The sequence below is a fragment of the Mesorhizobium sp. 01N446 genome (genome assembly GCF_056399285.1).
Genome location: NZ_JBFTRA010000018.1, coordinates 1 through 46151, shown reverse-complemented (window position 1 = coordinate 46151; position 46151 = coordinate 1). Strand labels below are relative to the sequence as shown.

Sequence of the window (46151 nt, the reverse complement as noted above, 5' to 3'; positions counted from 1 at the left end):
GTCTGGTCGGACGAACAGACGAAGTTCGCCGGCAAGATTTCCGCGCGCGGTGGCGAGGACAACGGCAATGGCGGCTTCACGGAAGTGTCGGGCAAGCAGCGCCTCGACTTCACCGGCTCGGTCGACCTTCGCGCCCGCTTCGGCGACACTGGCGATCTTCTGCTCGATCCCTACAACGTCACCATTTCCAACGCCGCCGGCAACACCGGCGGCAGCATGACCGCCAACACCAATGACAGCGTCATCAATGTCACCACGCTGCAGAACCTGCTCGCAACAGCCAACGTCACCATCTCCACCGGCAGCGGCGGTTCGCAGCAAGGGGACATCACCATCGCCGCGCCGATCAGTTGGAGCGCCAACACGCTGACGCTCAGCGCCTATCATTCGATCGTCTTCAACGCGAACGCCACGATCGGCGGCGTCGGCGGCCTGTCGCTGGTCACCAACAATGGCGGCACCGGCGGCACGATCTCCTACGCGCTCGGCGCCTCGGCCACTTTCACCGGCACGCAAGGGGCGCAGGCACTGTCGGTCAACGGGCAGGGCTACACACTGATCTACGATATTAACCAGCTGCAGGCGATCAACAGCGGGCTGAACGGTCGCTACGCGCTCGCCAACGACATCGAGGCCAGTTCCACCTATTCCTGGAACAATTTGATGGGGTTCACGGCCCTCGGCACTGACGGCAACACAAATATCCAGAACGGCGGCAACGGCTTCAACGGCACGTTCGACGGTCTTGGCCACATCATCAACCAGATCTGGGTCAGGCAGATCCCGGCCAATTATGTCGGCCTGTTCGGCTATATCGGCGGCTCGGGCGTGGTGCGCAATGTCGGCCTGGTCGACAGCTATACAAGCGGCTCGTATGACACCGGCGCTATAGCCGGCTTGAACAAGGGCATGATCTCCGGCGTCTGGGCCAGCGGTTACCTCGAAGGCGTTAGCGGCTCCGGCGGCCTGGTCGGGACCAACTACGGCACGATCACCCGGTCGTTCTCGACGGTGGCGGTGCAATCGCGCGATTCCAACAACGTCGGTGGCATTGCAGGCTACAACAGCGGCACGATCAGCCAGGTCTATGCCAGCGGCTCGGTTCTCGGCGGCGACAAGACCGGTGGCCTGGTCGGATTGAATCTGGGCTCGCTCAGCGACGGTTATTCGACCGGGGCCGTGAACGGAACGATGGGCGCCACCGGCATCGGCGGCAGCGTTGGCTTTTCCTGGGGGACCGTTACCAATGTCTATTTCGACACCACCACCTCGGGAACGACCACGGGCGTGGGCAGCGGCGGCACGCCCGGTGTCACCAGCACAGGCCTGACCACGGCGCAGCTGCAAGGGGGCGGCGCCACCGCGCTCAGCGCGGCTTTCGGCGGCGGAACCGGCGGTCTCTATCCCTATCTGAAGAGTTTTTATCCGAACGGCGTGCAGGCCATCTCCGGCATCGCCTACAAGGACAGTGGTGTCACCCCGCTATCATCGGGCACGCGCCAGCCTGTCTATGTGAAGAATCCCGGTTTCGTGACGGGTGTCTCGAATGGCGTCGACATCGGCACGGTCACCACAGGCGTCAACGGCTACTATTACATCGCCGTGCCGACCGGCTGGATCACGGACAGCGTGCTCGCCTACACGGTCCTTGATCCGCATCCGGACAACAGTTCGGGGGCTCAGAACGGCGTGACGTTCCGCACCGGGCTAGCAGCGGGCGGCAACGTCTCCAACCTCAACGTCTACGGCAACTGGCGTCTCGATGAAGCAGACAGCTCGATCACATCCCTCTCGGCGCTGCAAGATGCTGCCGCGGCGACGGTCGGCTCGACCTATGTCGGCAGCCTGACCTTTGCCAACTGGCAGATCGAGACGGCGGCGACGACCTTTGCGCTCGACCAGGCGATATCGATCGGCAGCGGCACACTGGCGCTGTCGTCGAATGGCGCGGTTTCGCAGACGAGCAGCCTGGCGGCGGGATCGCTGTGGCTTGGCGGCACGGGCAATTTCAGCCTGACCAATGCCGGCAACCAGGTCGGCACGGTTGCCGGCAATGCGGGATCAGTCAATCTTGTCGATCTGGGTGGACTGACCGTCGGCAGCGTCGCCAGCGCGCGGGGCCTGACCACGACCGGCGCCAACACAACAGGGCAGGTCCAGCTGCAGACATCAGGCGACCTGACGATCGCAGCAAGCGCCAAGGTGAGTGGAACCAATCCGGTGCTGGCGGCAGGCGGCAAGTTCATCAACGGCCGCGGCAGCGATGCCGTCACCGCCACCGGCGGGCGCTGGCTGGTCTATGCGGCAGCACCCACCGCCAACATTTTCGGCAACCTCAACAGCGGCAACACAGCGGTGTGGAACACGGCGGCCGGCGCAACGGTGAGTGTGAGCGGCAACCGCTATGTCTTTGCCTACCAGCCGACGCTGACCTTCACCTCCCAAAATGCTTCGAAGGTCTACGGCGACACCGCCATGCCGACATTGACCTACACGGTATCGGGTTATCAGGCGGGCGTGGCCAACGCCTATCTCGGCGACAGCGCCGCAACTGCCTTCAGCGGCGCGCCGTCTCTCTCACCCCCACTCACGCTTGCCACTCAGCAACTCGGAGCCGGGACTTATACGATTACGATCGATGCCGGCGATCTCGTCGCCTCGACCGGCTACGGACTCGCTTTCGACAGCGCCGGATTGTTCACCGTTGCCAAGCGGGCAATCATGGTCACGGCCGATCCCGGTCAGCACAAGACCTATGGCGATGACGATCCGGCTTCCTACACCTATACGGTTTCGGATCTCGGCACTGGCGTCGCACTGGCGGGCTCACTCAACCGTGACGCCGGCGAGAACGCCGGCGCCTATGCGATCGGCCAGGGTTCGCTGACCAACGCCAACAACAAAAACTACGACATCACCTATGTCGGCGCCAACTTCACGATCGACAAAAGGGCGATCACCGTCACCGTCGATCAGGGGCAGGGCAAGGTCTATGGCGATGCCGACCCGGCCGCCTACACCTACTCGGTTTCCAATCTCGGCGGTCTGACGCTGACGGGCAACCTTGACCGCGTCTCGGGCGAAGATGTCGGTACTTACGCCATTGGGCAAGGCACGCTGGATGTCTCCAATGCCAACTACGACATCACTTTCGTCGGCGCCGATTTCACCATCGCCAAGCGGTCGGTCACCGTCACGGCCAATTCGGGCCTGGGCAAGATTTACGGCGATGCCGATCCGTCGTCCTATGGCTACACCTACTCGGATCTCGGCACCGGCGTGGCGCTGGTCGGGGCGCTCGACCGCGCTTCTGGAGAGAATGTCGGCGCTTACGCCATTGGCCAGGGCACACTGACGAATGCCGCCAATTCGAACTACGACATCACCTACGTCAGCAAGGATTTCAGCATAGGCAAGCGGGCCGTCACCGTCACGGCGAACTCCGGGCAAGGCAAGACCTATGGCGATGCCGATCCGTCGTCCTATGGCTACACCAACTCGGATCTCGGCACGGGCGCGGCGCTGGTCGGTGCGCTCGACCGCGCGGCGGGCGAGAATGCTGGCACTTATGCGATCGGGCAGGGCACGCTGACGAATGCCGACAACGCGAACTATGACATCACCTTCGTCAGCAAGGATTTCAGCATCGGCAAGCGCACGGTCACCGTCACGGCCAGTTCCGGCCAGGGCAAGACCTATGGCGATGCCGATCCGGCGCTCGGCTACAGCTTCTCCGACCTTGGCAGCGGCGCCGCCCTGGTCGGCGGGCTCGACCGCGGCGCGGGCGAGACTGTCGGCACCTATGCGATCGGGCAAGGCACGATCACCAATGCCGCCAACACGAATTACGACATCACCTATGTCGGCGGCAATTTCACCATCGGCAAACGGGCGATCGCCGTGACCGCAAATGCCGGTCAGGGCAAGATCTACGGCAATGCCGAACCGACGCTTGGCTATACCGTCTCCAATCTTGGCAGCGGCACGGCTCTTGTCGGCGCGCTCGACCGCGCTTCGGGTGAGGATGTCGGCAGCTACGGGATCGGCCAGGGCACCATCACCAACGCCGCCAACGCGAACTACGACATCACCTATGCCGGCGCGGATTTCACCATCGGCAAGCGGGCGATCACCGTTATCGCCGAAGCGCAAAGCCGGGCGCAGGGCGCGGCCAATCCGCCGCTCACCTATACGATCGGCGGGCTGGGACTGGTTGGCAGCGACACGCTGACCGGATCGCTCTCGACCGACGCGACCACTGCAAGCGCGCCGGGCCGCTATGCCATCGGGCAGGGCAGCCTTGCCGCCTCGGCCAATTACGACCTGACCTATATCGGCGCCGATCTGGTGGTGCGGAGTTCTGATGTGGTGCAATCAGCCGACACCGCCAGCATTGTCGCCTACAACGCCACCACCCATGGCGGGGGGCAGCCTGCGCAGGTCTTCTTCACCGGCCAGCCAGCCGCTGGCGGGACGCAGGCGCTGGTCGAAGATCCGCGCCTTAGCGGTCCCGCCATCTGCCAGAATATCGGCGAGATCGCGGCTGTCTGTAGCGCCGGTTCGGTGCAATAGGAGGCTGTTCGGCGGCGTTCATTCGCCCGGTTGCGGGCGCAGCGTCCGCAAGCGCGGCATCGCCGGGCGCAATTGCCGGCACCAGCGGCCGAAGCGGTCGATATAGATGTAGATGACCGGCGTCGTGTAGAGGGTCAGGATCTGGCTCAGGATGAGGCCGCCGACGATGGCGATGCCGAGCGGCTGGCGCAGTTCCGCGCCCTCGCCAAGGCCGATCGCCAGCGGCACGGCGCCGAACAATGCCGCCATGGTCGTCATCATGATCGGGCGGAAGCGCAGCAGGCATGCCTGGTAGATGGCGTCATGCGCGGATCTGCCCTCAGTGCGCTCCGCGGCGAGCGCGAAGTCGATCATCATGATCGCGTTCTTCTTGACAATGCCGATCAGCAGGATGATGCCGATCAGCGCCATGATCGAGAACTCGATGTTGAACAGGGTCAGCGCCAGCAAGGCGCCGACGCCGGCCGACGGCAAGGTCGACAGAATGGTCAGCGGGTGCGCATAGCTTTCGTAGAGAATGCCGAGCACGACATAGACGGCGATCAGCGCGGCAAGGATCAGCAACGGCTGGTCGGAGAGCGAGTCCTGGAAGATGCGCGCCGTGCCCTGGAAACCGCCATGGATGGTGGCCGGCATGCCGATGCGGTCGGCGGCCGCGTTGATGGCCGCGACGCCTTCGCTGAGCGCGACGCCCGGCGCCAGGTTGAACGACAGCGTCGTGGCGACGAACAGGCCCTGGTGATTGACCGATAGCGGGGTGCTGCCGGGGCCGTAATGCGCGACGGCCGACAGCGGCACCATGGTCTCGGCTCCGGTGCTGACCGCCGAACCGGTCGAGGCCGCCGTCCTGCCGGTGCTGGTGATGGAATTGTTGGCCTGGTTGCGCGCGGCGTCGGCGGCGACCGACTGGGCCGTGGTGGCGTGGCCAGACACAACGAATGTGCCGGCCACCGCATTGCTTGCCTGCGAACCATGCACCGAGCCGCCCGATGTGCTGATGTAGACTTTCTTCAGCCCGTCCGGGGTCTGCCAGTATTGCGGCGCCACCTCCATGATCACGTGGTATTGGTTGCGCTGGACATAGATAGTGGAGACCTGACGCTGGCCGAAGGCGTCGTAGAGCGTGTTGTCGATCTGGCTGGCTGATATGCCAAGGCGCGTCGCCGTATCGCGGTCGATGGTGACGTCGGCTTCCAGGCCCTTGTTCTGCTGGTCGGAGTTGACGTCGGTGAGCCTGGGTTCTGTCTGCAGCGCGGCGGCGAGCTTCGGCGCCCACTCCGCCAGTTCATCGAAACTGTCGCCTTGCAAGGTGTACTGGTACTGCGCGTTCGATTGCCGCCCGCCGACGCGGATATCCTGCACCGCCTGCAGGAAAAGCGTGGCGCCGGGCACCACGGCCAGTTTGGGCCGCAGCCTGGCGATGACCTGGTCGGCCGAGATCCTGCGTTCGGCCAGCGGCTTCAGCGACACGAACATGAAGCCTGAATTGGTCTGGCCGCCGCCGGTGAAGCCGACCGCGGTGTCGACGGCCGGATCCTTGCTGACGATGCCGGCGAACTGGCTGAGCTTCTGCGACATCGACTGGAAGGAGGTCGCCTGGTCGGCCTGGATCGAGCCGGTCAGCCTTCCGGTGTCCTGCTGCGGGAAGAAGCCCTTTGGGATGGTGACATAGAGATAGCCATTGAGGCAGAGCGTTGCCGCCAGCACCGCCATGATCAGCAGCGGATTGTCGAGCGCCCAGGACAGCGACCGGCGATAGAGGCTCAGCATGGCCTCGAAGATGCTCTCGCTGAATCGGTAGAGCCGGCCGTGCTCGCGTTCTCCCTCGGGGCGCAGCAGGATCGAGCACATCATCGGCGTGGTGGTCAGCGAGATGGCGAGCGAGACCAGGATCGCCGCCGACAGCGTGACGGCGAATTCGCGGAACAGTCGGCCGACAATGCCGCCCATCAGCAGGATGGGGATGAAGACGGCGATCAGCGACAGGCTCATCGACAGCACGGTGAAGCCGACTTCCTGGGAGCCCTTGATGGCGGCTTCCATGCGGCCCATGCCGGACGCGGTGTGGCGGGCGATGTTTTCCAAGACGACGATGGCGTCGTCGACGACGAAGCCGGTGGCCACCGTCATCGCCATCAGCGACAGATTGTCGATGCTGAAGCCCATCAGGTACATGGCGCCCAGCGTGCCCACGAGGGATACGGGAACCGCCACGATCGGCACCAGCGCCGAACGCACGTCGCGCAGGAAGGCGAAGACGACGAGGATCACCAGGCCGATGGCGATCATCAGCGTCTGCGCGACCTCGCTCAGCGACGCGCGGATGGTGGTCGAGCGGTCGACCGCCAGCGACAGGTCGATGGCCGGCGAGATCGAGGCGCGCAGCGTCGGCAGCAGCGCCTTCACCCGGTCAACCGTCGCGATGATGTTGGCGTTGGGCGAGCGGTTGAGGATGATCAGCACGCCCGGCTTGCCGTTGGCGAGACCGGCATTGCGGATGTTCTCGACGGAATCATTGACCTGGCCGACGTCCGAAAGCCGGACCGGCGCGCCGTTGCGGTAGGCGACGATCAGCGAACGATAGGCGTCCGCCTGGTTGGCCTGGTCATTGGCGTAGATCTGGTAGCGCTGGTCGCCGACGTCGATGGCGCCCTTTGGACTGTGGGCGTTGGCCGAGGCGAGGGCCGCGCGCACATCCTCCAGCCCGATGCCGTAGTCATAGAGCACCTGCGGGTTGAGTTCGACGCGGACCGCCGGCAGCGAGCTGCCGCCGACCGACACCTCGCCGATGCCGTCGACCTGCGAGAGTTTCTGCGCCAGCACGGTGCTGGCGGCATCGAAGAGCTGGCCCCTGGACAGGGTGTCCGATGTCATCGACAGGACGAGGATCGGGGCGTCGGCGGGATTGACCTTGCGATAGCTGGGGTTGGAGCGCAGGCTGGACGGCAGGTCGGCGCGGGCGGCGTTGATCGCCGCCTGGACGTCCCGCGCGGCRCCGTCAATGTCGCGGTCCAGCCCGAACTGCAAGGTGATGCGGGCGCTGCCGACGCTGCTCGACGAGGTCATTTCGTTGACGTCGGCGATTTCACCGAGATGCCGCTCGAGCGGGCTGGCGACGGTGTTCGCAACCACCTGGGGGCTGGCGCCCGGCAGCGAGGCCGACACCGAGATGACGGGGTAGTCGACTGCCGGCAGCGGCGCCACCGGCAATTGCGGAAACGCCACCAGCCCGGCCGCCAGCAGGCCGAAGGTCAGCAGCGTCGTCGCCACCGGCCGCCGGATGAAGGGGACCGACAGGTTCATGGCCTGCCGTCTGCTCCCGGAATGCGGGGGAGATTGGGGGCACCGGCAAGATTGGGTTCGATGCCGCGCAGGCGGGCGGCGAGGCGGTCGAACCAGAGATAGATCACCGGCGTGGTGAACAGCGTCAGCAACTGGCTGAGCAGCAGGCCGCCGACGATGGAGACGCCCAGGGGATGGCGCAGTTCCGAACCGACGCCGGTGCCGAGCATCAGCGGCAGTGCGCCGAGCATCGCCGCCAGTGTCGTCATCAGGATCGGGCGGAAGCGCAGCAGGCAGGCCTGGTAGATCGCCTCGCGCGGCGTCTTGCCTTCATGGCGCTGCGCGTCCAGCGCGAAGTCGATCATCATGATGGCGTTCTTCTTGACCACGCCGATCAAGAGGATGATGCCTATGATCGAGATGATGGTCAGGTCCTGGCCGGCGATCATCAGCGCCAGCAGCGCGCCGATGCCGGCCGAAGGCAGCGTCGACAGGATGGTGATCGGGTGGATGAAGCTCTCATAGAGCACGCCGAGCACGATGTAGACCGTCACCACCGCCGCCAGGATCAGGAACAGCGTGTTGTCGAGCGAGGCCTGGAAGGCGCGCGCCGCGCCCTGGAAGCTGGTGATGATGCTGAGCGGCATGCCGATGTCGGCCTGCGCCTTTTGGATCGCTGTGACCGCCTCGCCGAGCGAGACGCCGGGCGCCAGGTTGAACGACACGGTGGTGGCGGGGAATTGCCCCATATGGGTGATCTGCAATGGCGTGGTGGCGACATGGGTGGTCGCCACCACCGACAACGGCACCGGCGCGCCGCCCGTCGACGACGGCAGGTAGACCGAGGAGAGCGCCTTGAGCGAATCCTGTTCGGACGGGGCGGCCTCCAGAATGACTCGGGACTGGCTTGACGTGGTGTAGATGGTCGAGACCATGCGCTGCCCGAAAGCATCGTAGAGTGCGTTGTCGACCGTCGCCGGCGTGATGCCGAAGCGGGCGGCCTGGTCGCGGTCGATGTCGACAAAGACGGCAAGGCCGCTGTTCGACAGGTCGCTGGCGACATCGGCGAGTTGCGGCAGCGTGTTCAGCCTGGCGAGCAGCTTCGGCGTCCATTCTCCCAGCTCGTGGGCATTGACGTCCTGCAGCTCGAATTGATACTGGGTGCGGCTGAGCTGGCCGTCGATGGTCAGGTCCTGCACCGGCTGCATGTAGAGCGTCACACCGGCCACCGAAGCGGCTTCCCGTTTCAGCCGCGCGATGACCTGCGTGATGTCGGCACTGCGCTCCTCATGCGGCTTGAGGTTGATCAGGATGCGGCCGACATTCATCGTGGTGTTGGTGCCGTCGACGCCGATGAAGGAGGACAGGCTGCCGACATCGGGATCCTTGAGAATAATGGCGGCCAGCTGCTGCTGGCGGTCGGCCATGGCGGCATAGGAGATCGATTGCGGCGCCTCTGATATGGCCTGGATGACGCCGGTGTCCTGCACCGGGAAGAACCCCTTGGGGATAACCACATAGAGGGCGGCCGTCAGCACCAGGGTCGCCGCCGCCACCACGAGCATCAGCGTCTGGCGGTCGAGCACCCAGGTCAGCGCCCGGCCGTAGCCGCGGATCACCCAGTCGAAGAAGTCGCGGCTGGCGCGCTGCAGGGCATTTTCGCGCACCGCCGCCACCGGTTTGAGCAGCTTGGCGGAGGCCATCGGCACCAGCGTCAGCGACACCACGGCGGAGATCAGGATGGTGGTGGCGAGCGTGATGGAGAATTCGCGGAACAGCCGGCCAACGACATCGCCCATGAACAGAAGCGGGATCAGCACGGCGATCAGCGACACGGTCAGCGAGATGATGGTGAAGCCGATCTGTTGCGACCCTTTCAGCGCCGCCTCTAGCGGTGTCGCGCCCTCTTCGACATAGCGCGCGACGTTCTCGATGACGACGATGGCGTCGTCGACGACGAAGCCGGTGGCGATGGTCAGTGCCATCAGCGACAGATTGTCGAGGCTGAAACCGAACAGGTACATGACGCCAAGCGTGCCGACCAGCGAGAGGGGCACCGAAAGGCTCGGGATGAGCGTGGCGCGCGCGCTGCGCAGGAAGACGAAAATGACCAGCACGACCAGGATGATCGACAGCGTCAGCTCATATTCGACGTCGCGCACCGAGGCGCGGATCGTCGTGGTGCGGTCGGTCAGCAGCGTGACGTCGACGGCGCTCGGCAGCGAGGCCTGGAGCTGCGGCAGCAGCGCCTTGATGCGGTCGACCACGTCGATGACATTGGCGCCCGGCTGGCGCTGGATGTTGAGGATGATCGCCGGCGTGCCGTTCATCCAGGCCGCCAGCCGGTTGTTCTCGGTGGCGTCGACCACATCGGCGACATCACTCAGCCGCACCGGCGCGCCGTTCTTATAGGCGACGATCAGCGAGCGGTATTCGTCGGCGCTCTTCAGCTGGTCGTTGGTGTTGATGGTGTAGGCGCGCGACGGTCCGTCGAAATTGCCCTTCGGCGTGTTGACGTTGGCGCTGCCCAAAGTGGTGCGCAGATCGTCGAGATTGAGGCCATAGGCGGCGAGCTTGCGCGGATCGGCCTGGACGCGCACGGCGGGGCGCTGGCCGCCGCTGAGGCTGACCAGGCCGACGCCCGGCAACTGCGATATCTTCTGCGCCAGTCTGGTGTCGGCAAGCTGCTGCACGTCGCGCAGCGGCATGGTGGTCGAGGTCAGGCCGAGGGTGAGCACCGGCGCGTCGGCCGGATTGACCTTGGCATAGATCGGCGGCGCCGGCAGGTCGGCCGGCAAGAGATTGCCGGCGGCGTTGATGGCGGCCTGCACCTCCTGTTCAGCGACGTCGAGCGAGATCGCCAGGCTGAACTGCAGCGTGATGACCGAGGAGCCTGCCGAACTGACGGAGTTCATCTGGTTGAGGTTGGCGATCTGGCCGAGCTGGACCTCCAGTGGTGCCGTGACCGAGGACGTCATGACGTCGGGGCTGGCGCCGGGATAGAAGGTCTGCACCTGGATGGTCGGATAGTCGACCTCGGGCAGGGCCGAGACCGGCAGATAGCGGTAGGCCAGCAGGCCCGACAGCATGATGGCGACCATGAACAGCGATGTCGCCACCGGCCGCAGGATGAAGGCGCGCGACGGGCTCATTGCTGCTGCCCGGACTCCGCGTGACGGTGCTTGCGGCCCTGGCCCTTGTGCCTGCCCGTATCGTCCGGCTTCTGCGTATCCGATACGGGCTGGTCAGGTGCCGATCCCTGAGGCGTTGTCCCGGCGACGGGCGTGGCAGCCGATGTCTGCGGAGGTGTTTGTGCGGGGGCCAAGGGCTGTGCCGAGGCCGGCGCCTGGCCGTCCTGCTGAATGTTGACATGGGCGCCGTCGCGGAGCTTGTCGGCACCGTCGACGACGACGCGGTCGCCGGGATTGAGGCCGGCGAGGATTTCGACGCGTTCGCCATTGGTGACACCGAGCGTGACCTTGCGCACGGCGACCGTGCTGTCGGGATTGACCAGGTAGACGAAGGTGCCGGGCAGGCCGCGCTGGATCGCTGCGATCGGCGCGATCGCCACGTCCTTGTGCTCGTCGACCAGAAGCGCGACGTTGACGAACTGGTTCGGATAGAGGAGGCGCGCCTCATTGGCGAAGCCCGCCCGCAGCTTGATGGTGCCGGTGCTCGGGTCGATCTGGCTGTCGAAGGTCTCGAGCTGGCCGTCGGCGAGTTTCTTGGCTCCGGCGCGATCGAAAGCCGACGTGGGCAGCGTGGCGCCTTGCTGCATGCGCTGCGCGATCGCGGGCAATTCATCCTCGGGCACCGTGAACAGCACACTGATCGCCTGCACCTGGGTGATGATGACGATGCCGTTGGCATCGCCGGGGGTGACATAGTTGCCCTGATCGACCTGGCGCAGGCCGGCCCGTCCATCGACGGGAGCCAGGATGCGGCAATAGTCGAGATTAAGGGTGGCGGTCTGTATCATCGCCTGGTCGACCTGGACGGAGCCCTGGTCCTGCGCGACAAGGGCAACCTGCGCGTCGAGGGTCTGCGGCGTCGCCGCCCCCTGCGCCACCAGCTTCTGGTCGCGGGCGAGGTCGAGCTGGGCATCCCTGAGCATGGCCTGGTCGCGCACCAACTGGCCCTGGGCCTGGGCGAGCGCCGCCTGGTAGGGGCGGGGGTCGATCTCGGCAAGCAGGTCGCCCTTCCTGACGTCCTGGCCCTCCTTGAAATTCACCTGGAGGAGCGGACCTGTGACCTGCGGCTTCACCGTGACGGTGGAGAGCGACGTCACCGTGCCAAGCGCGTTGAGGGTGACGTCTATCGTACCCTTTTCGATGGCGGCCGCACCGATCGTCGTCGGCGCGCCGCGCCTGCCGCCAGGTTGCCTCGCCTCGACATGCGGACGCTGATAGAGATAGGCGCCGGTCGCGGCGACAATGGCAATGAAGATCAGCCACGGAATCCAGCCACGCGAACGGCGTGGCGCGACGGTCGTCTGCAGGGGGATTTCCAATTGCTGATCCATGGCGGCATCTCTCACCCCCATCGACCAATATGACCGAAACGACCCCAAGTCGAATTAACAGTTGGACAGGTTTGGCGCGGCCCTGCCGGCCGCTCAAACGCCCCGGGGAGCGCTGCTCACTCGGCCGCCTGAACGCGGTTGGCCTGGATGATGGCGCGGATCTCGGACCGGCAAGAGCCGCAATTGGTGCCGGCCTTCAGGGCGCCTCCGATGGCTTCGACAGTGGTGTAGCCGGCCGCCACCGCGGCCACGATCTGGTTGGCTCCGACGCTGAAGCAGGAGCAGACGGTGGCGCCGGCATCGGGCCGTTCGGCGCCGGCGCGGCCGGCGACGATCCTGAAGCGTTCGCGTTGGCTGGCATGAGGCGTTTCCAACTGTTCAGCCGCCCAGCCGCGCGACACCGCGACCGGGCCGGGCGCAACGAACAAGGCACCCACGAGGTGCTCGCCGTCGAAGGCGGCGATGCGGTGCTGGCCGGCGTCGCGGTCGTGATAGGCGAGCATTTCGGCTGAGAAGGCATTGAAGAGCGAGTTGGCGAAGGCTGTCCAGTCGACAGTGTCGTCGGCAAAGGCCAGTTCGACCCGCCAGCCGCCTTTGCAGCGGGCTGCTGCCCAATAGTCGGCGTTGATCGCTTCCGGACGTTGCCGCGTCACGGCAAAACCAAAGACCTTGGCGGCAAATTTCTCGATGCGGGCCGCGACATGTTTTAGCGCCGGTTGGCCGGAAACAGGATCAGTCAGCGGCGTGGTGAGCGCGTCGAGCCGGCCTTTTGCCGCGAACTGATCGGTCCAGTGCATCGGCGCGAAGACGCTGCCCTGGCGCTGGCGAGATGTGATCAGGGCGCGGACCAGCACGTCGCCGCGCGGGCTGGATATGCGCACGATGTCGGCGTCGCCAATGCCGTGATGCTGCGCGTCCACGGGGTGGATTTCGACGAAGGGTTCGGCGATGTGCTGGGACAGACGCGGGCTTTTGCCGGTGCGCGTCATGGTGTGCCAGTGGTCGCGGATCCGGCCGGTGTTGAGGATGAGCGGGAAATCAGGGGTGGTGCGGATTTCGGTGGTGGGACGGATGGCGATGAAGCGGGCTTTGCGGTCGAGCGTGTAGAAATTGCCGTTGGCGAAGAAGCGGGTGGGTTGGTGCTCCGTCGTGCCGCCTCGTGGGCTGGGGGCTGGCCATTGGAATGGCTCAAGTGATGCATAACTTTCAGCATCGGCCCCGGCATACGCACCGATATCGAAATCTCGCACGCCATCATTCTCGAACCCGGACAGGGCGGCGTGCTCGCCAAAAATCTCTGCCGGGGTCTCATGCGCGAACGCCTCGCCAAACCCCATCCGCCGCGCCACTTCGGCGATGATCCACCAGTCGGGCCGCGCTTCGCCGGGCGCCGCCAGAAACGACCGCTGGCGCGAGATACGGCGCTCGGAGTTGGTGACGGTGCCGTCCTTCTCGCCCCAGGCGGTGGCGGGCAGCCGGACATGGGCGTGACGCACCGTGTCGGCGCTCGCCAGAACGTCCGATACCACGATGAACGGGCAAGCCTTGATCGCCGCTTCGACGGCATCGGCGTCGGGCATCGAATCGACCGGGTTGGTGGCCATGATCCACAGCGCCTTGATGCGCCCGTCGGCCACGCCTTGAAACATTTCGACGGCCTTCAGGCCGGGCTTCTGCGCGATGCCAGGCGCATTCCAGAAGCGGCGCACGCGGTCGCGGTGCTCGGCGTTCTCGATCTCCATATGGGCGGCCAGCATGTTGGCCATGCCGCCGACCTCGCGGCCACCCATGGCGTTGGGCTGACCGGTCACCGAGAACGGGCCCGCTCCCGGTTTGCCGATCCGGCCGGTGGCGAGATGGCAGTTGATGATGGCGTTGACCTTGTCGGTGCCGGACGACGACTGGTTCACGCCCTGGCTGTAGACGGTCACCGTCTTCGCGGTGGCAGCAAACAGGCTGTAGAAGCGGACAAGTTCGTCTTCGCTGAGGCCGGTGGCAGCGGCGACACCGGCAAGATCGAGCGCGGAGGCAGCAAAGAGCGCTTGCCCGAAGCCGGTCGTGTGCGCGGTGATATAGGCGCGGTCGAGCGCATTGTGCTGGCCGAGCCAGGCGAGCAGGCCGGTGAACAGAGCGACGTCGCCATCCGGTGCGATCGCCAGATGCATGTCGGCGATATCAGCGGTCATGGTGCGGCGCGGATCGATCAGCACGATCTTCATCTCCGGCCGCTTTTCCCGGGCCGCCGCGATGCGCTGGAAGAGCACAGGGTGGCACCAGGCGAGGTTGGAGCCGACCAGCACGATGAGGTCGGCAAGTTCCAGGTCCTCATAGGTTCCAGGCACCGTGTCGGAGCCGAAGGCGCGGCGGTGGCCGGCGACGGACGAGGCCATGCAGAGGCGAGAGTTGGTGTCGATATTGGCCGAGCCGACAAAACCCTTCATCAGCTTGTTGGCGAGGTAATAGTCCTCGGTCAGCAACTGGCCGGAGACATAGAAGGCGACCGCATCCGGCCCATGCTCGGCGATGGTCTGCGAGAAGGTCGAGGCGACATGGTCGAGCGCCTCGTTCCAGCTTGTCCGGCGGCCGTGGATTTCGGGGTGGAGCAGCCTGCCCTCGAGATCGATGGTCTCGGCCAGCGCCGAGCCTTTGGAGCAGAGCCGGCCGAAATTCGCGGAATGGTCGGGGTCGCCGCGGACGGACACTTGCCCATCCGCGGCGACCTTCGCCAGCACGCCGCAGCCCACCCCGCAATAGGGGCAGGTGGTCCTCACCTCGCGTGCTGCGTCGATCTCCATGGTCAGGCGGCGCGGCTGGCCAGCGCTTCCAGCGCCAGGAACAGGTGCTCGCCCTCGACCTTGACCGGAATGGTGCGCACCACGCCTTCGTCGGCGCCGAGCGCCTTGCCTGTCTCCAGCGAGATGACCCAATTGTGCAGGGGACAGGTCACCGCCGCGCCATGGACGATGCCCTGGCTCAGCGGCCCGCCCTTGTGCGGGCAGTGGTCGTCGATGGCATAGACCTGATCGTCCTGTGTGCGGAAGACGGCGACCTTGCCTTGCGGGGTGGCGACACAGCGCGCGCCACGGCGCGGGATGTCGGAGATGGTGCCGATGGCGATCCAGTTCATACTAATCACTCCGCCGCCTGCGCAAACCCGACAGAGGCCATCGGCCGGAACTCGTGCTTGTCCTTGCCGGAGACACGTTCCGACCACGGGTCGACCTGGGCGAATTTTTGGCTGAACACGAAGCGCTCATAGTAGGTCTTACGCTTGCTCGCATCGTCCATGATCTGACGCTTGATCTCGGGGATGCCGATGCGCTTGGCCCATTTGTAGATACGCTCGAGATAGCGGCCTTGCTCGCGGTACATCTGCGTCAGCGCCACGATATGCTCCAGCGCCTCGTCCTCGGTCTTGACCAGGCCCAACACCTCCGTGCCCTTGATGTCGAGGCCGGCGGCGCCGGCGAAATGAATCTCGTAGCCACTATCGACGCAGATGACGCCGACATCCTTGCAGGTCGCCTCGGCGCAGTTGCGAGGACAACCCGACACAGCCATCTTGACCTTGGCCGGGGTCCACGAGCCCCACATGAATTTCTCGATACGGATGCCGAGCCCCGTCGAATCCTGCGTGCCGAAGCGGCACCAGTCGGAACCGACACAGGTCTTCACGGTGCGCAGGCCCTTGGCGTAGGCGTGGCCGGAGACGAAGCCGGCCTGGCCAAGATCGGCCCACACCGCCGGCAGGTCTTCCTTGCGGATGCCGAGCATATCGATGCGCTGGCCACCGGTAACCTTGACCATCGGAATCTCGAACTTGTCGACGACATCGGCGATGGCGCGCAGTTCGGCGGCATTGGTGACGCCACCCCACATGCGCGGCACCACCGAATAGGTACCGTCCTTCTGGATGTTGGCGTGCACGCGCTCGTTGATGAAACGCGACTGGTAGTCGTCGGCGTAGTCGTCCGGCCAGTCGCAGACGAGATAGTAATTGAGCGCCGGCCGGCATTTGGCGCAGCCGCAGGAGGTCTTCCACTCCAGTTCCTGCATGACGGCGGGAATGGTCTTCAGGTGCTTGGCCTTGATCAGCCGGCGCACCTCGTCATGGCCGAGCGTGGTGCAGGAGCACATGGGTTGCACGGCCGCCGGGTTGTAGGTGTCGCCGAGGGTCAGCACCATCAGCTTCTCGACCAGCCCGGTGCAGGAGCCGCACGAGGCCGACGCCTTGGTGTGGGCGCGCACGTCGTCGAGCAAGGTCAGGCCCTTGGCCGTGATCGCGCCGGTGATCTTTCCCTTGCAAACGCCGTTGCAGCCGCAGATTTCCGCATCATCCGGCAAGGCTGCAACGGCCGCCATAGGGTCCAGCGGGGCACCCCCCTGGTAGGACTGGCCGAAGATCAACGTGTCGCGCATTTGCGAAATGTCGGTCTGCTTCTTCTTGAGATCGTTGAACCAGGCGCCGTCCGCCGTCTCGCCGTAAAGCACGGTGCCGATGATGCGGTCGTCCTTGAGCACCAGCCGCTTGTAGACACCGGCGGCGGCGTCGCGCAGCACGATCTCCTGGCGGTCCTCGCCCTCGGCGAAGTCGCCTAGCGAGAACAGGTCGATGCCGGTGACCTTGAGCTTGGTCGGCGTGTCCATATGGACGAAAGCGGCCGCTTCGTTGCCGGCAAGCTGACTGGCGGCGACACGCGCCATCTCGTAGAGTGGCGCGACCAGCCCGTAGACCATGCCGTTGACCTCGGCGCATTCGCCGAGCGCGTAGATGTCGGGGTCGTTGCTGCGCATGCCGGCGTCGACGACGATGCCTCTGTTGACGGCGATACCAGCCTCTTTCGCCAGCGCCGCGTTCGGCCTTATGCCGACGGCCATGACCACCAGCGTCGCCGGAATGACGGTGCCGTCGGCGAGTTCCACCTGCTCGACCTTGTTGTTGCCCGTGATCGCCTGCGTGTTGGCCTTGGTGATGACCTTGATGCCGCGTTGCTCCACGGCGCGCTGCAGGAGATAGCCGGCGGCCGGATCGAGCTGGCGCTCCATCAGCGTCGGCATGACATGCAGCACGGTGACGTCCATGCCTTGCGCGTTGAGGCCGGCCGCCGCCTCCAGCCCGAGCAGGCCGCCGCCGATGACCACGGCCTTGGCCCGCGACTGGGCGGCGAGCATCATCGCCTGGACGTCGTCGAGATCGCGATAGGTCAGCACGCCGGGCAGATTGTGGCCCGGCACCGGAATGATGAAAGGCACCGAGCCGGTGGCGATGACCAGCTTGTCGTAGGGTTCGGTCACGCCATGGTCGGAGGTGACGGTCTTCGCCTGCCGGTCGATGGCAACGATCTTGTGGCCCTTGTAGAGGGTGATGTTGTTGGCGATGTACCAGCCGTCGCCATGGATGATGATTTCCTCATAGGCCTTCTCGCCGGAGAGGACCGGCGACAGCATGATGCGGTCGTAATTGACGCGCGGCTCGGCGTTGAAGATGGTGACGCTGTAACGGCCCGGCGCTTGTTCCAGGAGATGCTCCAGCATGCGCCCGGGGGCCATGCCGTTGCCGATGATGACGAGTTTTTCGCTCATTGGTCTACTCCGCGGCTTCGACGAAACGGTGGCGTTCGTAGAGGAACTTCAACACCGCCTCGCGGCAGCGCAGGAAGGTGCGGTCGGAAGAGAGTTCGACGCGCCGGCGAGGCCGCGCCAGCGACACGGGCAGCACCTCGCCGATGGTTGCCGCCGGACCGTTGGTCATCATGACGATGCGGTCGGACAAGAGCACCGCCTCGTCGACATCATGGGTGATCATGATCGTCGTCGAGCCGAGCCTGGAATGGATGTCCATTACCGCGTCCTGCAGATGCGCGCGCGTCAGCGCGTCGAGCGCGCCGAACGGCTCGTCGAGCAGCAGAATCTTCGGCTCCATGGCGAGCGCGCGGGCGATGCCGACGCGCTGCTTCATACCGCCGGAGATCTCGGCAGGCCGCTTGTCCCTGGCATGCGCCATCTGCACGAGGTCGAGATTGCGCATGATCCAGTCATGCCGCTCGGCCTTGCTCTTCGAACGACCGAAGACTTTCGAGACCGCCAGGTTGATGTTCTCGTAGACGGTCAGCCAGGGCAGCAGCGAATGGTTCTGGAACACCACGGCGCGTTCGGGTCCGGGGCTGTCGACTTCCTTGTTTTCGAGCAGCACGGCGCCGGCGGAGACCTTGGTCAGGCCGGCGATCAGGTTGAGCAAGGTCGACTTGCCGCAGCCGGAATGGCCGATGATGGAGACGAATTCGCCCTTGTCGATGGTCAGCCTGATATCCCTCAGAACCTCGCTGACCTGGCCGCCGCGGGCGAAGGATTTGTCGATATGGTCGAGTTTCAGATAGGCGGTCATGGCGCTGTCCTCACTTTGCCGTTGTGCCGCGGGTGACGAAGGCGCCGACGCCAGCGACCAGCCGGTCGAGGCAGAAGCCGGTGACGCCGATATAGGCGAGCGCGACGATGATGTCGGGCAGCCGCGACGAGTTCCAAGCGTCCCAGATGAAGAAGCCGATGCCGACGCCGCCGGTCAGCATTTCGGCGGCGACGATGGCGAGCCAGGACAGGCCGATGCCGATGCGCAGGCCGGTGAAAATGTAGGGCGCGGCGGCCGGCACCATGATCTTGACGAAGAACTCGAACGGGTTGAGCCGCAGGATGCGCGCGACGTTGCGGTAATCCTGCGGGATGTTGCGCACGCCGACGGCGGTGTTGATGATGATCGGCCAGATCGAGGTGATGAAGATGACGAACAGGGCCGACGGGCTGGAATCGCGGAATGCCGCCAGCGACAGCGGCAGCCAGGCCAGCGGCGGCACGGTACGCAGGATCTGGAAGACCGGATCGAGGCCGCGCATCGCCCAGATCGACTGGCCGACCAGCGCGCCGAGCGCGACGCCGACGATCGCCGCCAGGCCAAAGCCGATGGCGACGCGCTGCAGCGAGATCAGCACCCGCCAGGCGAGGCCAATATCCTGCGGGCCATTGTCGAAGAACGGATGCGCGATCAGATCGTAGGCGTCGTTCCACACCTGGCTCGGCGGCGGCAGGCTCGATGTCGGCGACGAGCAGGCGACCTGCCAGACGACGAGCATCAGGGCGATGACGACGATCGGCGGCACCAGCGTGCTTGCCAGCTTGCCGGCGATGGCGAGCGGGTCGAAGCGGCGCCGCGCCCTGGCGGTGAAGGCAATCACCTCAGCCGGTTTGGCGGGGAACGCCTTCACCTTGATATCCTCGATAGTCTGGATCGACATGTCTGGGAAAAACTCCGTGGGGGCACTGGCGAAAGGCGCTGGGGGACAAACGGCGCAGTGCGCCGTTTGTGTGCGACAACGGCGCAAGAGGCACCGTTGCGCTTGGATTAAGCCGACGCCTTGATCTTAAGGCTGTCGAGATAGGCGGACGGGTTGGCCGGATCGAAGATCTTGCCGTCGAAGAAGGTTTCCGTGCCGCGCGACGAGGAGGCCGGAATGTCGGCCGCCGCCACACCGAGATCCCTGGCCGCCTCGCGCCACAGATCCTCGCGGTTGACCTGGTCGACCAGCGCCTTGATGTCGGTGGTCGGCGCGAATTTGCCCCAGCGGATGTTCTCGGCGAGGAACCAGGAATCATGGCTCTTGAAGGGGTAGGAAACGCCGCCCTTCCAGAACTTCATGGAGAGATCGGTACCGTTGGCGACGCGGCCATTGCCGTAATTGATGTCGCCCTTGAGGCGGCCGATGATGTCGGCGACCGGCACGTTCATCCATTGCCGCTTGCCGATGATGGCGGCCATCTCGTCCTTGTTTTCCTTGGCCTCGCACCATTGCTGGGCTTCCATGACGGCCATCAGGATCGCCTTGGTTGCGTTCGGGTTCTTCTCGATGAATTCGGCGCGCAGGCCGAGCGCCTTTTCTGGATGGCCCTTCCACAATTCGCCCGTGGTGGCGGCGGTGAAGCCGACGCCCTGGTGGACGAGCTGCTCGTTCCATGGTTCGCCGACGCAGAACACGTCCATGTTGCCGACCTTCATGTTGGCCACCATCTGCGGCGGCGGCACGACGATGGTCGAGACGTCCTTGTCGGGATCGATGCCGCCGGCGGCCAGCCAGTAGCGCAGCCACAGATCGTGCGTGCCGCCCGGGAAGGTCATGGCGGCCTTGATTTCCTTGCCGGCCGCCTTCTTGGCCGCGAAGGCATCCTTCAGCTTGGAGGCGTCGAGGCCGACACCGGTGCCGGCATATTCCTGCGCGACCGAAATGCCTTGGCAGTCGTAGTTGAGCCGCGCCACGATCGCCATCGGCATGGGCTGGTTGTTCTGCGTCACCTTGCCGGTGTGCATGAGGTAAGGCAGCGGCGTCAGTATGTGGGCGCCGTCTATGCCGTTGGCGGCACCGCCGAGCATCAGATTGTCGCGCGTCGCCCCCCACGACGCCTGCTTCAGCACCTCGACATCGGGCATACCGAATTTGGCGAACAGGCCCTTCTCCTTGGCGATCATCAGCGGTGCGGCATCGGTCAGCGCTATGAAGCCGAGCTTGGCGCCGGTAACTTCCGGCGCGGCGGTGGCGGCATAGGCGCCGGATGGAAACAGCTTGCGGGCCGCCATGAACAGGCCGGCCGTCATGGCGCTGCTGACCAGAAAATCGCGACGCGTCACATCCTTGGGCGATGTTCCCGTCCCGATCCAGTTCTTCATCGTCTTCTTCATCGTCGTCTCCGGTTGAACGCGATTCCAAAACAAAAAAGCCGCCGGCCAGGTCCTCGCGCCCGAGAGACCGGGAGCGCGTTTTGACCTGAGCGGCAGCTTTGCCTGTGGCGCCCGCCATTGGACGCCTGTTCCGTGACCCGCGAAGGGTCTGATTATTTCAAAGCAGGAACCGTGCCAGTTTCCGGTGAAAGGAAAAACATCAATGAAATCAGCGACGCGCGGCGGTCGCTGGCCTGTCAGGCGAAATAGCGAGCAGGCCAAAGATTGTTCATTAGAGCTGCCGCACGCACAATTTTTGTGCAATGCACAAGAGTGGCGCGAAAGTGATCAGGCGTCTGCGCGGGCCGATTTCTGGCGCTCGATATACGCCTCGATCTGGTCGGGATCGAAAATCTGGCCGTCGAAGAAGCCGTCCGGGCCGAGCACGAGACCAGCCCCGGTCGCGCCGACCGCAGTGGCGACCTTGAGCGCGCCTTCGACCTTCGCATTGGCGCCAGGCAGCGCGACGCCAAGCGGCTTCAGCGCCGAGCGGTAGAGGTCGGGCCGGTAGCAATCCCGGGCGATGGCGAGATTGTCGGGCGTGTGCGACACATGCCCCCAACGCACCATCTGCGTGTAGAACCAAAGCGCATGGCTCTTCCACGGAAAGTTTGCCGCCTTGTCGAAGGGCAGGAAGAAGTCGTCGATATCCAGTTGCGCTCCGCCGCCCAATTGCAGATGGCCGGTCAGGATCGGCATCTGCACGGCCGGCGGCAGGCCGAGGAAGCCTGGCTGCGCCATCACATTGGCCAATTCGGCGTGGTTGGCCGGGTCCTGGCACCAGCGTGCGGAGTGATGCAGCGCGCGCAGCAGTGCCGCCAGCGCCTCGGGATTCTCGTCCGCCCAGGCCTTGCGCACGCCGATCACCTTCTCCGGGCTGTTGCGCCATATCCGCGCCTTGACGGTGACGATATGGCCGGTGCCGGCCGCGACCGCGGCGCTGTTCCAGGGCTCGCCGACACAGTAGCCGTCGATGCGCCCGGTGGCGAGCGCGTCGGCCATGAAAGGCGGCGGCACGATGACGATCTCGATTTCGCGGTCCGGGTCGATGCCGCAAGCGGCGAGCCAGTAGCGCAGTTCGTAGTTGTGCCCGGAATGCGGATGCACGACGGCAAAGCGCAGCGGCTCGCGGCCTGCCACCGCCCGTTCACGGATGAACGCATTAAGGGCCGCGCCCGCGCGTGCCGGATCGAGATCGGCTTCGGCGCCATGCGCCGCCATGCCGGCCCAGACGGCGTTGGAGATGGTGACGCAATTGCCGCCGAGCCCGAGCGAGAATGGCACGATGGTCTCGGAAGCGAGCGGCGTCAGCCCGAGATTGCAGGCGAGCGGCATGGGTCCCAGCATATGGGCGAGATCGAAATGGCCGATGGCGATACGGTCGCGGATGTTGGCCCAGGAGGTCTCGCGGTGCAGCGTAAGGTCGATGCCTTCGCGGGCGGCGAAGCCAAGCGCGCTCGCGGCGACCAGCACTGCGCTGTCGAAGAGCGGCATGAAGCCGGCGGTGATCTGGTGCCTCATGCTCATTCGTCCTCCGCCGGCCCCAGCAGCCCGGCCGCGGTCACCAGGCTCTGCGCGATGTCGCTGATCTTGCGGTTCTGGTTCATCGCCGTCTTGCGCAGCAGCGTATAGGCGGCCTCTTCGGAGAGGCCGCGCGACTTCATCAGTATGCCCTTGGCGCGATCGATCACCTTGCGGCTCTCGAGCTCGCTGCGCGCCTCTTCCAGTTCACGCGCCATGCGCGAAAAAGCATTGAAGCGGCTCACCGCCATGTCGAGGATCGGCTTGACGCGCTCTTGCCGCAGGCCGTCGACGACATAGGCGGATACGCCGGCATCGACCGCGGCCTCGATCGAGGCCTGGTCGGATCGGTCGACGAACATGGCGATGGGGCGCTTCACGGCGCGCGACAGCTGGAACATGTTTTCGAGCATGTCGCGGTTGGGGTTCTCGAGATCGATGACGATGACGTCGGGTTCGATTTCGGCGATCCGCCGCGCAATGCCGGTCACGTCGTGGATGACGGTGACACGCTGATGGCCGGCCTCGCGCAGGCCGGCCTCGATGATTGAGGCGCGGATGCGATTTTCATCGATCACCAGGACGGCTAGGGAGGATCGGACCATGCCTGCATTGTGGGCAAGGCCGCGAAATTGTGCAATGCGGCATAGCCACGTCCTCTTGAAGGGCGTGCCTATGCCGCATCATCACTAACCGCTGTGGATTGCTTCCTGCTCGCAAGCAGATCACGTCGTCTTGCAGCAAAGCGCAGGGGGCGGGTTAACCGCAGACGCGAACCTGCTCGATCACCCTGTGGTGGTGGCGCCAATGCTTGACCAGTTCGATATGGCAGCGGTGATGGCGGTGGTGGCGTCGATAATCGCCATTATAGTTGTCATCATACTGCACGTTCTGGTCGTTGCCATACTGGTTGTCGTAATTCTGCCGGTGATGGCGGCGAATGACAATCTGGCCGCTATCGGACTGATCGTCCGGTGAATATTGGTTGTTGTCGTCGGATTGGATAATCACGCTTGCGGCCTGCGTCGGCGCAATGACAGCGGCTGTTGCGGCCAATGCCACCATGGAAGCCAGAAATAGCTTTTTCACGTCTCGTCCTCCTGCGGGTTCAATGCGTATCAACTCGCGGAGAGAATTAGCGTTCCAAAATGAATCGCGGCGCTCTTCGAAGACGTGCACGCAAGCCAGGCTTACAGGCGAACGAATGCAGTGAGAGGCAGATGGTCGGAGGCGACGCGCGAAAGCGGCGTGTCATGGGCTTCGACCGCTGCGATCATGCCGCGCCGATTGGTCATGATCCGATCGAGTGCCAGCAACGGCAGGTTCGAGGGGAAGGTGGGGACCGCCGGCGGCTGAGGCCCGAACGTCGCGTGCAGCGTGTTGAGGGCCGAGCGGTTGCCGAGCCGCCATTCGTTGAGGTCGCCAAGCAGCAAGGTCGGCTTTTCGTCCGGGCTGCTCATGAGATCGAGCACGACACGGGCCTGCTGAGAGCGCGAGTGGCGCAGCAGGCCGAGATGGGCGGCGATAATACGCAGCGTCTCGCTTCCGTTCAATTCGATCTCCGCCACCACGGCACCGCGCGGTTCCAGGCCGGGAAGCCTGATCTGATGCACGTCACGGACGACGCCCTTCTTGAACAGCAGCACATTGCCGTGCCAGCCATGGCCCTTGCCGGTGGCCGAAATCGGCACCGGCACCAGGCCGGTTTCCCGCTCGAGGCGAGGCAGGTCGAGAAGCCCGTCACGGTCGCCGAAACGGTTGTCCGCTTCCTGCAGTGCGATGACGTCAGGGTCGATCTCGCGGATGACGCGGCTGGTACGCTCGGGATCGAACTTGCGATCGACGCCGATGCATTTGTGGACGTTGTAGGAGGCGACCAGCGTGCCTGTGGTGGCGGTCGCCTTGTGCGCAGCCGCGTTTGCCTTCTGCATCCGCCTGTCGCGAATGGACAAAAGCATGTTTGCCGGGAGGCTGCGTCCGTTCATCCGCACCTTGTGCCTGCCATGCCTGCTGGTCTCACCATGCACCTCAAATAGAGTCTTTGCGCTTATGTTCCATGGCCGACACCAAACTATCCGTCAAACACGTCGTTTCGTTAAAGCCTTCTAGAGGTAGGGCGATCCCAGCCACAGGATGCGGTCGAAGAGCCGGATGATGAAGGGGCGGGCCCGCAAGGCGTCCAGCGTGACCGGAATGGCCGTTTCGATCGCCGATCCGATCCGGGCTTCGATCTCGCGGGCAAAGCCTGCATCGAGGACCTCCAGATCGATTTCAAAGTTCAACCGCAGTGACCGGGCGTCGAGGTTGGACGAGCCGACATAGGCCCACACGCCGTCGATCGACAGCAGCTTGGAATGGTCGAATGGGCCTTCCGTGCGCCATATGCGGCAATAGTTCTTCAGAATCTGGTCGAATTGCGCCGTCATGGCGCGGTCGACGAGGAAGAGATTGTTGACCGCCGGCACCACGACATCGATCTCGACGCCACGCCGGGCGGCGGTGATCAAGGCGCTGATCAGTTCGCGGTCCGGCAGGAAATAGGGCGACATCAGGCGGATCGATTTGCGCGCGACCGAGAAGGCGCCGATCAGCAGCTTGTGGTTGGTCTCGTTGCTGGCATCCGGCCCGGATGCGACCGCCCGCACCAGCATAGGCTGGCCGGGGGCCGGCGCCAGCGGGGCAATTCGCCAGGCGTCACCCTTCAGCCCTTCGTTGGTGGCGAAGCGCCAGTCTTCGGCGGCGACCGAGAACAGGTCGGCGACAACAGGCCCGGTGACCTTGAAATGCGTGTCCCTTGCGCTGTTGGAGCCGGCGAACTCGGCCGAAAAACCCTTGCGGATGTTCATGCCGCCGGTGAAGGCAAGCGTGCCGTCGACCACAAGAATCTTCCGGTGGGTCCTGAGGTTGGCGTAGGGCAGGCGCAGGCCCATGACGATGTTGCCGTTGAAGACATCGGCGGGGATGTTGGCGCGGCGCAGATGGCCCAGAATGCTGGGAACGGAGTAACGGGCGCCGACCGCGTCGATCAGCACCCGAACGGTGACGCCGCGCTGGACGGCGCCGGCCAGCGCCTCGACGAAGAGCAGGCCGACGGCGTCATTGTCGAAAATATAGGTCTCGAGCAGGACGCTGCGCTCGGCACCGTCGATTGCCGCGCACATGGCGGCATAGGCCTCGTCGCCGGTCTCCAGCACGTCGATGGCATTGCCCGGGTTGAGCGCGCGCCGCGCCACCCTGTCGCCCAGCGTCCGCAGGCCGGTGAAGCGCTGACCATAGCGCTCGACGATCAGCGCCTCCTCGGCGGCGATGTCGCGCTCATGCTTGGTGGCGGCCGCGTCGCCGGCAAGCGGGCGCTGCGCGGTGATCGTGGCGCGGCGGATGCGGTTGATGCCGGCCACGGCATAGATCAGCACACCGAGGATCGGCGACAGCACCATCACGCCGACCCATCCGGTGGCGGCGCGCACGTCCTCCTTGGTCATGACAGCGTGGGCGATGCCGACGGTCGCCATGACCACCGAGATGATCGCCAGGATTTGGGTCCAGTAAGTCGCAATGGTCTCGAACATTGCCGGGACTATCCAGCGAGCGGTTGCAGAAGGCAATGCGGTCGGTCCGTGCCCCCCATGCGGCGGACAATGGTCGCGACCCGACTGAGAAAATCTATCGGCAGCCAGAGTTTGAGCCGATGAAGTTTCCCTGACCTTCCGCTTGGGAAAACCAACTTGACGCCAGGGAAAGCATAGAGGTCGCGTGGTCTGGAATCGTTCTGTGCTGCCTTGGTGATCCAAACCTCCCTGTACTTTGGTACCACATCCATTGTATATCAGGTGAAACGAAATTAATGGTGCAACACTTTGATTGGAGGGCGGGGGGAGCGCCGAATGATGAGATTCAACTTCGAGGGGCCTCCCGTGGGAGATGGCGACATGTCGGCCCAGTGCCAGCGCCAGTTGCAGCCTCTCGTCCATGAAATCGTCCAGGCGGCGGTCGCGGCCGGCTGGAACCGGGACGATGTCCTCCTGGCCTTTGTCGAACTCACCTGGGATCTGTACGAGAAACGTCGCGCTGATCCGTAGCCGCCGGCCGTAACCTGTCGGTTCGACGCGCCCGTCTTGCCCGGTCGCCGATTCTGGTGCCAAAACGAAGCAATCGATTCGCGCAAGCCGCGCCACGGCTGACAAGCGAAACTCGGGCATGGCGAAGACCCCATCCCCATGGAATAGAATGCTCGTCAACTTCCTCGGTCGGTCATTTTTTCTGTCTTTTCGCGAATAAGAATTTTTCTTTGCGCATGGGAGTTCTTCCTTAGCAGAGACGCCTGCGTTACGTTGGTTCCGGGTTCGGGCAAAGGGGATTTCAAGCAGCGGCAAGGCGGCTGAGGCGACGCGAATGAACAATGCGGACGAAGCTCGGGAAAGCGGCGTTTCCCGAGGCGTCGATCGGGTAGCCCGATATGTGCTGGACATCATTCCAGAAAGTGCCGGTCCCAGAAGAGCCACCGCGCGCGGCAGCGTCATCCATTCCGTCCGCGGTCCCGGGTCGCAGACGTTCCTGGCCATGGAACATTCCACGGGAATTGTGCTGAGGCCGACACGCAAATTGAGAGCCTCGCTCGGCAGCGACAGGATCACGCAATACGACGCGCCGGTTGGGTGCCTCGTCATCAATCCCGCGGGTGTCGACAGCAGCCTCACCTGGTCGCAGACCAGGGAAAACGCCGTCATTTCCATCTCTCCCGAAGCACTATCGGACTTGGCCGCGCACGAGGTCGACCGCTCCGACGTGGAGCTCGAGCCACCTGCGTTCGGCACGGTCGACCTGAGGGCGCTCAACATAGCCCAGATGATCACCGCCGAGCTGACCGGCAAGCTGCCGCCGAACGAGCTCTACCTGGACTCGCTGCTCACCGTGTTCGGCGTGCATCTCCTGCGCACGTACACCGGCCGTAGCAGGCAGGCCGCATCGCCCAGGGGCGGGTTGTCCGCCGTTGGCGCCCGACGCGTGCGCGAGTATCTCGACGAGAACTTCGTGCGAAAGGTCATGGTCGCCGAGCTGGCGTCGGTTGCGGGGGTTTCCCCCAATCATTTCATAGCAAGGTTCGCCAGCACGTTCGGCATGCCGCCGCATCGCTACCTGATCAACCTGCGCCTGGACTTCGCGGAAAAGTTACTCGTTGACGGCGAGCTCGCAATCGCCGAAGTCGCCTACCTCGCGGGGTTTTCGGATCAGAGTCATCTGGCCGCAACCATGAAGAAGTACCGGGGAAGGACGCCGACCTTCCATGCTTCGGTCAAGACCTGAAAGCGCTGATATGACGAGATGGCCACAGCTGCCGACCAGAGATCAAAAGGCCGGAATTTCCTACAAAGGTTTCGGAGTTTTGCAAAATACGTCGGTCGCGACTGAGCCCATCTTGCGCGCGAGTCACCATCCGGTGCGCTTTGGCGCTTTCGAGCCAGCATTTGGAAGCGGGATGTGGAATCGTCCACGGGCATGCAGTGCGCGGCAATCAACAGCTTTGCTCCGAAAGCCGAAGCGGCGATGCGACAGCCGGCGCTGAACGTAAAAGGCGGGCTCTCCCCCAGCAGCGCCCGCAAAGTGCAGGACTTCCTCGATCAGAACTTCACGCGCAAGATAGCGCTCGCGGAGATGGCGGCGGTTTGCGGGCTTTCATCCTACCACTTCGTGCGGGCATTCTCGCGGACGTTCGGGGTGCCGCCGCATCAATATGTCCTCGATCTGCGGCTGGATTTCGCCGTGAAGCTGCTTGCCGAAAGCCGCATGACGATCGCTGACATCGCCCATTTGAGCGGCTTTTCGAGCCAGAGCCATTTTACTACCGTGATGAAGAAATACCGACGTTTGACCCCATTGCAAGCTCGCTTCGGTAAGCTTAAATCGAAGCTTAGGTGATATATTGATCGCTTCATTGTTTTACTTCGCCTTATCAAAGCGCTAACTAAAGTAACTATCCGTTAACTCCGGCGAAGTTGCCGCGTTTTTTTCTGACAAAACAGCAATTTCCTGAAATACGGCAAACCAGAATCATGGCTTTCTGAGAGTGCTGGAATTTGTCAGACATTTCCTGACGGCTGGCGAACGGAGAGGGACCATGACCGACAATCACATTTCGAGTGGCTCGTTTGTTCAGCTTCGCACGGCGCATTTCGCCAGGCATTGGATTGCCGGGGCCGAGCACGGTTCCCGCGCGCTCCGCCGCCGCCTGATGGCGGTGCTGCGCATGGCGCACCGCGTGCTCGGCATGCGCCGCAAGGGATCTGGACTCGGCATGCTCGGCATCGGCAGGGCGCTGGCAGGCGCACTGGCTGTGATTGCATTGGGCGGCATCGCCACGCCGGCATCATCACAGGTTTTCGGCGGCGGCGGCACGGCGAACGGGATACGCGGTATCGCGTTTGGGTCCGGAGCCGTGCAAAACGGAGCCGACTCGATCGCCGAGGGCACCAATGCCAGCGCGGGCGCCCAGAATGCCGTCGCGATCGGCTTCGGCTCGATCGCCTCCCAGATCAACTCCATCTATCTTGGCTCGCGCACCGTCGCCGGAACAGGCGCCAACGCCACGAGCGCCATCGGCATCGGGACGGATGTCACGGCATCCCAGGCGGACGCGATCGCGGTAGGACGTTCGTCCGTTGCGTCGGCGCAATATGCGGTGGCTCTCGGCCTGGACGCAAAGGCCACAGGCGCAGGCGGCGCAATGGCTCTCGGCCAAGGTACGATCGCAAGCAATATTAATTCGGTCGCGCTCGGCGTCCAGGCTAGCGCCACCGGGGGCGGCGCCAACGCCTTGGGCACCTTCTCTGTTGCTTCGGGAGGGAATTCCACCGCTGTCGGTACCAGTTCGTCCGCCACTGGTGGCTTGTCATTCGCCGGAGGCTGGTCGGCCGTCGCCAGCGGGGACAGTGCCGTCGCCTTAGGCAAGTCGGCCAACGCGGCAGGGCTGAACTCGACCGCGCTCGGCTCGAGCACCAATGCCTCGGCCGATTTCTCATTGGCGCTGGGTAACCAGGCCGTGTCGAGCGGTATCGGCTCGGTCGCGGCTGGCTCGGGATCCCAGGCCACGGGCGTGTCCGCCACCGCACTCGGCAACAATGCCGCGGCGACCGCCGCCAGCGCAACCGCGCTGGGACTGGGCGCTACGGCGAGCGGTGTGAACGCCAGCGCGATCGGCAAGCAGGCCAATGCGAGCGCGCAGAGCGCCATCGCCATGGGCGATACATCAGTTGCGAGTGGCACCGCCAGCACGGCGGTTGGCAACACGGCCGCTGCCAGCGGCGCAAACGCCTCCTCGTTCGGGTCTGGCGCGAAAGYGACAGGAGACAATTCCCTCGCTGCCGGCGTCAGCGCCAACGCTGGCGGAATTGGCAGTACGGCACTCGGTATCGGCGCCAATGCGTCGGCGACAAGCGCCATCGCCGTCGGCAACAATGCCAAGGCCAGTTCCGCCGAAGCGGTCGCCATGGGCACCAATGCGGTGGCGACCGGCGGCAAGGCCGTCTCAATCGGTTCCGGCAACACCGCCTATGGCGACGGCGCGGTCTCGATCGGCGATCCGAGCTTTGCCAGCGGCACCGGTGCCTTCACCGGCGGCGCCAACAACATCGCCAACAGCGACGGTACCGCAACCGCCACCGCCGCCAACCAGGCTGCGGGCGCCGTCGCCATCGGCAACAACAACAAGGCCATCGGACAGGGCTCCGTGGCGCTGGGCAATGGCACCACGGCAGGTGCCGCCGGCCTTGCGGGCAATGTCGCGCTCGGCGATGGCGCCACCGCGGCGGCGAGTTCCGGCGACGTGGCGCTTGGCTCTGGCTCGGTGACCACGGCGGCGGTCGGCACCAGCGGCACGACCATCGGCGGCACGGCCTACAGCTTCGCCGGCACGACGCCGACCAGCACCGTCAGCGTCGGTAGCGGGACCAATCAGCGCACCATCACCAATGTTGCGGCAGGACGAATCGCGGGCAATTCGACCGATGCGATCAACGGCTCACAGCTGTTTGCGACCAATCAGGCATTGCAGTCGGCCATCGCCGGGGCGGCGTCGCATTATGTCAGCATCAATGATGGCGGCACGGCGACCGGGAACTATGGCAACAATGGCGCGACGGGCGCCCAGTCTGTGGCCATTGGCACCAATGCCGGCGCGACGGGCGGCCGCGCGATTGCGTCCGGCAGCGGCGCGAAAGCCCTGGGCGACTTCGCGTCGGCTTATGGCGATAATGCCAGCGCGACCACTGCGGGTACCGCCATCGGCGGAGGCACCAACGCCTCCAACCAGTTCGCCTTCGCCGGGGGGTTCCAATCCACGGCGTCCGGGGTTTCGTCCGCGGCATTGGGCCTGCACGCTAATGCGACCGCCGACAACGCGATCGCCATAGGCACGAGCACGACTGCCAACGCCGTCGATGCCGTCGCCATTGGCGATAGCTCGACCGCGACCGGCGCCACCTCGACGGCTCTCGGCAGCGGTGCCAGCGTGTCGGGTGGACGGGCGATTGCGTCCGGCAGCGGGGCAAAAGCGCTGGGCAACTTCGCGTCGGCTTTTGGCGATAATGCCAGCGCGACCACCGGGGGTACCGCCATAGGTGGAGGCACCAACGCCTCCAACCAGTTCGCCTTCGCCGGGGGTTTCCAATCCACGGCATCCGGGGTGTCATCCACGGCATTGGGTCTGCACGCCAATGCCAGCGCCGACAACGCGATCGCCATGGGCACGGACACGATCGCCAATTCCGCCGATGCCATTGCCATCGGCCATGGCTCGACCGCGGCCGGCGGCAAGGCAACCGCGATCGGCGCCGGCAACACCGCTTTCGGGGACGGCGCCGTCTCGATCGGCGATCCCAGCTACGCCAGCGGCACCGGCGCCTTCACCGGCGGCGCCAACAACATTGCCAACAGCGACGGCACGGCGACCGCCACTGCGGCCAATATGGCGGCGGGCGCTGTCGCCATCGGCAACAACAACAAGGCGATCGGGCAAGGCTCCGTGGCGCTGGGCAACGGCACCACGGCGGGCGCCGCCGGCCTCGCGGGCAATGTCGCGCTGGGCAATGGCGCCACCGCGGCGGCGAGCTCCGGCGACGTGGCGCTGGGCTCGGGCTCGGTGACCACTGCGGCCGTCGGCACGGCCAATGCCGTCATCAACGGCACCACCTATGCCTTCCAAGGCACCACGCCGACCTCGACGGTCAGCATTGGCGCGCCAGGCGCGGAGCGCACGCTCACCAATCTGGCGGCGGGGCGGATCAGCGCGCTGTCGACCGACGCCATCAACGGCTCGCAGCTCTTCGCCACCAACCAGGCGGTCGACGCCATTGGCACCACGCTCAACAACATCAATGTCGGCGGCGGCATCAAGTATTTCCATGCCAATTCGGCGCTGCCGGATTCCCAGGCGCTTGGAACGAATTCCGTCGCGGTCGGACCCAACGCCGTGGCCAACAATGCGGGCGATGTAGCGATCGGCCTGAATTCCGCATCAGGGACCACCACGGCGGTCGGCGGCGCGACGATCGGCGGCGTGAACTACACCTTCGCCGGCACCACGCCGGCCGGCGCCTTCTCGGTGGGGTCGGCTGGCGCCGAGCGCCAGATCCAGAACGTCGCGGCCGGACAGTTGAATGGCGGCTCGACCGACGCGGTCAACGGCTCGCAGCTGTTCGCCACCAACCAGCAGGTGACGCAGAACACGACCGATATTGCCAACATCGGCAGTGGCGTCACCAATCTTGGCAACACCATCAACAACATCGCCGGCGACACCTCGACCGCCTATACCGACGCCAACGGCATAGGCATCCGCTACGCCCGCACCAACGAGGCCGGGCTGGCGCAAACCGATTCCTTCGCGCAAGGGGTAGGCTCCACCGCCGTCGGCTACCAGGCGACCGCGACCGGCGTCAGCGGGCTGGCGCTCGGCCGCGGCACCCTGGCCAGCGTCGACGGCAGTGTGGCGCTTGGTTCGGGTTCCGTGTCCGACCGGGCCGTGGCGCCCGCCACCGGCCAGATCGCGGCCGGTCCTTCCAACTTCATCCAGTACAACACCACCGACAAGACGCTGCTCGGCGCGGTGTCGGTCGGCACCGCCACGTCCTACAGGCAGATCACCAATGTCGCCGACGGCACGCAGGCGCAGGACGCGGTGACGGTTCGCCAGCTGCAGGGAGCGATCGCCTCGGTCTCGGTGACGTCGACCAAATATTTCCATGCCAATTCGGCGGCCGGCGACTCGCTCGCGGTAGGCGCCGAGTCGGTCGCGGTCGGCCCGACGACGGTCGTCAACGGTGACAATGGCATCGGCATCGGCAACGGCGCCATTGTCGACCAGACCGCGCCCGGCGGAACGGCCATCGGCCAGAACGCCCATGTCATGCTGGCCGACGGCCTGGCGCTCGGCACCAATTCGCTGGCGTCCGGCATCCAGTCGGTGGCGCTCGGCGCCGGCGCCCAAAGCACCTTCATCAACAGCGTGGCGCTGGGCGCTCAGTCCATCACCTCGGTCGGCGCCCAGGCCGGCTACACGGCCTTTGGCCTGACGGGCCCACAGACCTCGGTCGGCGAGGTGTCGATCGGCGGCGCAGGAGCCGAACGCAAGCTCACCAACGTCGCGGCGGGCTCGGCCAATACCGACGCCGTCAACGTCTCCCAGCTCAAGGGCGTGTCGCAAAACGTCGCCAACCTGTTCGGCGGCGGCACCACGGTCAATCCCGACGGGTCTATCACCGGCCCGACATACACCATCCAGGGCAACAACTATTCGACCGTCTATGACGGGTTCACGGCCGTCAACAACGCGCTGACCAACATCAGCAATGGCGGCGGCATCAAGTATTTCCACGCCAATTCGACGCTGGCCGACTCCACCGCCAGCGGCACCGACAGCGTGGCGATCGGGCCGGCCAGCGTGGCCAGCGGCACCAACAGCCTTGCCGCCGGCAATGGCTCGACAGCCACGGGCCAAGGCGCGGTGGCGCTTGGCCAGGGCGCCAAGGCCAACAACGCCAATGATGTGGCGCTGGGTTCGGGCGCGTCGACGCAGGCCGCGGTCGGCACCTCCAGCACCGTCATCAACGGCAAGACCTACACCTTCGCCGGCACCACCCCGATCGGCACCGTCAGCGTCGGCAGTGCCGGCGCCGAGCGCACAATCACCAATGTCGCCGCCGGACAGATCAACGCCGGCAGCACCGATGCGATAAACGGCTCGCAGCTCTACGCCACCAACACGGCGATCCAGGATTTGAAATCGGGCCTCGGATCGCTCACCCAGAACGCCGTCACCTATGACACCAATCCGGACGGCAGCAAGAAGAACAGCATCACGCTGCAGGGCGGCGACGTCAACGCGCCGGTGGTCATCTCCAATGTCGGCCCTGGTGTTGCCGGCACCGACGCGGTCAATGTCAACCAGCTGAACCAGGGCCTGAGCACCGCCATCAGCACGTCCAACACCTACACCGACAAGGTGGCGGCCACGACGTTGCAGCAGGCCAACAACTATACCGACCAGAAGCTCAGCCAGCTCAATACCGACATCGACGGCATACGCGACGAAGCCCGCCAGGCGGCGGCGATCGGCCTTGCCGCGGCCTCGCTGCGCTACGACGACCGTCCGGGCAAGCTCAGCGTCGCGGCCGGCGGCGGCTTCTGGCGGGATTCGAGCGCCTTGGCCTTCGGCGCGGGCTACACGAGCGAGGACGGCCGCATGCGCGGCAACGTGTCGGGCACGGCCGCCGGCGGTCATGTCGGCGTCGGCGCCGGTATCAGCTTCACCTTGAACTGAGGCTGGAATGAAAGGACTTGCCGCACTGACTTGCCTGGTGCTCTGCGGCGGCCTCGTGCCGGCCGCGGGGCAGGTGGCGTCGCCGTATCGGATCAAGCCTTCGGACGTGGTGCTGCCGCCCGACGTGAAACTGGGAATGTATCAGCGCACGATCCGTCCCTTCGAAAACTGGACGCTGATCTGCGACGAGAACCTCAAGGCCCGCAAGAAAGTCTGCAATGTCTCGCAGGTGATCGAGGATACCTCAGGCAAGATGGCCTTCAGCTGGTCGCTCGCCGCCACGCAGGACGGCAAGCCCTACATGATCGTCCGGACCGCGCCGAACGCCAGGAGCGACGGCCTGGTGTCGCTGAAGTTCGACGGGCGGGACCAGGCGATCGACGTCCACCTGAACGGCTGCAATGACGTGGTCTGCGTCGGCATGCTGCCGGTCGGCCCCGTCATGCGCCAGCAGATCGCGCAGAACGCGACGCCGGCGATTTCCTATCCGACCGTCGACGGCCAGACGATCACCGTGACAGCAGCAACACTCAAGGGGCTGACGGCAGCCCTTTCGCCACTCAAATGACCGGGGCAGCACAATGAGCCAACAGGACCAGTTCACGTCCGTAAAACGCAGCAGCCCGGCCGTCGAGGCGGATCGGCAGAGGCTTGTCGAACCGCCACGGCGGCGATGGCCGCGCGTCGTCGGATTTTCCCTGTTGGGGCTCGTCGTGGCGGGCCTTGGCTTCGCCGCCGGGAACTATGCCGCGATCGCCAATCTGGTCGGCAGCGCGACGGCCGCACAGGCCGAGACCGCCAACCCGGCGCTTCCGGACACACCCTTCCTCGAGCATGTCAAACAGGCCGGGGTGCAGGCCTGTTCGACCATCTATCCGGTGCTCGGGCAGATTTTGACGACAGGCACGAAATACAGCGTCAAATCGCTGTGGAACGACCAGGCGGCCGACAAGCATGCCGTCCAGGCCTTCGTCGGCATGGACTATGCGACGGAACACTATAGCGGGCCTGCCGCCGGCGTCGTTTTCGCATCGCCCACCGCTTCGGGTTGCGAGGGGACAATGGTGCGGGTGGCGCCGTTCGCCAGCCCGTGCGCCGACCTCCCGTCCATTCTTCCGCAAGGCAGCAAGATCACCGATCATCTTGGGCAGGTCGAGGTGTACGAGCTCGGTGGCAATGCCGGGGAAGCCCTCCTGCTGCCGACGGGCAAAAGCTGCGTGGTGATCTCCGTCGCTTCAGCGGCGAAGTAGGCGAAGCGACCAGGATCAAGGAAAGGGGTGCCGACCATGAGATTGCGGGCTTTGGCCGTTTTGGGCTTGACCTTGTTGTGGAGCGGGCACGTCGTCTCGGCCGACCTTGTGGCGCCGCCGGAGCCGCAGCAGGAGGAAAAAGGCATCTGGGCGGCCATCGCCTATTCGCAGTCCGACAGCAAATACGGCTTCTTCTGGGGCGCCGACAAGCGGCAGGAGGCGAAGGACATCGCCCAGAAACATTGCGAGAATGCCGGCGGCAAGGCCTGCAACGTCGTCTCCGTCTTCCGCAATCACCGCCATTGGACCGATGACGACGAGACCGGCTTTCCCTACAAGCACTGCGGCGCGCTGGCCATGGCCGACAAGGTCGAGAACCGTTTCACGCCCTGGGGCGTGAACTCGGCCGAGACCCGCCGCGAGGCCGAAGACCTCGCCTTGCAGGCCTGCGAGGCCTCAGGGGCCAAATGCAAGGTCCGTGAATGGGTCTGCACATGAAGCGTGGCCTCAAGGCCGCCTGCGCATACGGGGCAATCGCATTCTCGTTGATGTCGCCGGCGTCGGCTCAACAACAGGCGGCTGCTGCTCCAGACGGACCATCATCGCTGCGCGAAGTCTATCAGGACTGGAGCGTGTCCTGCTCTGTCCAGGAGAACGCCAGGGTCTGCTCGCTTTCGCAGGACCAGGTCCAGAAGAACGGCCAAAGGCTGCTTGCCATGGAGATACAGAAACGCGCGGACGGGTCGACGATAGCCACCTTGCTTCTACCCTTCGGCATCCTGCTCGATCCGGGCGTGACGCCGCAGATCGACGATCAGCCGCCCTTGTCCCCGCAGCGCTTCAGGACCTGCCTGCCGACAGGCTGTATCGCGGTGTTTTCCATTGACCGATCCGTGCTCGGAAAGCTGAGGGTAGGCACGGTGTTGAAGCTCAACGTCACGACCGATGCCGAGACCCCTCTGACATTCCCGGTGTCGCTGCACGGCCTGACCGCGGCGCTTGACCGCATGGTCGCGTTGAGCGCACGGTAAGGACAAGGGCGGCGGCCTGCGATGATGAAAAAGGCCTATGTCAAACCCACGCTTGTGAAAGGCGGAAAGCTGACCGAGCGCACGGCACAAATCGTGGCATCCGGGATCATATTGGGCGAGTAATCGTATCTCCTGACGCCGACGGCTATTTTTCCCGCATCGCCCGGCGGAAGTTCTGCGTGATCGGCTCGGCGAGGTAGGAAAGCACGGTGCGGGCGCCCGTGCGGATCATTGCCTCGCTCGTCATGCCGGGCAGCAGCTTGCGGCCCTCCAGCTTGGTGAGTTCGCCCTTGTCGATCAACACGGTCGCGGCGAAAAACGCAACGAACTTGCCTAAAAACCCGTCAAATAAGGAAACCAGAGCTTAGGCATTTTTTCAAGAAACAGCTAATATATATTAGGCTATAAAAGAAAGCGTAGACTGTCGCGACGATCGGCGCCGACGTTTCGCAGGGCAGCGGGGTATGCGGTAAAACACGAGGAAAAGCGCCGCCCATTCGTACGGGGTTCCCGGCAAAATCGTGCTGATGACCTGCACGAAGCAGAATAATGTGCAATTCGGCGGTCCGTTGCCGACCGACCGCTTATGATGGGGAAGAACTTGATGCGGAACACTATGCTGGGCTTCGCGGCACTTGCCCTGGTTGCATGCCAATCGGCTCCTGTGGAGCCGCAACCCGCCGCTGTCGAACCTCCGTCAGCTCCGGTTGTCGCTCCCCCTGCATCGGCTCCCGCGACCGCTCCTGCAGGTTCGACCATCATGGATCCATCCGTGACGATTACGCCGCCAGCGAAGGGCGTTCCAACAAAGTACGCCGCTTTTTCGGGCATGTGGGCCGGGCGATTGGAGGGCACGTATGAAGCCAAAGTGGCCGTGCAGACGATTTCGCCAAACGGCAAGGTGACGGTCACCTTCGCGTGGGGCAATCTGGGCGACAACAATCCGGGAGAGGCCGCCGGTGAAGGAAGAATTGTCGGGGCCACATTGAAGCTCGGGCGCCTGCCGAATGGCGCCGACATCAGTTTGACGATGTTGCCTGATGGCACGCTGGCCGGAACCTATGCGCTCGCCGGCCAAACCTACACGGGCGCGTTCACCAAGCAATGATCAGGGAAGCGTCCGCATGTTCGCCGGGGACGGGTGGCTTGGCGAGCGACTGAGGGACGCTGACGCCGCTCGATGCAGGCTCTCGCGTAGCGCCGCGCCGATGACATTGGTGATCCACTGCGGCTCGCTCGCCGATAAACCGGCCAACCTCGTCGTCAACGCAAGTAGCTGGCCGCGATTGATCGCACCTGCCGCAAGGTCTGTCGTCGAGAAGTGGTAGCGGGAGAGGGCTACCGCCAATACAGCGCTGTTGTAGAAATCGTTTGCTAATGGACGTTCGCAGCGAGTTAATACGGTTCGCTTGAACCGCCTTGCGGCGCTTATATCAAGGGGTTTCCCATAGGGCCCCCCGGCAAGATCGCATATGTCCGCGCATCCTTCAGTGTCGTCGCTGGTAGGACAAATGACTGGCCTAAGTGGTGACAACGCGTCCCAACCCCCGTCCATTGGTTCGAAACTGTTCGCCTGCATGAATGAACACGTCGCGGGGTACCGTGTTTAAAACATCACCGAACCGGTCGGCGCTCCCGTCAGTTCACGAAACAGCGCCCGTGCGACCGAACCGCTATAGTCGCCCCGAGCAAGCGCAATCACTGTATCTCCATCAGCATCGACCTGCATGGCAAACTCGGCCGTCGTTCGCGAGGCGATCGGCGTGGATGCTCAATTTGAGCAAGAACTCTATGTACGAGCGAAATCAGCCAGCCCAAATACACTGTCTCATATTCGGGCAGCGCCTTGCCAAGGCGGGTTGCCTAACATTGATCACGCGGGCCTCGATCAGCCCATCAGAGGTCAGCAGCCGCCTAAACTGCTCGTCTCCAGATTGGAAACTCCGCAACACAGAGGTTGGCTGATGCCCGCAAGCAAGCTGCCGTTCAGCCAGTTGCGCAACCTGTGGCGCCCGGTCCTGACCACAAACGACAAGGCCAGGACATTCGCTCTTGCCAAAGAGATCGGCTACAAGGTGCGGGCCGAGGAGATCACGACGAAACCAAAGAAGCGTTAAAGGCCATTGCTGCGGCGGTCCGCAGGCCCTCATGCAGCCGTAGGCGCTCGTGGGTGCCGGTCTGTCGCAAGCTCAGATGAATTCGACCTCACCACCAAGCGCATCGCCATCCTCACCAACCACATGAAGGGCGAGGGCTCGCATCTCGGTGATGCCGGAGAGCGGACTCCTTTAGCATATGCTTGACTAGAGAAGCGTCGTGGTGCTTCTGCTTAGCTGGGGTCGGAGGCACGTGCATGACTGCATATGTTAGACAAGGTCTTGTGGAAATCGGGGCCAACCCTGCTCCGCGGCGGCGTCCGACCAAGCGCCCTTCCTTCCGCGAACAGGTGGCGGTCGCGGCGCGGTTGCTCGCTGCCCTCGCCAACGACAAGCGCCTGTTGATACTCATTCATTTGAGGGATGGCGAAAGAACGGTGTCAGATCTGCTCTCCCCAGTGGGCTGCACTAAACACTCCATTTCGCTACATCTAAGAGAGCTCGTCGAACATGGAGTTCTCAAGTGCCGCGCCGAAGGCTCCTGGCGGTACTATTCCTGCAAGTCCGAAGAAGCCAAGGCTATCATCAGGTTGCTTGATTATCTGGCCAGAAAAAACGAGCTTCCAGCATTTCCATCTTGGGTTCCGCAGCGACCTTGCAGAAAGAGGCGATCAACGTAGGCCGTCCGATTGGCTTGACAACGCTCGTTCGCTCCACCGAGGTGCGAGCGCGTTACAAGATCGAAACACACCATGGGACAAGCTTGATCAAGGCCGGTAAAGAGGTGTGGCCACCGCAACCAGCGCAGGAAGGGTAAGGACATTAGTTTGTCGAGCCAGTTGATCAAGAGCCTGATTTATGCGTGCGCGCAGCGGCCGGCGAGCATACCTCAAATCGATTTTTGCTGGCATAGCGCCTCAGTCGGCGTCCGCCCTCTTTCCTCTTTACTATGGCTCTCAAAAGAATCGCGGCCGATAGCGTGACAAGCTCGAATGATATATAACGATTGCCTAATGTGCGTGCATTTCCCTGGGGGCAATTTTGGGCATGGCCAGTTCTACAAACCGAAAGGTGCTATCGAGAAGCGTGGTCGAAATGGGCCTCTTCTCTGCGGTGATGAACACCCTGGTGTTAATTCTGCCTCTCTACATGCTGCAGGTATATGATAGGGTTTTGCCCGCCGCGAATCTGGATACTCTCACCTACCTAACATTGCTTGCACTCTCTTCGCTCTTGCTCTTCGGCGTGCTCGAAGTCGTGCGGGGTGTATATGCAAGCCGGCTCGCCGCGCGACTCGATGTTGCGTTGGGTGCATCGTCTTTTCTCGCTGCAATGAGTGGCCCCCGCGCTGGGCTCGGCGATGTCCAGGCCTTGCGCGACTTGGCCACCTTGCGAAGTTTCATCGCTTCACGAACCATTTTCTTTCTATTTGACCTTCCTTTCGGGCCAATCTTCGTGGGCCTCCTTTATTTCATTCATCCGTTGCTTTTCCTGGTAACGGTCATCGGGGCGGTTCTCATGGTCGCCATCGCCGTGCTGAACCAGGTCGCGAGTTCGCGACCTGGCCAGGAGGCGGCGGAGAATCTTGGCGCCTCAATGAATTCGGCTCAGGCCTTCGCCCGAAACTTCGAAACGGTTCGCGCGCTCGGCATGGTGTCCAATGCAATAGAGTTCTGGGGGACCCGGTTTTCCGGCTCTCTGCACGCCTCCGATGGTCTCGCTCGGACTAACGCATTTTATGGCGGTGTGTCTCGAACGACGCGGTCGATACTGCAGATCGCGATATTGGGTGTCGGCGCTTATCTGGTTCTGCACAACGAGATGACCGCCGGTATGATATTTGCGTCCTCGATGATTTCCGCGCGCGCTTTGCAACCTCTTGATCAGATCATTGGAAGCTGGCGGCAGATCATCGACGCCAATCTTGCATGGAAGCGGCTTTCCGCTGTCCAATCGAGGTCCGGACTAAAGGAAAATGTTGCATTGCCGACGCCCGAAGGGGCGTTGAGCGCGGATCAGGTAGTTTATCATCTTCCAGGTTCGGCCGATGGCGCGCTACCGCTCATAAAGAGGGTGACCTTTGAAGTCCCCGCTGGCGAAACAGTCGCGATCGTCGGGCCAAGTCAGGCTGGAAAATCGACTCTGGCGCGTCTCATAGTCGGTGCCATTGAGCCCCGTTCGGGAGCAATCCGCATGGACGGCGGCGATATTCGAAACTGGGATCCTGAGGAGCTTGGCCGTCATATCGGCTATCTTCCGCAGGATGTAGAACTCTTCCCGGGAACCATCGGCCAGAACATTGCGCGTTTCGAGCCGGATGCGCCTGATGACAAATTGGTTCAAGCAGCCCAGCAGGCGCAGGTGCATGAACTCATCCTGGGTCAGAGGAATGGATATTCGACGGTGATCGGCCCGACCGGCGTTCGCCTTTCGGGTGGCGAGCGTCAGCGCATTGGCCTTGCGCGCGCCTTTTACGGCGATCCCAAGCTGTTGGTTCTCGACGAGCCCAATGCAAATCTCGATTCCGACGGCGAAGCCGCGCTCGAGCGGGCGATCATCCAGGCGCGTTCACGAAAAACGACCGTGCTCGTCATCACCCACCGACCCTCGCTCGCTTCCAAATGCGATCGCATACTCATGCTGCGCAATGGCCAGGTCGAGATCTACGGTTTGACCAAGGACGTGCTCGACCAAATTGCCCAGCGACGGGGCCAAGCGGCGGCGGCCGCGGCCGCTCAGTCGCATGACAACGAAGGAGTGGTGCCTTTCCCCTCACCGGGTCGCATGGAGATAAAGGTCGCCAATGACGGTTCCTAGCCAAACCATACAGGCGGTCGGCAAGACGTATCGCTGGCAGCGCAACATCGATACACGCACAGATCGGATCACGCTGGCGGGATATGCAAGCGTGGCCGCTTTCGTGCTCTGCTTCGGGTTCTGGGCAGCCACTGCACCGATTGGGGGAGCGACGATCGCGCCAGGCGTGGTCGCAGCAGCTGGGCAGAATGTCATGATCCAGCATCTCGAAGGAGGCGTCGTCAAAAGCATCAGGGTCCGGGAAGGCGACAGGGTATCAAGAGGCCRGGCCCTGATCGTGCTCGATCCGACGGTGGCGCAGTCCCAGCTCAACCGCGTTCTCAAGCAGTGGGTTGCACAAAAGGCTGAAATTGCGCGGCTTGAAGCAGAACGGGACGGTCTGGAGAAAATCGTCCTGCCCGGTGACCTGGGAGCCTATTCGGGAGCGTCGGAATTCAGTGACGTCTTTGCACAGCAGACAAAGGAATTTCAGGCTCGGTTAGCGCGTTATACCGCAGAACAGGCGATTCTGATGCAACGGGTGGCAGCCCTTCAGGACGCTGTTGCCGGCCTAAGAGCGCAGAAGGAAGCTGCAGAAAACCAGCTCACAATCGTCAATGCGGAAACGGAACGCAAAAAGCGCCTTTTAGAAAGAGGACTGACAAACCGTTCGGAATATACCGATCTTCTACGCAGCACCGCTGACTTGGTAGGTCAGGCGGGATCTCTGGAGGCGCAGATCGCCACCTCGGCCACCCAGACCGTGGAAGCGCGTCAACAGATTGAGCGGCTTACGACCAGCCGGGTCGAGGACGCCGTCACCGACATGAACAAAGCACGGGCGCAGGTCGCCGACCTCGAGGAACAAATCAACGCTGCTCGATCGGTCCTGGACCGCACGACCATCCGGGCGCCGGTGGACGGCATCATCGTTCGATCGCTCTACAATTCTCAGGGCAGCGTCATCCGAGCGGGGGAGGTGGCGATGGAACTCCTGCCGACCACGAACGAGCTCATCGTCGAGGCCAGGATAAAGCCCGAAGACATCGACTCAATTCGGATCGGGCAGGACGCAAATATGATGTTCACGGCGCTCAATGCGCGCACGACGCCGAAAGTACCCGGAAAGGTGTTCTACATTTCGGCGGACCGGCTGATAACACCCAGCACCGGACTGCCTTACTTCACCGTCCGGCTTAAAATGGCCGACAAGCTGCCACCGCAGGTCAAGCCCGAGCAGGTCTATCCGGGCATGCCGGTCGAAACATTCATTTCAACCGGCGAACGGACCTTTCTGGCTTATCTGACCAAGCCCCTGGTGGATTCGTTCCAGCGCGCCTTCAGGGAGAGATAGGCTCGCCCTGCCTCCTGGATATCGGAAGTTCAGATGTGAAGCGGGCGCCGGATTGATCCTGCGCCCGCTCCATATTGGAGCGCGCGGTCTTCACGTCACACGAAGTGGAAGTCGTCCGCTGGATTATACGCGACCACGGTCCGGCCAGTACCATCGTCAGCGAGCGTGAAGGTGCCCGTATCGTACGCGCCGAGCAGGTGGAGTGTGGCGTCATGAGTGCCGTCCGAAACCAGCAGCGTTCCCCCACTTCCGTCCTGGTTTGCATGATAGGCAGCGGACGTTCCGGTGCCGAACAAGATGTCTCCGAAATCGATCTTGTCATCACTGGTCATGCCGCCGATCCTGCCGCTGAAGTCGAAGGAATCGTCCAACCGCAAGGTGCCGGCTGCATTCGCCCCGAAGATGACGTCCGCGGAAGAGGCGGCGTGAAATTCCAGCTGCGACATGTTGCCGATGATGGCATCGCCGTCACCGGTAACCTGACCGCCTATCTCGACGTCGCCGCCATTGGCCCAGATCAGTCCGGAATTGGCGACGGCACCATGGATTTCCAGGCCACCCGACCCCGTCGCCTCCAGCGTTCCCGAGTTGACGACGGTGCTGTCTCCGGTGTCGATGACCAGCGCGTGCGAGCCGGTGGCGATGATCGTTCCTTGATTGTCGAGGGACAATGAACCGCCGCCCAGTTGACCGGCGCCGGAGATGGTGTTGTCGACATTGGTCAGGGCGACATCAGCAGCCGTGCCGGAGACCACGTTCGCATCGCTGTCCGATAGCACGATCTGTCCGCCGCCCTGCAGCGTGATGCCGTGCTGGATCAGCTGCAACAGGCTTTCGCCGCCAGTCGAGTCGAGCGAGATGAGGCCTGTATTGTTGATCGTGCCGCTCAGGGGTAGCAGAGCGCCGTCGCCGATCGTCATGGTCCCAGGATTGTTGACCACTGGCGTCTGGTCGAAGACGAAATTGCCTCCCGTAAGCGCGTTCGAGTGGACGCCGTCAAGCATGATCGACTGCCCGTCGGCAAGCGTGATCACCGCGTTATTGTTGGCGTCGTCCGCCATGTGCGCCTGGACGTCAGCGAAACTCACGAAGCCGGAATAGCCGATCAGATCGATCTTGTCCGCCGCCGCGTCGAAGCTGTGGACTGTGTCATTGCCGATCGGCTGCGAGAAGACGAACAGGTCGTTGCCGCTCGAGCCGGTCAGCACGTCGTCGCCCGACCAGGCGAAGATCGGCGAACCTTGGGCGTAGGCCTCGACATTGTCGGCGAACCGCATAGTCACGCTTGAGCCATCAGCTTGTGCAAAATCAACGGTCACGTCCAGATGCAGCGCGCCAACATGTTCGGCCGACGAAGTCACCGTCAGCGTACTGATATCCGTCGTCGTGGCTGTCCAGGTGCCATCGGCCTGCTGCGTTCCGCCATTGAGAACCCAGCCATCTGGGGCATTGGTGATGGTGACCGTGGCTGCCTGGCCCTGAAGTTCGGCAGGTGCCGCCAAGCCCAGATTGATGGCCTCTTCGGCTACGCCCGCAGGAGCGAGTGCCGATCCAAACGCGAAATCCGCCGCGCTGAGGGTACCGGTGATGCTTGCAAGAGTAGTAAGGTTGTCCAGGTCTGCAACGAGAATCGCTCCACCTGCTGCACTCGGATTTGCATCGTAATAGACCTGCGCGTGGCCTACGGTTGAATTAAGGAATACAAACAGCGCGCCAGTGGTGATATTGGTATAATTATCGATCGTTGATTGAACGGTTGCCGTGGCCACGGAGGCGTCTGTCTTGATGCCGACTTCTGTGTTGGCCACATTTATCGTGGCGTTGTTTCCATTTTTGACGTTTTCAACCGTTGTATCGACATCACCGATAGTGAATCGACCAGCGGTAACGGTAAATTCCAGGATATCACCGCTCGTATTGAAGTCCGTAATGTGGTCGCCGGCATCGCTGGTCGCGAGATATGCGAACGTATCGTTCCCGGATCCGCCTGTCAGCGTGTCCGCGCCACCATTCCCCACGATCCTGTCGTCACCATTTCCACCGGAGATGGTGTCATTACCCGAGCCGGTCTTGAGGGTATCGCTGTCGTTTCCACCGACGACAACAAAGGCTCCAGTTGTAACGAGGCTCGCATCCAGATTGAGCTTTCCATTGCCACCGATACCAGATGCGTCGATAGTCAACGTCCCATTGTTTTGGAAGGTCGAAGTGAAGGTTATATTGTCGGTATGATTTCCGTTGTTGGTGTCGACTATTTTAAAGAATTCAAAGTTTGTGAGAAAAAGATTTCCCACGCCATTGCCAAATGTGAATGGTCCAGGGGAGCCACCAGTGACGATTAGCGTGTCCGTGCCGGTGCCGCCGGTTATGTTATCCGTACCGTTCAAGGTCAAATTTGTTCCATTCAGGGTGTTCGTGCCGCTCGCGTAGAAGATGACGTCGGTCGGACTGGTCGTCAGCGTACCCGGGTTAGGGCTCACTTCATTGATGGCAACGGTGTCGCTATCGCTCAATCCACCCTGATCCGTCGTGGTGATCGTCAAAGTATCGGCGCCGACAAAAGTGTCGGTTGGATTGTAGAGAAGGCCATTCAAGGCGTTATTGATGTTCGCCACGGTGCCGGAGAAGGTCATGTTGGTGTCGGTCGTACCGTCACCGGTGGTGAACGAGAGGCCAGTGGTACCCGACAGCGTGAGCGTACCGTGCGCGACCGACAGCGTCACCGCCTCGGTACCAGCGCCTACATCAACGTCGGTGATCGAGATGAGTTTGGCGCCGTTGAATGTCACGTTCGTATTTTGCGCCACCTCCTGCGTACCAGGGACCGTATTCATAGGCGCATCATTGGCGCCATTGATGGTGACGGTGAGCACGGCGGTGTCGGTCAGGSTGCCGTCGCTGACGGTATAGTTGAACGTGTCGGTGGTCGAACCGCCTGTATTGAGCGCCTGCACCGCGGCATCGTTCTCGTTGACGACGTAGGTGTAGCTGCCGTTGGCGGCAATCGTCAGCGTGCCGTGTGCGCCGACCAGTCCGACGCCCAGCGAACCGACCGTGCCGGCGCCTTCGGTGCCGCCGGTGCGGATCGCGCTGACCGTCAGGCCGGCGCTGTCGACGTCGGTGTCATTGGTGATGACGTTGCCGGTGGCGTTTG

Annotated in this window: 29 protein-coding genes and 1 pseudogene; 14 read left to right on the top strand and 16 right to left on the bottom strand. The window is 63.6% G+C overall.

Annotated features, from left to right (window positions below):
- On the top strand, window positions 1-4572 hold a 4572-nt coding region (locus AC1DPX_RS34540; protein ID WP_477242449.1), incomplete at its 5' end, for a beta strand repeat-containing protein.
- Between the two features lie 18 nt (window positions 4573-4590).
- Here the strand turns inward: AC1DPX_RS34540 and AC1DPX_RS34535 are convergent.
- The 14 genes from AC1DPX_RS34535 to AC1DPX_RS34470 all read right to left on the bottom strand — a co-directional run bounded on the left by AC1DPX_RS34535 (window position 4591) and on the right by AC1DPX_RS34470 (window position 26227).
- Complete coding sequence (locus AC1DPX_RS34535; protein ID WP_477242447.1) at window positions 4591-7875, bottom strand: efflux RND transporter permease subunit; 3285 nt, start codon at window positions 7873-7875, stop codon at window positions 4591-4593.
- Window positions 7872-11006: an MdtB/MuxB family multidrug efflux RND transporter permease subunit gene (locus tag AC1DPX_RS34530; RefSeq protein ID WP_477242445.1), complete on the bottom strand. Its 3135-nt coding sequence runs from the start codon at window positions 11004-11006 to the stop codon at window positions 7872-7874. The genes AC1DPX_RS34535 and AC1DPX_RS34530 overlap by 4 nt, the downstream gene beginning before the upstream one ends.
- Window positions 11003-12376, bottom strand: a complete 1374-nt coding sequence (locus AC1DPX_RS34525) for an efflux RND transporter periplasmic adaptor subunit (RefSeq protein ID WP_477242443.1) — start codon at window positions 12374-12376, stop codon at window positions 11003-11005. The genes AC1DPX_RS34530 and AC1DPX_RS34525 overlap by 4 nt, the downstream gene beginning before the upstream one ends.
- A 116-nt stretch (window positions 12377-12492) precedes the next feature.
- Complete coding sequence (locus tag AC1DPX_RS34520; RefSeq protein WP_477242441.1) at window positions 12493-15171, bottom strand: nitrate reductase; 2679 nt, start codon at window positions 15169-15171, stop codon at window positions 12493-12495.
- A 2-nt stretch (window positions 15172-15173) separates the two neighbouring features.
- Complete coding sequence (nirD, locus tag AC1DPX_RS34515) at window positions 15174-15503, bottom strand: nitrite reductase small subunit NirD (protein WP_096449738.1); 330 nt, start codon at window positions 15501-15503, stop codon at window positions 15174-15176.
- Between the two features lie 5 nt (window positions 15504-15508).
- A complete protein-coding gene (nirB, locus tag AC1DPX_RS34510) occupies window positions 15509-17959 on the bottom strand; it encodes a nitrite reductase large subunit NirB (protein ID WP_477242439.1) in 2451 nt (816 codons plus the stop codon).
- A 4-nt stretch (window positions 17960-17963) separates the two neighbouring features.
- Entirely contained in the window at window positions 17964-18761 is a 798-nt protein-coding gene (locus tag AC1DPX_RS34505; RefSeq protein ID WP_477242437.1) for an ABC transporter ATP-binding protein, read from the bottom strand.
- Window positions 18762-18771: 10 nt separating this feature from the next.
- Complete coding sequence (ntrB, locus tag AC1DPX_RS34500) at window positions 18772-19662, bottom strand: nitrate ABC transporter permease (protein ID WP_477242435.1); 891 nt, start codon at window positions 19660-19662, stop codon at window positions 18772-18774.
- A 107-nt stretch (window positions 19663-19769) separates the two neighbouring features.
- The gene (locus AC1DPX_RS34495) at window positions 19770-21098 is read right to left on the bottom strand and encodes a CmpA/NrtA family ABC transporter substrate-binding protein (RefSeq protein WP_477242433.1); all 1329 of its coding nucleotides are present in this window, start codon (window positions 21096-21098) and stop codon (window positions 19770-19772) included.
- A gap of 327 nt (window positions 21099-21425) precedes the next feature.
- Window positions 21426-22664, bottom strand: a complete 1239-nt coding sequence (locus AC1DPX_RS34490) for a CmpA/NrtA family ABC transporter substrate-binding protein (protein ID WP_477242431.1) — start codon at window positions 22662-22664, stop codon at window positions 21426-21428.
- On the bottom strand, window positions 22661-23263 hold the full coding sequence (locus AC1DPX_RS34485; RefSeq protein ID WP_027045429.1) for an ANTAR domain-containing response regulator: 603 nt from the start codon (window positions 23261-23263) through the stop codon (window positions 22661-22663). Before AC1DPX_RS34485 ends, AC1DPX_RS34490 begins: the two co-directional genes overlap by 4 nt.
- Before the next feature lie 154 nt (window positions 23264-23417).
- Complete coding sequence (locus AC1DPX_RS34480) at window positions 23418-23747, bottom strand: hypothetical protein (RefSeq protein WP_477242429.1); 330 nt, start codon at window positions 23745-23747, stop codon at window positions 23418-23420.
- Window positions 23748-23848: 101 nt separating this feature from the next.
- Window positions 23849-24589 (bottom strand): endonuclease/exonuclease/phosphatase family protein, encoded by a 741-nt coding sequence (locus AC1DPX_RS34475; RefSeq protein WP_244730735.1) that lies wholly within the window; start codon window positions 24587-24589, stop codon window positions 23849-23851.
- 174 nt (window positions 24590-24763) lie between these two features.
- Window positions 24764-26227 (bottom strand): phospholipase D-like domain-containing protein, encoded by a 1464-nt coding sequence (locus tag AC1DPX_RS34470; protein ID WP_477242427.1) that lies wholly within the window; start codon window positions 26225-26227, stop codon window positions 24764-24766.
- A gap of 315 nt (window positions 26228-26542) precedes the next feature.
- On the opposite strand from AC1DPX_RS34470, the gene AC1DPX_RS34465 reads away from it, so the two are divergent.
- From AC1DPX_RS34465 to AC1DPX_RS34430, 8 genes are all read left to right on the top strand, one after another.
- Complete coding sequence (locus tag AC1DPX_RS34465; protein ID WP_202358126.1) at window positions 26543-26737, top strand: hypothetical protein; 195 nt, start codon at window positions 26543-26545, stop codon at window positions 26735-26737.
- Window positions 26738-27050: 313 nt separating this feature from the next.
- The gene (locus AC1DPX_RS34460; protein WP_477242425.1) at window positions 27051-27962 is read left to right on the top strand and encodes an AraC family transcriptional regulator; all 912 of its coding nucleotides are present in this window, start codon (window positions 27051-27053) and stop codon (window positions 27960-27962) included.
- A gap of 174 nt (window positions 27963-28136) precedes the next feature.
- A complete protein-coding gene (locus AC1DPX_RS34455) occupies window positions 28137-28574 on the top strand; it encodes a helix-turn-helix domain-containing protein (RefSeq protein WP_477242423.1) in 438 nt (145 codons plus the stop codon).
- 199 nt (window positions 28575-28773) lie between these two features.
- Complete coding sequence (locus tag AC1DPX_RS34450; protein WP_477242421.1) at window positions 28774-34470, top strand: beta strand repeat-containing protein; 5697 nt, start codon at window positions 28774-28776, stop codon at window positions 34468-34470.
- A 7-nt stretch (window positions 34471-34477) separates the two neighbouring features.
- Window positions 34478-35038, top strand: coding sequence for an invasion associated locus B family protein (locus AC1DPX_RS34445; RefSeq protein WP_477242419.1), 561 nt, complete (start codon window positions 34478-34480; stop codon window positions 35036-35038).
- A gap of 13 nt (window positions 35039-35051) precedes the next feature.
- Window positions 35052-35720, top strand: coding sequence for a hypothetical protein (locus AC1DPX_RS34440; protein WP_477242417.1), 669 nt, complete (start codon window positions 35052-35054; stop codon window positions 35718-35720).
- A 36-nt stretch (window positions 35721-35756) separates the two neighbouring features.
- Window positions 35757-36218 carry a DUF4189 domain-containing protein gene (locus AC1DPX_RS34435; protein WP_477242415.1) on the top strand — a complete coding sequence of 154 codons (462 nt, stop codon included), beginning with the start codon at window positions 35757-35759 and terminating at the stop codon, window positions 36216-36218.
- Window positions 36203-36751: an invasion associated locus B family protein gene (locus AC1DPX_RS34430; RefSeq protein ID WP_477242413.1), complete on the top strand. Its 549-nt coding sequence runs from the start codon at window positions 36203-36205 to the stop codon at window positions 36749-36751. Before AC1DPX_RS34435 ends, AC1DPX_RS34430 begins: the two co-directional genes overlap by 16 nt.
- A 145-nt stretch (window positions 36752-36896) precedes the next feature.
- Here the strand turns inward: AC1DPX_RS34430 and AC1DPX_RS34425 are convergent.
- Window positions 36897-37070: pseudogene (locus tag AC1DPX_RS34425) on the bottom strand (HlyD family type I secretion periplasmic adaptor subunit); the annotation flags it as partial.
- A gap of 453 nt (window positions 37071-37523) precedes the next feature.
- On the opposite strand from AC1DPX_RS34425, the gene AC1DPX_RS34420 reads away from it, so the two are divergent.
- The 5 genes from AC1DPX_RS34420 (at window position 37524) to AC1DPX_RS34400 (ending at window position 42997) form a co-directional block, all read left to right on the top strand.
- Complete coding sequence (locus tag AC1DPX_RS34420; protein ID WP_477242411.1) at window positions 37524-37859, top strand: hypothetical protein; 336 nt, start codon at window positions 37524-37526, stop codon at window positions 37857-37859.
- Between the two features lie 619 nt (window positions 37860-38478).
- A complete protein-coding gene (locus tag AC1DPX_RS34415; RefSeq protein ID WP_477242409.1) occupies window positions 38479-38868 on the top strand; it encodes a hypothetical protein in 390 nt (129 codons plus the stop codon).
- Window positions 38869-39104: 236 nt separating this feature from the next.
- Complete coding sequence (locus AC1DPX_RS34410) at window positions 39105-39527, top strand: ArsR/SmtB family transcription factor (RefSeq protein ID WP_477242407.1); 423 nt, start codon at window positions 39105-39107, stop codon at window positions 39525-39527.
- Window positions 39528-39894: 367 nt separating this feature from the next.
- Entirely contained in the window at window positions 39895-41664 is a 1770-nt protein-coding gene (locus tag AC1DPX_RS34405) for a type I secretion system permease/ATPase (RefSeq protein ID WP_477242405.1), read from the top strand.
- Window positions 41651-42997 carry an HlyD family type I secretion periplasmic adaptor subunit gene (locus AC1DPX_RS34400; RefSeq protein WP_477242403.1) on the top strand — a complete coding sequence of 449 codons (1347 nt, stop codon included), beginning with the start codon at window positions 41651-41653 and terminating at the stop codon, window positions 42995-42997. Before AC1DPX_RS34405 ends, AC1DPX_RS34400 begins: the two co-directional genes overlap by 14 nt.
- Window positions 42998-43092: 95 nt before the next feature.
- Here the strand turns inward: AC1DPX_RS34400 and AC1DPX_RS34395 are convergent.
- The coding region (locus tag AC1DPX_RS34395; protein ID WP_477242401.1) for a VCBS domain-containing protein at window positions 43093-46151 on the bottom strand (3059 nt) is incomplete at its 5' end.

Bases quoted from the DNA above. Each gene is read 5' to 3' on its own strand.
- AC1DPX_RS34530 (WP_477242445.1), bottom strand. From the start codon at position 11,006: ATGAGCCCGTCGCGCGCCTTCATCCTGCGGCCGGTGGCGACATCGCTG.
- AC1DPX_RS34525 (WP_477242443.1), bottom strand. From the start codon at position 12,376: ATGGATCAGCAATTGGAAATCCCCCTGCAGACGACCGTCGCGCCACGC.
- AC1DPX_RS34520 (WP_477242441.1), bottom strand. From the start codon at position 15,171: ATGGAGATCGACGCAGCACGCGAGGTGAGGACCACCTGCCCCTATTGC.
- nirD (WP_096449738.1), bottom strand. From the start codon at position 15,503: ATGAACTGGATCGCCATCGGCACCATCTCCGACATCCCGCGCCGTGGC.
- nirB (WP_477242439.1), bottom strand. From the start codon at position 17,959: ATGAGCGAAAAACTCGTCATCATCGGCAACGGCATGGCCCCCGGGCGC.
- AC1DPX_RS34505 (WP_477242437.1), bottom strand. From the start codon at position 18,761: ATGACCGCCTATCTGAAACTCGACCATATCGACAAATCCTTCGCCCGC.
- ntrB (WP_477242435.1), bottom strand. From the start codon at position 19,662: ATGTCGATCCAGACTATCGAGGATATCAAGGTGAAGGCGTTCCCCGCC.
- AC1DPX_RS34495 (WP_477242433.1), bottom strand. From the start codon at position 21,098: ATGAAGAAGACGATGAAGAACTGGATCGGGACGGGAACATCGCCCAAG.
- AC1DPX_RS34490 (WP_477242431.1), bottom strand. From the start codon at position 22,664: ATGAGCATGAGGCACCAGATCACCGCCGGCTTCATGCCGCTCTTCGAC.
- AC1DPX_RS34485 (WP_027045429.1), bottom strand. From the start codon at position 23,263: ATGGTCCGATCCTCCCTAGCCGTCCTGGTGATCGATGAAAATCGCATC.
- AC1DPX_RS34475 (WP_244730735.1), bottom strand. From the start codon at position 24,589: ATGCAGAAGGCAAACGCGGCTGCGCACAAGGCGACCGCCACCACAGGC.
- AC1DPX_RS34470 (WP_477242427.1), bottom strand. From the start codon at position 26,227: ATGTTCGAGACCATTGCGACTTACTGGACCCAAATCCTGGCGATCATC.
- AC1DPX_RS34465 (WP_202358126.1), top strand. From the start codon at position 26,543: ATGATGAGATTCAACTTCGAGGGGCCTCCCGTGGGAGATGGCGACATG.
- AC1DPX_RS34460 (WP_477242425.1), top strand. From the start codon at position 27,051: ATGAACAATGCGGACGAAGCTCGGGAAAGCGGCGTTTCCCGAGGCGTC.
- AC1DPX_RS34445 (WP_477242419.1), top strand. From the start codon at position 34,478: ATGAAAGGACTTGCCGCACTGACTTGCCTGGTGCTCTGCGGCGGCCTC.
- AC1DPX_RS34440 (WP_477242417.1), top strand. From the start codon at position 35,052: ATGAGCCAACAGGACCAGTTCACGTCCGTAAAACGCAGCAGCCCGGCC.
- AC1DPX_RS34435 (WP_477242415.1), top strand. From the start codon at position 35,757: ATGAGATTGCGGGCTTTGGCCGTTTTGGGCTTGACCTTGTTGTGGAGC.
- AC1DPX_RS34430 (WP_477242413.1), top strand. From the start codon at position 36,203: ATGGGTCTGCACATGAAGCGTGGCCTCAAGGCCGCCTGCGCATACGGG.
- AC1DPX_RS34415 (WP_477242409.1), top strand. From the start codon at position 38,479: ATGGCAAACTCGGCCGTCGTTCGCGAGGCGATCGGCGTGGATGCTCAA.
- AC1DPX_RS34410 (WP_477242407.1), top strand. From the start codon at position 39,105: ATGACTGCATATGTTAGACAAGGTCTTGTGGAAATCGGGGCCAACCCT.
- AC1DPX_RS34405 (WP_477242405.1), top strand. From the start codon at position 39,895: ATGGCCAGTTCTACAAACCGAAAGGTGCTATCGAGAAGCGTGGTCGAA.